Origin of the sequence: Paenisporosarcina indica (assembly GCF_001939075.1) — a bacterium.
Classification (GTDB): domain Bacteria; phylum Bacillota; class Bacilli; order Bacillales_A; family Planococcaceae; genus Paenisporosarcina; species Paenisporosarcina indica.
The window spans coordinates 749,731-807,401 of the sequence record NZ_MPTA01000002.1; the positions used below are offsets into that span (position 1 = coordinate 749,731).

Here is a 57,671-nt window from a genome sequence, read left to right on the forward strand (position 1 = left end):
TCTTGTCATTAATTGCTCTAAGTACTGCACCAGTTATAGTAGAAAAACCATTCTCAAACTTGGCTCTTTCTGGTTTACGGGTTGGAAGTGGCAATAAGTAAGTTTGCTGCCTACGTCTGAACGTGTATTTACCACCCTTTAGTGTGAATTTTTCAATTCTATCGAAATCTAATTTATATTCCATGGCTTTACACCTTCTTCATTTCAAATTTCGCCTGTGAAAACCTAGGTTTTGAGATTTCATACATGGCATTCGTTTTCTTGTGAAGCAATAAAATCTTATTGTTTTTCTCAGCAGATTTGATAATTTTTTCATGCAGCTCATTAAATTGAAGAGCATTTTGAATGTCTTGTTTATTCGGTCTGTATCCTTTTCTTATTTTCTTAAGAAGCGAAAACAGGGCAAAGTCCAGCTCAAAGAAATACCGTTCATTATTCTGTCTGAATCCTACTTTTAAATAAGGGGTAAACCGATCGATACTCGCTTTCCCTTCCATCGAACTAAAAATGGTTTCATCGACATCTTCTTCTAGCTGAACTGGAACAGCGATATTGAACTCTTTATTCGTTGAACCCGTGAATATATAGCCATCCATCGGTGAGCCGTTCCAAGAAAAGACCACATCTTTCAACATATCAAAGAGGACGCCGATTTTGTCGCCATCTCCCGTGTAATACGCATATAGATAATTAATAAAGTCTCGATAACTCTCATTGCTCTCATAGTCGGATAAAAGAGATGTTTGTCTGATGAGCAATTTGGTTATCTCGAGATAGTTTTCTTTACTAATTCCAGAAATGTTAGGAATCCAGGAATCTTGGTTTTCTTTCGCAAACTTGTTGTTGATAAACCCTTGTTTGTCCTGGCTAAGAAGAAATTCCGTAATCATTTCATCTTTTTCACTTGATCTATTTTTTAATGGATCCAGTTCACTCAAAGCTTTTAATAATTGCGAGCGATCCGGATGGGCAAATAATAGATTCGGTAAGCTATTTTGGATTAAATCAAAGCTACTCTGACTTTGGGTAACTTCATTCACCGGTACAATAATTTCATATATAAAGTTATAAAACGATCTGGTGGATATAAAGATTTTCTCTTTAACCATCGCTTCAATCAAGATCTGCACAATAGACTCTTTGACCTTCGGGTTGCGTAGAAGGCCGTAGTTTTGATGAATCACAGTTGATATTCCATTCTCCTGATCGCGTAACCAAGCATGATAGAATGGGTTAAGAGGTTGGTTATCCGTGATTTTATTAATGATATTCAAAAAGAAATCAGAGCTTGGTCCGTTCGCTTCAAGTGTGAAAGGTTTCAATTCCGCAAAGTTTAATAGCTTGAATCGGGAATCATCCTGAACTGCGTTTGCACTTTGCTGAAAGACTCCGCTACGATCGATGAAGTCACATAGAGCGTTGAACTTCCCTTTACTCTTCTGTTGATTGTAAAAGTTATGAAGTACCCCTAGATTGATGGCGATTAGAGAGCTCATTGTTGGCGTTTTATCGTCATCAAATTCATTCAAGACTCTTTCAAGCGTTTCTAATGAAGTCTTTGTAGGATCATACGATTCAGTAGAGTCGTTATGTACGTTACAGTTGGCTAACAGCTCAGGGCGTTTTTCCTTGATGTAAGCCAGTAAGTGACTTTTTCCGTCTCCCACGCTACCACACAGCATGATAAGGGTCGGTGTATTATTCGCTTGGACGTTCTCCAGAAGACTGATAATCTCCAATTCTATGGATCGCTGCACATGCATATAGCTTCTGAACTGACCAAAGCTATCGGCATTTACAACTGATTCTTTTGAAGAAGACTGCAGTACAGATAATGTCTTCAAGAAACCTTCATTTTCAACACGTGGTGCGATATAAACTCCACTATTTGAACTTTCATCATTATTTAGAGTAGACGCTGCTACTTCTGAATTAGAATCCTCACTACTGCTTGCATTTATTTCTTTCCACTCAATGATTTGCTTAGTTAAGAAAATAATAACTTGCATCGCGATTTCGGCTTCATCCGATGAAAGGTCTTTTATACGTTTTTTATTTGCTAGTTCGATAAATACATTTGCTTCCTTATATTCCATTTCTGGAGCTTGATATTTACTTCTCAGTTCTTTCCAGATGAAATCCATTAATTTTAAATCGAAATACCATAAAGCCATGGGCTTCACATTTAATGTGTGCGTGAGCTGCTTCATTCTGTCGAAAGAAAGATTTTTGAAAACCAACTCCATTTTCGCAATGGCTCCAGATGGGTTGTTCTTTATATTCCGAACGATTCCATCGTAACTATAATCATGATCATATCTATTATCTATTATTAGTTCATTCCATATATCTCTATCTTGCATTTTTACTCCCCCTAAACACTACCTACCATAATTTTACCACAGCAGATTTTTATCATAAATACTATGTATATTATATAACTATTATTAGTTTTCCGATTAACAATTTATAGAAAATCTTGTAAGCCCATGATAATGGAGCTTATTTTCTTTCTCTTCTATTAGTATCTCAATAAAACTGCATACAAAACAGAGTTTGGCAATGATTAATATGAACAATTTAATTCGTAATTTACATAAAATTCATTTATACCCAAATTTAACTTTGTTTTTACGTTATAATAACCTTATTAAAAGTATGGATATAAGATTAATTTCACTCGGAGGTAATTGCATGTCTTTATTAAGAAAATTAGTAAATAAAATAATGGATGCGGATGATTTAAAAAAGCCTATCATTTTGCAGGATCGAACAGAAGTGTCTACCCTAATTAAGGAATTAGAGTTACTTAAAAGCTCCTCACATATAGATATAAATAAAACCCTTGTAGAAGAACATCTAAAACTTGCCCACATTGGATTATCTGGAGAAAAGAATGTTATGTATGAATTGAGGCATTCGTTTATTCCAATGATCATTCTTCATGATATAGAAATAAGTATTGAAGATTATCATGCACAGTATGACTTTATTATTATCACACCACAATTTATTTTTGTTTTAGAAGTGAAGAAGTTCATGGGGAATATTGTTGTATCTGAGAGTGGAGATTTTACTCGGGTCGTTAAAAAAGGAACTCGTACTGTTTTTAGAGAAGGTGTTTATAGCCCGTTAAGACAGGCCAAAAGACAACGAGATATTTTAAATATGTTTTTAAGGGAACATAACCTAATCAATAAGATTGAGATTATCAGCGGTGTAACATTTGCGAATGAACGAAACGAAATTGATATGACTCACGCTCCTGAAGAAGTAAAATCAATGATTTGTAGAATTGATAATCTTGTTCCTTTATTAGAAAAAGAACAAAAGAAATTCTCAGATCGAAATGTTTTACCTGCTTATTTATATAAAACGGCCAATTTTCTTGTTGCCAACCAAACACGTAAACCATTTAGTTCAGAGAGATATATGTTGAAAGCTGCGACGAATATTCCCGTTGAATTACCTGTTAAAAAAACGGTTATCAATAATGATCTAGTTGAACAAAAACTGAGAGCGTTCAGAAAAAAACTTGCAAACGAAAAAGGCTATAAAGCGTTTCATATATTTAGTGATGCTACCTTACACGAACTCTTATTACATAGACCCACTAACAAAGAAGAACTAATCAAAATTAAAGGGTTCGGTAATCAAAAAGTAAATGAATTTGGCGACCAACTATTAAGTATTATTAATAACTAAGATTGGGATACCTTATTAATATGTGGAGTGGGTAAAAATAATAAAAGCAAGAAAGCTGCCGAAATTGCATCTTCGGCAGCTTTCTCTCCATATAATATGTGACCATTCTTTCGTTAACCAAACAAAGATCACTAATTGCCAGAATGTAAAGTTTCCTTTGAGACAAGTAACCGCAGAAGCAGGGATGCAGTCCGCCGCAGGATTGCCTGTAAAAACCGAGAGACGAGCGTGATTTACGCTCGTCTTTTTCATTTTAACCCGATTTCTTATTCAGGACTTGGATGATTGCCTTTCCAGATCCGCTGCGACTGAACTATATGAATGGTGCTTCCTTTATCCGAAAACTTAAATGCATTATCAAAAGTATTAAAATCACTTGATTAATTTGTTCCTATCAGCTGAAATCTGACTGCCATGGTATTTATATTTAGATAGATGCTCTTTCTTTTTGCTTATTTAACAAGCTGAAAGTGCGTTTAGACTCTGATTCTCCGAAAAAATCAACTAGTTTCCCATCCCAATTCCCAGTGCCGTAACTGTGATTCTAAGCATACAGGTTGAAAAATAATAATCTAACTGACTCGGTGATCAGTTTTTCGTCTGACAGTCTTCTTGTGGCCATCTGGATTCAAGTAATTCACGGTAATTCACTTTTTCACGAAATAACATTGGTGTTTGAAACGTGATATAAATCATCACAACTCTAAATTAATAAATATATTTTCCACTATCTAGTTAAGTGTCTATGTCTTTTTTATTAAGTGAATAAACTATAACTATAAAGCAGAAAGAGAGGTGAAAGAAATGAGTAACGTATGGAGAAGCCATCATTGTTCATGTGACAACAAATGTTCTAAACATAATAACCGAAACAACCAGTCTAGATCTAATAGTCGTTCCAGAAGCGAAAGCGATAGCAATTCTGATTCAAGATCAAGATCAAGATCTGAATCTGATATCGACTTCAGAAATAACACAGATGTTGAGACTGACTTGAGAAATGTAGATAGCAATACGAACATTGCAAAAGTTAATAATAGTGGAAACTCAAGAGTTTGGATTGATGTTGATGTGGATTCCGATTCCCGTTCAAGAGCACGGGCAAGGTCTGACCAAGATCGATTCTAATATCTAGCTAAGTGTTTATGTCTTTTTTATTCAGTGAATAAACTATAACTATAAAACCAAAAGAGAGGTGAAAGAAATGAGTAATGAATGGAGAAACAACAATCGTAAAAATGATAATAACCGAAACAACCAGTCTAGATCTAATAGTCGTTCCAGAAGCGATAGCGATTCTGATTCAAGATCAAGATCTGACATCGATTTCAGAAATGACACAGATGTTGATACTAACTTAAGAAATGTAGATCGCAATACGAACATTGCAAGAGTTAATAATAGTGGAAACTCAAGAGTTTGGATTGATGTTGACGTGGATTCTGACTCCCGTTCAAGAGCACGGGCAGAGTCTGACCAAGATCGATTCTAATATCTAGCTAAGTGTCTATGTCTTTTTTATTCAGTGAATAAACTATAACTATAACTATAATACCAAAAGAGAGGTGAAAGAAATGAGTAATGTATGGAGAAACAACAATCGTTCCAATGACAACAACCGAAACAACCGAAACAACCAATCTAGATCTAATAGTCGTTCCAGAAGCGATTCTGATTCAAGATCAAGATCTGACATCGATTTCAGAAATGACACAGATGTTGATACTGACTTAAGAAATGATGATCGCAATACGAACGTTGCACGAGTTAATAATAGTGGAAACTCAAGAGTTTGGATTGATGTTGATGTGGATTCCGACTCCCGTTCAAGAGCACGGTCAGTGTCTGATGATCGATTCTAATATCTAGCTAAGTGTCCATGTCTTTTTTATTCAGTGAATAAACTATAACTATAATACTGAAAAAGAGGTGAAAGAAATGAGTAATGAATGGAGAAATAACAGACGTTCTAATAATAATAACCGAAACAACCAATCTAGATCCAATAGTCGTTCCGATAGCGATTCTGATTCAAGATCAAGATCTGATATAGATTTCAGAAGTAACACAGATGTTGATACTGACTTAAGAAATGATGATCGCAATACGAACATTGCACGAGTTAATAATAGTGGAAACTCAAGAGTTTGGATTGATGTTGATGTTGATTCTGACTCCCGTTCAAGAGGACGGGCAGAGTCTAACTAAGAACAAGGCTTAGATTTTATTTATTATGGTGGGATAGGAGATAAACTATCCTACTATCTCATTATTCTAGGGAAGGAGAAATAGAATTGAACAATTCTAAAAATAACAATTCTCAAAAAAGCAATAACGACATTAAAAGTCAGGCTAATTCGCTTATAAATGATGTGGACTTTAATAAATCTTCAATTGGCAAAAGTGGAAATTCAGACGTCGATGTAAATGTAAATGTGATTGTTGATACGACATCAATTGCATTCGCTTACTTGTGCTCAATGCTTGCCACTAAAAAAATGACAAATGATGAATTTGATATTGCAGTAAGAAAACTCGAAGAGATGACTCAACGACACTCAAGAAATAATGACGTGTCAAATGTAAGGCTTTTCAATCGAATTAAAGAGGAAAAGAAACAAAACAATAACCGTCAACAAAATCAACATAGGAGATTATTTTAGCAATCTCCTTTACATATTATAGATGGAATATGTATCCACCCCATCACTCTGGCATATTTTGTGAATTCACTAAGTACTCCTCATAAAGAGAATTTAAGATATAAAATAAAGACGTTCGTAAAGTAACTTTAGGTTACCTAGAACGTCTTTACTGTGTTTAACTTATACCAGCCTATTCTCACCCAACCAATCTCCCTATTCTTCCCAAAATATTCTCTTTAAACAAATCAATCTTCACTGGCCTTAATAAATCCAATGTTGCGTTCATTAGTGTTATTCTCCTTATGCTGAGATACTCAGCTTGTGATTTGGTTGAAGGTCTTCAATTTCTGCAAGTAAAAGTTTTCAGCTTCTTCCCTGTTCCCGACTAAATATTCATCCACGGTGATGCGTCTTGCGGATAAAATACCCCTGGCTTTGACACCGGGCATCAGTTGAGCTTTTGCCATGACATCGAGCAACGTGAATTCTTTGGACATGGTTAAATACCGTGCGACGCTCACTTCTTTTCGTTGGCCTACATGCCCATATTTCAGAATCACTTTCCAGTAGGACCATTCCATTGTTATCCACTCCCATCCTCTAAACTAGTGATACGTTTTTACAATCCCAATTCACTGTGCAACTACAACTAAATTCAAGTCTTCTCGTAAAAGAATATTCCTAACCCCCCTCAACAAGAACCAATCAATTATTTAAACCGCACGATATGGCAAGATTCTTTGACGTAAATACCCTGCATTTCGAATTAATGCCAGTAAAAACTCATACGTTTCGTAATTTGCTTGAACATCCAGTTGTTCCATGTCTGTATGCTCAAAGTTATAACCGGCAGATAAATTGACGCTTTGAATCCCATGGGATGCCCAGATCACCGTATCGCTTGATCCGCCAGGTGTGGTTTTCCAATCACTAAATTCTTCTAGAGCCGCAACGCGTTCAACTGCCCTTGCAAATGGTACCGAACAGAATCGTGTAGACTCTCCTCTTGAAATGACAATGTCCGATGTATTGCGTCGATCAACCACGAATGCCATATCAATGTCCCATAAAAAAGATTCATGAAGGGCTCTTGCACCACAAAGACCCATTTCTTCTTCTACAGTGAAAATATATTTGATGGTTCCAGTAAAATGTTTTTTGGTTAGTGTTTTCGCTACGGCCAGTAATACATTAATGCCAGCGCGATCATCCGCTCCTAAAATCCCTTCGCTACTCGACCAAAGGTGTTGCTGTTTAACAATGATGCGGATTGGGTCGATTTCTTCCACTGTATCGAGATGGGCATTCAATAAGACAGTCGGCCCCTGCCCATACCTTTTGATCGCCATTAAATTGCCCGCTTCATCAACCGCCATACGATCCACATAAGGCGATAATTGTTCTTGGACATATTTACGGATTTGTCCTTCATTGCCGCTTGCTCCTGGAATATTCAATAGTGTTTCAAGCTGTGTAAAGTAATCATCTTTTGGCAGTACTAGCGAATCCGATTGAATCATCTTTTGTGCCTCCTCCTTTGTAATGGTCGACATTTTTTCAGCGATCGCAGGTAAGCTCTCTCTTTTCATTTGAAAGGAAATTCCTGTGTCGCGATTTAAAGATGCGGTTAGTTGCATGCACGCACAAAACTTAGCGGCATTTCTTGCTATTACGCGAGATGGAAAGCCGAGATATGCTCGGTTGTTGTTATGACTGTCACATGAGTAGTTCGTTGCAAACCCCAGTCTGTTGAATTGTGTCACCAGTCCAGCGATGTAAAGATCCGTTTTTGCTAGGGGCAGCCTGTCGTAGGGAAGTAGCATCTCCGTACAACCATTCGTCAGTCGTTCCTGCACCTGGATCCAGTCACCTTCCGTCACCGTCTCTGAGTCAATTTGAAGTTTCGTACGGTAGAGCGAGTATGTAACATTCAATTGTTTCAGGATGGCATTAAGCAACATCGCATTGTCCTCGCTCAGCTGACTGACATTAAAGTCACTGCCTTCCTCTGTGATGTCAAAACCAAACCGTGTGAATAGTGATTGCCATTGTGTATATTTCATGTGAACATCTCTCCTTTTATTTTGGTAATCACAGTATAGAATAAGGACTGTGACACTCCTGTCACAGCACCTGCTCTTACTAATCCACATAAAAAAACTGCTTCACAGCTGGCACATCACCAGTTGTAAAGCAGTCTTCGTTTATAAATATTGATCTTCTCGTGCCACAATACAAAAATCCTGAATATGAATTCGGTATCGTTGCATGCCAGCATCCGCGACAATCGGATTTTCCGTAAAGCCACACTCCTTCAAACTTTGATTGATGCGTCTGACTTGTTGCCGGTAATTATCCCATGTAAGCTCCTTGATCGTTTCAATTTCTGGGATGAAACCATTTAATTCAGCTAATGTCACGGGCAAGTTGTTCATGCTTTTCACCAGTAACCGTTTCAAAATCACGCCATCCCATGGACTGACCGTATTTTTAGCATCGTCACCCAATTGGATAAATGGTTGATCTTCTACGAAACTAATCAACAGCTGTTCTTTGTCCAGTTTATCCAGCAGTTCTATGTATTTCTTAGGGGAAATCCCTTGTGTTCCTCTCGACGTGATTAAGGTAAACTCCGTCTTTTCCAGTTGTTGCTTCAATTGATTTGATAATTCCTCAATACTGATACCTTCGTATGCCAAGTTGAATGCTTCTTGATTCAGTGCATTTGCTTCTCTTAGGGAGTCCTTGGCGATTTGGGCTGCACAGTAGCCAATAAACAATTTGGCTTTGATGACTTGATCTTCAGCTAATGGGAAATTCGAATCCTGTTTCTTCGGAACGTTCAATGCCCGTTGGAAATGTTCAATCGCCTTGAGCCAATCCCTTTTCGAATAATGCAAGTAGGCATAGCGATAATGAGCTTCCGGATTTTGATGGTCCAAGTGCAAGATGTATTCGTATGCATTGGATGCTGCCGTCGAGTCTCGATACTTACCTGTTTTTTCATAAAAGGCATACTCCATCAATTCCTCGATATAAGCATCCTTTTCTTCATTACTGACCATGTCAAATCTGATTTTCAATTTCATCAGATTTCTGCGCACTCGTGATTTTTCTTGACGGGTAACAATGTTCTTCTTGTCTTTCATCTCCATTAGCTGCAGTTCCATTTCACTCATTTTTTCCAACATCGCTTGCGAAGGAGCTTTCTGTGTGTGTCTAATTATTTTCTTCCCCTCCTACCTATTCTATTGAGTTGGAGCCCATATTAGAAATTTCATCACTATCATATGCATCGATTCGAAGTTTCAACACAAGTCTACTTGTATAATGAGATTATTTTCCAGGTCAAACAGGGCTTGTGAAATATTTATCGCTCAAAATGAAGGGTTTATCGCTCAAAATAGAGATTTATCGCTTAAAACTGTTATTGAGAAAAATCAAAAACGATTACTTTACAAAAATGAATGGTTGTCTTCCTGATCAAATACAATTGCAAGTCTTTCGTCCGCCAACTAAAGGTAAAGCTGAACGACGAAAATGAGAGAGACAAGCGTGTTCTTCACTTGTCTCTCTCATTCTTTTGTTTATGAAACATACTTTTCAAACCTCACAACCCAAACCGTTCCTGAATCACTTTGGCCGTTTCTTCCGCACTCAAATTAGTATTATTAATTTTTATGTAGTTTTCCTTCTTTACTTCACCCTCGACTGAATTAAGCCTGAATTTATCCGCTACGTCTTTCATATGAGCCTCAGACCATTCGATGTTTCTCTTCGTTGCCTTATGTTCTAGACGATGTGGGGACTTGTTTCGTTCGAGCCGCTCTTCCATATCGGCCTGCAGCTCGACAATATATACTTCGTTGCCACGTGATTCAAATATGGCACTGGTTTCCTCAACATACTTCCAGTCGACTTGCATATCAAAACGCCAAACAAATGTGAAAATCACTCCATACAAATCACTTTTCGCAAACTCCTCAAACATTTCTCTTCGGAACAATTTGACGAGACGGTTACCCGCTTCCGTGCCGTAATCAAAAAACGGATGCACCAGTTCGATGGTCAAATGGTTATGAAAGAGTTTCAAATCAGTTACCTTCTCTAGTTCATGGCCAACTGTCATTTTCCCGACAGCTTGTGGGCCAACAATGATGATGAATTTCATGCTCTAATGTCACTCCCGTCAATTTGTGGTGAACTCCCTAGTTAGTTGTTAACATCCTGCTAGCAGTATGAAAGGTTTGTCAGTCGTTCTATTTCAATCTAAATTTAATAAGTTGAACTGGGTTATGGCTATTAATATTAATCAAGAGACTTTATCTGCTGCAATACTAATTCCAAAAAAGTTTCAAAAGGATAAATTAAATTGATGGAACACGGAAATCCACAGTATTCATGAATCAATCTATTTCTCCAAAATAGTTGAAACACTGGATTTATAGAACTGAAAATTATATAATTTCCTATCTTTTTTAAAAAACACTTGGCAGACTTCTGCCAAGTGTCAAATATTTATTAACAAATAAGAGACTTTAAATCCCTAGGATAGTAAGTTAGCATTTCAATGCCATCTTCAGTTACAAGAACCGTGTCTGAATGTCTGAATCCACCTAGTCCCTTTACATAAATACCTGGTTCAACAGTAACGACCATACCCGGTTTAATTTCAGTATGATCCCCTAAATCAAAGAACGGTGCTTCATGACCAAGTATGCCAATATTGTGTCCAGTATGATGGCTAGTCAATTCAGTGATGCCCTCTTCTTTAAAGTATTTTTGAACTGTAGCCTCTACCGCAGAATATGGAATGCCCGGTTTGATTGCTGAAAATGCAACATCCTGCGCCTCATACATATGTTGGAAATATTTTTCTTGTTCTTTAGTTACTTCTTCAACAAACATTGTGCGTTCCAATTCACTTCCATAGCCGAAAACATCTGCAGCAGCGCCAGTAACCAAAGTGTCGCCTTTTCTAAGAACTAGGTTTTGAGTTACAGCATGAGGAAACGCTGATTCTGGTCCAACTTGTCCTCTAAAAATAGCATAAGCTGTTTTACCATGCGGCTTATATTCAGGTCCCAACGTTTCAATCATAGCCATAGTTGCTTCCATTGAAGCTTTACTAGTAATCTCAATTTCACTTAATCCAGCTTTTGTATATTTTTGAAGTAATCGATGCGCTAAATTCCCCCATCGACATGACTCTTTAATTAATTCAATTTCGTTGTTGGATTTGATAAAGCGCATTTCCTCAATGATTCCTTTTAATGAAACAAACTCTTTAACTGTAATCAATTGATCAATCGACTGACCACGGTATCCCATAGAAGATCCATAACCAATTGCATCATAACCTACCGTTTTATTTTCAAAGCCGAACTGAACCAATAATTCTTTTAAGTACTCCATCGGGTGCTTGATTCCTGGATACTCCGGATACGAGTGGACATAATCCACTACGCCGTATTCTTCAGCATGTTCATGTTCCAGTGCAGGTAGGAACAAATGAACCTTCTGATTTGGGTCAACAAATAACCCAATTGGACGTTCTGTTGGATGGAAGTGGAACCCTGTTAAATAGAAGATATCCGTTACTGCAAAAACCACTGCTGCTTCACAATTTTGCTCTGTTAATTTACCAAAGAATTTTTGTTGACGTTCTTGAAACTCACTTTTAGGAATAGATAACAGCATGCTTAATTTCCTCCTCGTTTTTTATATATAAATGGCAATTTGCCGTGTGACCTTTTTCAAACTCTGTTGGTTCAGGCATGACGGATTTGCAGATTTCCATTGCAAATGGACACCGTGGATGGAATGTACAACCAGAAGGCGGATTAGCGGGGCTAGGAACATCCCCTTTTAAAATGATCCTGCTCTTCTCTTCTTTTGGATGTTTTACGGGTACAGCGGATAGTAAAGCTTGCGTATACGGGTGCTTTGGATTATTAAACAAATCCTCTGTTTCTGCAATTTCAACGATTTTCCCAAGATACATCACGGCTACACGGTCTGTCATATGTTGAATGACGCTTAAATCGTGTGAAATGAACAAGTATGTTAAACCAAATTCCTTCTGTAGCTCGAGCATTAAATTGATGACTTGAGATTGTACTGATACATCCAAAGCCGATACCGGTTCATCTGCGATAATGAAGTCTGGCTGAAGAATTACCGCACGTGCAATTCCAATTCGTTGTCTTTGTCCTCCAGAAAATTCATGAGGATAGCGGTCTAAATGGTATTCAGATAATCCGACTATCTGAAGCATCGAAATGACTTTCTGTAATCTTTCTTTTTTATCGAATTTGTCATGGACCCTCAATGGTTCCATTAATATTTGACGAATAGTTTTTTTCGGATTAAGCGAAGCATATGGATCCTGGAATACCATTTGCATCTGTTTGCGCATAGAACGCATCTGATCATACGGCAAAGTTGCTAAGTTAGTACCTTTAAATATGACCTCACCTGCTGTTGGTTCAACCAATCTTAAAATCGTTCTCCCTGTTGTTGATTTTCCACAGCCAGACTCACCGACCAATGCAAAAGTTTCACCCTTCATTACTGTAAAGTTCACGTCATCTACAGCTCTTACAAGAATCTTTTCTTTAAACATCCCTTGTGGAATCTCATAATACTTTTTTAAATTCTTAACTGATAACAATACTTGGCTCTCCACTATGCTTCACCTCCTCCAATGCTGGTTCCTGTAGCCAACATTTGCTGATATGTTCGCCCTTTTTAAAAGCAGGTGGTGTTTCTGCCAGACATTTTTCAAAAGCAAATGGACATCTATTTGCAAATACACAACCTTCTTTAATTTCAGAAGGTTTTGGAACTTGACCTTGGATTGAAAATAATGTGCTTTTGCGTTCATTATTGGAAGGCAATGATTTCATGAGCCCTTGGGTATAGGGATGTAAGGGTCGATCAAATAATTCATTTACCTCGGCCTCTTCCACCACCTCACCCGCATACATGACCACTACACGATCACACATTTCGGCAACAACACTTAAGTCATGCGTAATAAGCATCAGGCTCATATCATTCTTTGTTTTAATATCTTTTAAAAGCTCCAGAATCTGGGCTTGAATTGTAACATCTAGAGCGGTTGTAGGTTCATCTGCAATCATTAGCTTCGGTTGACACAACAAGGCAAGTGAAATCATTACCCGCTGTCTCATTCCACCTGATAGTTGATGAGGATATTCATCAATTATTTGTTCAGCTCTCGGAAGACCGACCTGCTTTAATACCGTAATAATCGTTTTCCTAGTTTCGGATTTCGACATCTTTTTATGTTGTCTTAAAGGTTCGCTCAATTGTTCACCAATCGTAAAGACAGGGTTCAGAGAGGTCATCGGTTCCTGGAAAATCATTGAAATTTCATTACCTCGAAGTTTACGAAACTCTTTTTCATTTAGCCTTGAAATATCCCTATTATTAAAAAGGATTTCGCCAGAGACAATCTTACTAGATTTCACTGGCAAAAGGCCCATAACTGAAAGGGAAGTCACACTTTTCCCACAACCAGATTCACCCACAATACCCAGAGTCTCTCCTCTATTCACGTGAAAGTTTACTCCTCGTATGGGTTGAACAGTCTCTTTTCCACTTTTAAATTGGATTCGTAGGTCATTAACTTGCAGAATCTTTTCCAACACGATCATCCCTCCTTGTTACTCACCTTTCAATTCTGGATCCAATGTATCACGAAGCCAATCTCCGAAAAGGTTAACACCGAGAGCAGTAAACATTATAGCAATACCCGGGAACGTGATTAACCACCATGAACTGAAAATATAATCTTTACCTTCATTTAACATATTTCCCCATGCCGGTTCTGGAGGTTGAACCCCAAATCCCAAGAAACTAACTGATGCTTCGGCAATAATATAAGTCCCAATTTGAAGGGAAGAAAGAATAATAATGGGTGTAAATAAATTGGGTAGAATATGCTTAAACAAAATACCAATTCTTGATACACCAGTTGCTACGCTTGCAATAATAAACTCCTTCTCACGAAGGGCGAGCACTTCACTACGGATGACACGAGCAAAAATCACCCACCCACCGATAGCCAAAGAAATAATGATATTACGCAGACCTGTACCAATAATCGCATTAATTACTAAAACCAAAAGGATGAATGGAAAGCTTAGTTGAACATCCACAATGCGCATTAAGATAACATCAATCCAACCTCTGAAATATCCAGAAATAATTCCTACAATTGTTCCAAATGTCCCAGCAATCAACACAGTAGTTACACCTATGATTACTGATATTCTTGCTCCCAAAATGATTCGAGAAAAAATATCTCTTCCTAACTGATCTGTTCCTAACAGATGACCATCAGTCATTGGGGGTAATAATTTTTTACCGAAGTCCGCAAGAAGTGGATCATAAGGAACAATCCATTGACCAAAAATACTGATGAACAGCAAGAGAACGATAATGAGAAATCCAAGCATTCCTGTCCAACTTCTCATTAGATTGGAGAAAAACGCAGCTACTGCAGATTGTTTTTTGCTCTTTAATGGTTGAGTATTTGCTGCGTGAGGTACTTTTGGGAAATTCACTGTCATACTCTCACCTACTTCACTCGAATTTGCGGGTTAACATATGCATACAATAAGTCCGCAACAAAGTTAATCACTGCATAAATCAGCGCTATGATAAATACTCCAGCTAGAACGATTGGAAAGTCTCGGTTCATAAGGGATTGCATTAATAATCTTCCAATTCCAGGCCAAGCAAATACAACCTCAGTAATCACTGCTCCTCCAAGTAAAGTTCCTAAGTCTAGAGCCACTAGCGTAATAATTGGAATTAAGGAATTTTTAAGTGCATAACGCCCTACCAATCGAAAAGTCGGTACCCCTGAAGCTTTTGCCGTACGTATATAATCTTTTCTTAATACATCTAACATGGTTGATCGTGTGAAACGCGTAAACCTTGCAACACTATAAGCGGCAAGAGTAATCATAGGCAGAATTAAATGAACAACTGATCCTGCTCCACCGGAAGGAAGAATATGCAGTTGGGCCGCAAAAAAGTATATGAGTAACAGACCTAACCAAAAGCTTGGGACCGCTTGACCCAACACCGTAAACGCAACACTAATCCGGTCGAAAACTGAATTTCTTTTAAAAGCGGAAAGTACGCCTAAAGGAATGGCAATTAACAAAGATAATAATAGTGATGATATGGCTAATTGGAATGTAGCCGGCAAACGATCCAACACTATCGGCAAAGCATCTTCACGGCTACGTAGAGATTGACCAAAGTCTCCCTGAACTGCATTTACCATAAATTCCCCGTATTGAATATGGAGAGGACGATTAAATCCTAACTTTTCTCGGAATTCTTCAATTTGTTCTCGTGGTGCATCAGGGGGCAAGAACAGTGCTGTTGGATCTCCAGATAATCGGATTAAGAAAAACACAACAGTAAGCGCCAACAAAACGACAACCACAACTTGAATTAGTCTTTTAATTACATAATCAAGCATACTTAACTCCCCTCTTATAGCAGATATAAATATGTAAAGGGAGGCAATGTCCTCCCCTCATTTAGCTGTAATTATAATCTCTTAATTCCATGACATCTCAAACGCCGGGAGTTTTTCATCTACACGAGGACTAAAGTTCAAATCCTTTCAAACTGCATACAAGTCAGCCTGTTGCCATAATGGAACCCAAGCAGCTTTCTCTACCAAACTATGCTGTAGTTCTTCATAACCTTTAAATCGCTCATCTTCATTAAATAATGCATTTGTTTCATAGATTTTGGCTTCAAGATCTTTGTCGTAGAAACTACTGTATGGAGCCACTTCTGTAAAGAGATTTTCAATCGTTGATTGTGGATCGAACGCTGGTCCCCATCCTAAAATAAACATGTCTTTCATTTCTCTATTTCTGATTTTCTCCAGATGAGCTCCCCACTCGTTCACTTGTACATTGACTTTCACACCAATGCGTTGAAGTTGAGCAGCAATGGCTTGAGCGACTTGGGAGTCCATAGGATATCGGCCGTTAGGTGTATCCAAAGTTAACTCCAAAGATTCAGGATCGTACCCAGCCTCTTTTAACATACTCTTCGCTTTTTCCGGATCAAAATCATAACCTTCTGTTTCAACATATGCGGTATTGATAACTGCTAGTGGACCAGTCATTTTAGTTCCATGACCATTTAATACTGCTTCTAGCAACTCATCTACATCTACTGCATAGTTCAACGCTTGACGAACTTTCTCATCCTTCATTGGGCCGTCATGGAATGTATTTAATGCTAGATAATTTATTCGTGCTGACGCTACTTCTGCAACTTTTGAATTTCCATCGCTTTCAATTTTTCCAATGGAATCAACCGGGATATTTTTAAACAAATCTACTTCTCCACTCAAGAAAGCAGATAAACGAGAACTGAATTCCGGAATATAACGGAATTCCAAATGTTTGATCTTAGGTGTTCCATTCCAGTAATCTTCGAATGCTTCTAATTTCAAATAATTGTCGCGGGACCACTCTACAAATTTATAAGCACCCGTTCCAACCGGTTTTTTTGCCGCTTCATCCGTTCCAACTTCTTCAACGTAGCCTGGTTCCATAATTAGCAAATCTTCAGTGATTCGTTGAATTAAGCTAGGGAAAGGCTTAGCTGTCTTGATTTGGACTTCATATGGTGAAAGTACAGTCACTTCTTGTACATCTACCCAACGCGATTTGTAGAACGATTGATTTGCATCATCTAAAATATAGTCAATACTATATTTAACCGAATTAGCGTCAAAATCGGCTCCGTTATGGAATTTGACTCCTTCTTTCAATTTCAATTTCCAAGTCAATTCATCTACGTTTTCCCATTCTTCGGCAAGTACGGGGATAAATTCACCCGTCTTACCATCACGTTCAATAAGGGCATCGTAAATATTCCGAATTTGCGTATCAGTTACATAGTTAACATCTGAGTTAGCAATCAGCGTTCCAGCATCAGCTTCAAATGCAATGACAATACTATCTTTTTCTGTCGTTGCAGAATTACCTTTATCTTTTGAATCACCTGTACCTGCCGCCCCTTCCGTACAAGCAGATAAGATTAACAACAAACTTAAAACTAGTAAGAAGAATGCATTCTTTTTCATTTTCTGATTTCCCCCTTAATTAATGTTAGGATATAAAACCTTCTCAATCTTTTTCATCGAGTCAATTAAGACTTCAATCTCTTCTTCGGAAATTCCGTCAATCATGCTTTGAACATTGAGACTTGCTTTATCGGCTAATAAATTTAGTACATCTCCCCCTGCTTTTGTGAGTTCTATATGGTAAATTCGACGATCCTCTTTAGAAACTTTCTTCTCTATTAGTCCTTTTTTTTCGAAATGTTTCAATATTCTACTCATATAACTTTTATCCAAGAGAAAGAAGTTTGACAAATAAGCCGCGGTACAGAATTCATGTGTGGATATTTGAAATAATATTAAGGCTTCAGTAGCTGAGTAAGCACTTTTATCTGTATATAAATTGAAAAGTCCCATTGCACGAGTGTAAAAACGATTAAAACTTTTAATATCTTGAATTATCTTTTCGGACATTTTTTAATAGTCCTCCTATTTAGAATTATTCGTTAATTCTACGTGTGAAAGGTGGCTTTTGTCAACTATATTATTACGAATTCCGAAAGAATGTTTTTTGGTTTTTTTAATAGAATGATAAAAAAGCCTGAAATCTCTCACAGGCTCTTGGAAGTTATTTCTTGTTAACAAACAAAACTTCTTAAATCAAGATTCTTTTTTTCTCAGAGTCTCTTTTTATAGAATCTACAGGGGTTTTTTGTCTACTTAGGTAATAAAGACCGCAACTAAATTGCGTCATTTGCTATGCGATTCCCACATTTTTCATGAAAAGAATATAAAAATGGGAATGTATGTTCTATTTATGGTAAAATAAAAATAGCAATTGACGATACAGGATGTGCGCTTGGTTACTCCATGGGAATGGAGGTGTTGCCAATGTCGATTTATGAATCGATTAACTTATTGATTCAGACAAGCGCTGTGATTGTCACAGGATTCGGTGTAATGTTGTCACTTTTCTTTTTTGCAAACAAAAAGAAATAGTCGCCACCCCAGGTAAGGTTTGAACGACTATTTCCGATTCAAATTGAGCCAACCGCCTTCTTGCGGTCAACAATTGCAGGTCCGGGTGGTTGCACACCCGGTTCTTATCGTGCCAATACTTACTGACTTAATTATATCGAATTTTCACTACGAATTCAATTAAATACCTAATTTCCCAGCGGTGTTTTAGGTATATTCACACATATCCATCCTATGCATGGTCTTTTTCGGGCAACCTTCATTTAACGGGAAGACGTTGAACTCTTCCTTCGTCAATCTAGTAATTCGCTTGGTGGTACTTGGTGGTACTAAGTTTTCTTGCCATTTGTTTTTCACCAAAAAAGATGTACGAAAAAACTCTACCCCCTGATTCTTATTCTGGGGTAGAGTTTGGTTAACTGATTAGGTATGTGTTTAATGCATGTTGTAAGGTTCCGAATGTCTTGGTATCTTTATCAAATGAGAGACCTAAGTGAATCATTTTTCTTACAACATCCTTTCTTAAGCCTGTAATCACCGTGCGGCAACCCATCATAGAGGTACCGTTAATGGTCTTCAGTAAATGATCGATTACTTCAGTCTCCATATCAGCGATTCCCGATAGATCTATAATCAATGTTTGAATATGCAAACGTCCAACTTCTGTTAACACTTTTTCTTCCAGGATACTCGTTCTAAATGAATCTACAGAACCAATTAAAGGTAAGATACAGATATTTGAAGTGATTGGAATAATAGGAACCGATAAGTTCTCCACCAAATCTCTTTGAGCCGTCAACAATGAATCTTTGTATGTTGAGTAGTCAATAAAGAACGTATTTAAAAATTGATCAATTTGATTATTAACTTTTTTCTCCATTTGGAAGAACTCGCTACTAGATTTAGGATTTAATTCGTCATATTGCTCAATGAAATACCATAAGGTTCTGCGAATCGCTTGAATCCATTCCAATTTAAATGACAATGTCAACGAATGTGTTGCCCACGCGATGCCTTCTTGTTTCGCAAATGCTTTCAGCTCTTCTTGTTTATTATTCATCACATAAGAAACTAGTTGATGGGCATTATTGATTAAATCAATATCTCCTACCCTTAAAATATCATTTATTTTATCTTTCACATTTACAGCTTGATTTAGCAATTTATTCTCGAAGTCCATTTTATTTTCTTCAATGTATAATTTAAGATTCGTATCTAGTTTTCCGATTTCCACTTCGTATTCCTCCTGTATGCTATACAATTCAACTCTTAGAAAGCTCAGTACTTTAACTTAACCATATACTTACTTAAACTTCAAATTTTAAATATTCCGTTTTTTCATTTAAAATCAAACAGTCATTTGTACATACCCTCTTGCCTCTTTACTCAAACACGTTGCATTCCATTACTCTTAGACAAGCTGGAAAAATTCATATGTCAGACTTATCTTTCCTATAATAGACGATCCTTTAGAAATGATGATGAGGATTATATTGGTACAGCAACGGTTATTGTTGTTTGTTACAATATAAATGCAAGATAAATACAGAATTAGGGGATGTAAATGGGAAATTTAGGTACTATTTTAATATTATTGGCTACTGTTAGCTTTTTTATAGGTCTTATTGGCGTACTAAAAGGCAATGTGAAATTCCTGAAGTTAGGTTCTAGGAAGGCAAGTGCGTTGTTTGTCGTCGCTTCTTTCGTCGTATTTGTGATAGGTGGATTCATGCTACCAAGCGATACCTCCACCACTTCACCCGCTTCAAATCAACAGAAAGCGTCTAACGTAGAAGAAAAGAAAACTACGAAAAAAGAAGAAACCAAACCTCCCGAAACGACAAAAGAAACTGAAGAGAAAAAGCCGGCAGCCGTAGTTCCTCCTAAGGCTGAGACACCTAAAACTGACACATTAGATGGTCAGTTAGAAGTTCATTTTGTGGATGTTGGTCAAGGAGCAGCACAAGTGATCATTGCCCCAAATAAAAAGGTAATGGTGATCGACGGTGGGAATAATAACGATGAGGATGTTATGGTTGCTTATCTGAAGCAGTTAGGGATCTCGAAAGTTGATATCTTAATCGGAACGCATCCAGACGCGGATCATATCGGTGGGATTGACGCCGTGATTGATTCTTTTGATATTGGGAAAATCTATATGCCTAAGGCTCAAAAAGATACAGAAACTTTTGAATCTGTTTTATTGGCGGTTCAAGCTAAAGGATTAAAAGTAAGTACTGCCAAGGCAGGACTGGAACTAGATTTGGATCCTACGTTACAAGTGAAAATGATAGCTCCTGTCGACGATACGAACAGTGATGCAAATGAACTGAGTGCAGTAGTTCGATTGCAATACGGCGAACAATCTTTCCTTTTAACGGGAGATATTGGCATGCCGACAGAAGAAAAATTGATACAATCGGGTGAAAACCTGCAAGCTAGCGTTCTTTTGGTTGCCCATCATGGCAGTCACACCTCTTCAAGTGAGGCATTTATTAAAAATGTTCAACCAAAATATGCCGTGATACAAGTAGGAAAAAATAGCTATGGTCATCCTACAAGCGAAGTCCTGGATCGACTGTCCAATCATAAAGCGAGTATTTACCGCAATGATACAGATGGCACGATTGTTTTCACAACAGATGGAAAGACAATCGACGTCAATAAACATGCATGGGTCCATGCAGCTGTCGCGAAACCAAAAACCGAGACACAACCGAAAACCCAAACGACACCACCACCCGCTACAGGTGCCACTGCAACGACTAGCTTGAAGGCTAGTGCAACGATTGATAATTCCAGTCCCAACCAAAATGAAGAAGTAACGGTGACTGTAACGGTAAAAGACCAGAACGGAAAGCCTGTAAATGGGGCAAATGTTCACCTGAACCTCGAATTCAAGTCAAAAGACACTCCTTATGACAGTGTAACGAATGCGAATGGCGTAGCTACTATGTCCTTTAAAATTGGTCGGGCTGCTGAGGGCTTCACTGTAAATGGAGACATTACAATTTCTTATAACGGAACAACTACAACCACTGAAACAGGCTTTACACCAATTTAAAAGGAAGTGTAACCATGAAGGGAATTGTTGATCGATTTGAAGGAAATATGGTGGTCATCGAGATTGATGGACATACACAAGATATTCCAAAAGACATCGTAGATCCAACTGTGAAAGTCAGTGATGTTGTAGAATTGGTGGATGGGATATGGATTACAATGAAAGACGAATCAGCAACACGTAAAAAAGAGATCAAGTCCCTTATGGATAGTGTTTGGGAAGACTAAGGTACACTTCCTTATCCTTGAAAGAGGCAAATATGTAATATTATCTGCACCGCATTTGCGGTGTTTTTTTGTAGTCAAATATTGTTTATGCTTAATCGAATGTTCTTATAAGCAGGTTAGTGAAAAAGCAACAAATTGAATAGTTTAAAGATAGAGCATTACTTTGTAATGAGGTATGGTTTTTTATCATTTATTAGATGGAAAGAATATTAATATAACAACAATAATACAATAAAAAACAATAATGTTTTATTGAGTAACGATAAATCATGTGTTAAAGTCAACTTAACAATAAATTAGTGAGGTGCTTTTTATGAAACAAGGAACAACACTCTTTTTAAAGATAGCTCTTATTCTTATCGGAATTCCAGTTCTTGCTTTGTGCATATTTGGGTTGTCTTGGTTAGCTAATAATCCAGTAAATCCAGAATATGCCCATATCCTATATCCCATTTTAATAGGTATGTGTGTAGCAGTGATCCCGTTTTTCGTTGCATTGTATCAGGCTTATAAACTTTTAAGCTATATTGACAAAAACCAAGCTTTCTCCGAACTGTCTGTTAAAGCTCTAAAGAATATCAAATTCTGTGCAATTACAGTCAGTGGTTTGTATGTGTTAATTTTGCCATTTGTTTATCTCATAGCAGAGCTAGACGATGCACCAGGCCTCATCATAATGGGAATGGTTCCTGTTTTTGCTGCACTGGTGATCGCAGTCTTTGCTGCAGTACTTCAAAGACTTTTACAAGAAGCGATTGATATAAAATCGGAAAATGACTTAATAGTCTGAGGTGAAAACAATGGCAATTATAATCAATATTGATGTGATGTTGGCTAAAAGGAAAATGAGTGTTACAGAACTTTCTGAGAGGGTTGGCATAACGATGGCTAATCTTTCTATATTGAAAAACGGGAAGGCAAAAGCGATTCGATTATCAACTTTAGATGCGATTTGTAAGGCTTTAGAATGTCAGCCTGGAGACGTTTTAGAATACCGAAGTGATGAAGACACCCAAGATTAATTAACGTGGGAATACTTACCATTGATAGGAGAGGCACAAATTATGAGAGCACTAAAACAACTCGTACGTTTTGGTTGGGAGCAGGCCTTATCATGTTTGTTTCCTGTCGTTATTTTTGCTTCTTTGGCTTTTACACAAATCATGCCCCTTCCCTTCCTACCACGGTATGACTGGCTGCTCATCATCTGCCTTCTGATGCAGTGGTGGATGGTCCATTCAGGGCTTGAAACACGGGATGAACTAAAGGTTATCACATTGTTTCACCTTATCGGACTCGCTCTTGAACTTTTCAAGGTACATATGGGCTCCTGGTCTTATCCAGAGGAAGGTTATTTCAAAATTTTTGGAGTGCCTTTGTTTAGCGGATTCATGTACGCAAGTGTAGCGAGTTTTCTTTGCCAGGCGTGGAGGAGGTTAAATGTTGAACTCGTTAAGTGGCCACCATTTTTGGTAGTTGTACCACTTGCGGCAGCGATTTATTTGAATTTTTTCACCCACCATTATTGGATTGACGTCCGCTTTTGGTTATCTGGACTTGTAATTATCGTTTTTTGGCAATCATGGGTCACATACGAGGTTGGTGGAACTCGTTACCGTATGCCACTCGCACTTTCCTTTGTGCTCATTGGATTTTTTATATGGATAGCCGAAAATGTCGCAACTTTCTTTGGAGCTTGGGAATACCCAAACCAAACCGATGCATGGAGTCTCGTTCATCTAGGAAAGGTGAGTTCATGGCTCTTATTAGTGATTGTTAGCTTTCTTATTGTAGCCACGTTAAAGCAGGTTAAGGGAAAAACTCCATTAGAACGCTCTTTTAAAAAAGTCGGAACCTTAGATTAGGAAGAAATTCGACTTTTTTTAGGTTGAAGTTCTCTGGAAATCAAAATTTCGAATAAGTTAGATAGGAAAAAGCAACGTTTGAATTGTTGCTTTTTTCTTTATGAATAGCTTTTGAATTTACTGCCGGAATGCATTTATTAGGGGTTCTTGTGGAAATATTTACTTGAACTATAGGAGGCGTTGATCCAAAGAAGGATTAACGCTTGTTTTGTCGAACTTATTGAATTATCACGTCCGTTTTTGAATATGGATTTTTACATACCATCATAGATGATTTTAAACTGCTACCGACTTATAAAATTAGGAGGAATTTAAATGGACTTTTTCCCAGTATTACTCAGTTTATTGCCACTATTGATTTTAGCTTTAGTATTTAGATGGGTTCGACAAATAAAAAAAAATAGTGAAACTCAAGTGGAACAAAACAAACAGATAATCTCACTTCTTCAACAAATGGAGTACAAAGATTAATGCTAATGTTTTGATTGGTTGACGATTACATAGCTGGGAAAGTTAATATTTATTCTAATTTAACAAACGTAGCAGGTTAGTTTAAGAAGGTAATTAATTGGGGGTGGAGATAAATGTTATGGGGAACTATTTTACTTTGGATTGTTGGTTTATTAATTTTGTACGTAGTAATCTTTGCAGCAGTAAAGGATGGGATTGATAAGTCAGAGGTTGGTCAGTTAATAAAAACGAAGTATGGAGTTAAAGATGAAATTGTTACAGTTAGTGATGATGAAATTGAAAACGAATTAGAAGGCGAATTTAATAAGAAATAGTGGATGATAGTGTTGAAGAAAATGGGATTAAGCCCAAACACGATGAAGGTGGAGATAGGGGCATAACTGAAGAGTTTATTTAAGTCTTTCTGCAGGACTCAAACTAAAGGGGGGAATTTTTATTAAATCACTAAAAATTATAAGTCTCATTGCTTTAATATTAATTGCATTTTTGGGTGGCTATATGATTGGAAAAGTAAACTTTAACGAGGCTTCACGGGAAATTAGCATTGGATATGAGGACAAAAAAAATGTTGGACAAATCAATATTGAAAAAGTTATTACAGACACAGAAAACCAAGGTATAGTCGATAACTTTATGATGATTTATCTCAACATGGAACAAATTTCAAATCCAAATCCAAATTTAGAAAAGCCAGATGTTCATATTTCAGTACTTAGTCCGAAGCAGTCCACTGGCTTAATTGATTCCAGACTGTGGTTCACCAATGAAGGTGCTATTATCGGAATTCGGTCTGGGGTAAGTTGGGACGAAGTCGATTATTTTGAAATCAATAAAGATGACGCTAATTACATTAAAGAGCAGATTGAATATCAGAAGGAGTAAATTCTACTTCAACTCCCATGAAAATTAAAACTCTGGAAGGAACATCACTAAACTAGACGTAGCTCATTAAATTTTCAAAAAAACGCAGCGGCTAAAAGTGGATCAGATTATTTGGTGGAATAGGATGCATTTGGTTCTGTTATCGTCACGTTGTAACCCAAGTTTTTCAGGTCTTTGAACAGAATACCGTACAATGGATTGTTGTTTTTGCTTTTCAAAGTAATCTTCACCTAAGTCTACGTACATTTCTTTACAAGCTAAGAGATAATAAGAGATTCTTAAATGGCATTGGGTGCGTTTCTACAATAAGTGGAGACGCTTTTTTACTATCTGGCTGGTCAGTTGAATACGATAAGGAATAAGGTTTAAATTTTAACAGTGTAAAGAGGGTGAAAAAATGAAAAGACCTTTAGGAGTATCTTTTATTAGTTATTTTTACATTTTCGGTGCAGTTGTATTGATTATCACAGCCATATTTTTTAATCCGGATGCAGATGAATTTGGCATAGCAGATAGATTCGGCTTACCAAACTTTCCAGAACAGCCATTTAGGATTATATTGGCAGTTGTTTCCCTTATCATCATATATGGTTATATGCGTTTAAAAAGATGGGGATTTTGGTTAATGATTTTATATTCATTTGGATTTGGTCTGTTAAGCTATATTCTATTATTCTCATATAATGAACAACCGTTTACTGGGAATTTCATTTGGTCAGTAATCGTTTTAATTTATACATTTTATGTTAGAAAGTCCTTTTTCCATGTAGAATTAACGCGCTAGGTTAGTTTAAAAAAGGTATAATTCCCGCTAAGGTAAACTGAGGAGCAATGATTTAACATTCGGACTTTTATTATTATCCTAGCCTAAATCATAAGTTAGTGATGTAATAGTAAATACGATAAATGCAAAGCACAAACTAATAATTATAGTTTTTAAAAAAATATCTGGATCTTTTTCTCTTACGATTTCTTTGATTAAAGAAACAGAATTAAAGACAATTACAATAGCTAATATTGGACTCAAAAAGACACTTAGTTGGGCATAAAACATTAATAATTAGCTCCTTTCTATAAAATTATTAATTTAAAATGAGGTACTAAAAAGTGGGTCCCTTTAATTGTAGCCCAGTTCAAATTGAACCGAGCTATTTCATTAAAACTGTATTCAATTATACATATTCATTTAAGTTTGTTATAACCTACCAATTAGACTCCGAGACTACGATTTTTTCCCGAAAACTACTCCCCCATCAACGTATAGTGGGGAACCCATTACAAATGATGAATCATCTGATGCTAAGAAAAGTGCTGCTTTTGCTATATCTTCAGGTGCCCCTAATTTGTCTGTCAGCTGCCTGTTAGTAATAGACTTTAGACCTTCTTCGATATCTTCATAGGACTCTTTAAGATAGCGCTCCACAAAAGGGGTATAGATGGTTCCCGGCAATAATGCGTTTACTCTAATATTATGTTTGGCATAATCCACTTGCATTGACTTAGTCATTGATAGGACTGCACCTTTTGATGCAGCATATAAAGCCCTTCTTTCTACTCCCATTTCAGCTAAACATGAGGACATGTTAATAATTACCCCGGATTTTTTCTCAATCATATAAGGAATTACATATTTACTTAAAACAAAGACTCCCTTTACATTTATGTTCATCACTGCATCAAACAATTCATCTTCAATTTCATGGAGCTCACCAACTCCAGCTATACCCGCATTATTAAATAGGACATCAATTTTGCCAAACCGTTCTATAATGTCATCAATCATATTCTTAACCTCGTCAGCATTGCTTACATTTGCTTTTTTGAATATGGCTTTCCCCCCATTGCCTACAATTTCTTCAACGGTTTGTTCTCCATTTGGTTCATTAATATCATTAACGATGACCGTTGCTCCATTTTGAGCAAATAATAATGCCGAACTTTTTCCAATACCTGATCCTGCGCCACTAATTAATACTACTTTCTCTTCAAGCTTCATTAATCCAGCCCCCTTTTAGAAATCACGAAAATATATATAAGTTTGCATCATCAATCTTTGTTCATATAAATATTCTTTTTTGAAACCAGATGTGTGAGGTCTCCGTCTAACTTTTAGTTCGAATTTCTAGTATCTCAAGAAACCGGTATGGGCATATTTATAAGAAAAGATACCGTAGGGAATGAGTCCTAAAAGATTTCAACTATACATAAACACCTAGGAGGAACATATGAAGAAACTTTTATTGATAAGTACAGCCGTTTTTCTATTGTCAGGTTGTGGCAATGGTGACTTTGACACATTGATGGAACAAGGAACGAAAGCGTTACAGGTTGGAGATTTTACGAAAGCTCAGAATTCTTTTGAGCTTGCCTTAGAACAGAAACCGAAAGATCCAGAGGCACTTGCAGCCTACGAACAATTGACGGCACTCACTCACGTAGAAACAAACATGGATTTGGCCGATTGGGATGATGCACTAACAGAAATCAACAAGTTACTAGAGGATCAAGACCTTGCAAGCACTCTTAAAACACAGTTCGAAGTGTATAAAGAAACTGCTTTGGAAAATAAGGAAGAGAAACAAACTGTAACTGCACCTGCAAAGAGGAAAGAAGTGGAATCAACTAACACCGAAAAAGAACCTGCAGCAACGAAAATTGAAAAAGAACCTGCAGCAACGAAAGTTGAAAGTGCAGTAGCACCCGCTAAAACAAAAAGTGCTCCTGCTCCAGTTAAAACTGAAAAAGCACCAACTAGTACAAAAAATGAATACCTACTCTACCTTGATAGTATTGAAAAAGGACTCAGCGATCTAGATCCTTTATACAAGAGTGGGACTACAGTTGATTTAGTAGAAGCAGAATCTGAAGCTTATAAAAGATGGGATGCCGCATTAAATAAAGTGTATGGCGAACTAAAGAAACAGCTATCTGACAAAGACATGACCAAATTACGTGAAGAACAACGTCAGTGGATCGAATTCAGAGACAAAAAAGCAAAAGAAGATGCAGCCGAGTATGAAGGTGGTTCATTCCAAAATGTCCAATATGCGAGTACACTCCAACAACTCACAAAAGAAAGATCTTATGACTTAGTGAACACCTATATGAAGTGATACATCCATGAAACAAGCCATTCTGAGCAACTTGTCGTTGCTCGGGGTGGCTCTTGTTCCATATTAGCCCTGCTTATTCATCTTCAACTAAGACGTAAATGGTCTCAAGCGGACCATGTACACCTACTACAAGAACAAATTCGATATCAGCGGAGTTGCTGGGACCCGTGATGAAATTTACGCATGTAGGAAACGAGTCAGCCCTGTTTACCCGTCCATTAATTATTTCCATGGCTTCTTTCAACCGAGGAACAATTCTTGATTTTGGAATGATCACTACATGTACTTCGGGCAATAAACTTACTGAACGTCCTTTATTTTGTTCATTCATCAAAACGACTGTACCTGATTCAGCAAGTGCTATATCACAATATGTAATTCCGATTCGTGATTGGGCTGCAGTTATTACATTTTGATTGCCATCTTGAGGTGTCCATTGTACCGTTCGTTTTGACGTCCAGTTTTCCAGTTTTTCATTATCGGTCTGGATGGAGGATAAAATTTGGTCCTTCGCCACGTTTTCACAGATGGACTCAAGTACCTCCGTTAGATTTTCTGTGTTCGTCCTGATCGTCTCGGCATGAATCGTCCTGGCATTTCCGATAAATACATCTTCGATTGATTCTTTTTCAAGCAGATTATATATACTCGAGATCGGCTTCACCTTGTTCTCCCGTTTGGCGGGTACTCCTTCTTGAACTCGATCGGCAAATCTCGATAAAAAGTGTTCCCGGTTTTGCACATTACCTTTCTTCATGTTTTTTCTCGCTTTCATGCTTGCTCATCCAGTCTCTGAAGCGGCTCGTTTTAAGCGTTGGAAACTCTTTACTGTTGGTCCATTCCTTCATCATGCCGGGACCATTTGAAATTGTTTCCTTGTTTCGTAGGAGCATCTTGAGGCTGACAGAAGCAATTTTTGTTCCGCTTTCGTAAAGCCCACCTGATGAAGCCCCAAAACCAAACGCTTTCATGAGGAGTTTTTCGCTAATCGGGGCACGCCCTCCCTGCTCCACGATTTCTTGACGATGCTTGAGCAGTAAATCATGCAAAGGGATTTTCACTGGACACACATCCGTGCACGCACCACAAAGAGTGGAGGCATAGGGTAAATCTTTATGATCGTCGTAGCCGTCTAGTAATGGCGTCAATACCGCCCCTACTGGACCTTGATAGATCGATCCATATGAATGTCCCCCAATGTGACGATACACTGGACATACATTCAAGCAAGCACCGCAACGAATGCAATTTAAGATATCCTGAAACTCAGTTCCCAGGATTTTCGATCTTCCATTATCCACGATGACCACATGTAAATCCTCGGGTCCATCTACTTCCTCTTCCGCTTTAGGGCCATTCAATAAGGTGACATAGCTTGAAATTGGTTGGCCAACCGCAGCACGAGTCAACAAACTGACCATAATATCCAGATCTTCAAGGGAAGGAACGAGCCTTTCCATTCCCATTACGGTAATCTGTGTTTTGGGAATGGTCGTGACCATTCTGGCATTTCCTTCATTCGTCACGATGCAAATCGTTCCCGTTTCAGCAACAGCAAAATTGCATCCAGTGATGCCAATCTCGGCACCCAGGAATTTCTCGCGCAGCATTTTCCGTGCATGCTTTGCCAATTCACCCGGATCCTCGGTTTTGTCATATCCTAACTTTTCGACAAAAAGATCCCGGATCTGTTCTTTCTTTTTATGGAGTGCCGGTGCCACAATATGTGAGGGGGGATCATGGTCATCCACCTGCAAAATATATTCGCCTAAATCCGTTTCCACGACCTCGCATCCGATTTCCTCAAGTGCTGTGTTCAATCCAATTTCTTCTGTTACCATGGACTTCGACTTCACTACTTTTGTGGCGTTTTTATTCCGTACGACTTCTTTAATATAGTTTCTCGCGTCCTCGTCCGTTTCCGCAAAATACACATGACCACCTTTTGCTGATATTTGCTCACTCAGCATGCTTAAATAATGGACCAGGTTATCAATGGTATGCTTTCTGATTTCGCTACCCGCTGTTCTCCAACTTTCCCAATCACCCAACTTGTCGGTAGACGTCAAACGCCGATTTCCTAAACTATCTTGAGCACCAGATACCGCTTTACGCATGAAATCATTTTTCATTTCATCCGTCACACGGTCCTTGAACTTGCCTTCCTTAATCTTGATTGACATGGATTACACCCCCATTCCCCTGTTCAATACCTCAGCAATATGTAAGACTTCCACATCTTGTTTTTCCCGCTTCAAACGTCCACCGATATTCATTAAGCACCCGCAGTCCGCACCAATAACATAGTCAACATCGGCTTCTTGAATGGACCTTGTCTTCTCTTGTACCATTTCTGCTGAGATATCTCCCATTTTCACGGAAAAAGTCCCGCCAAATCCGCAACAATTTTGAGCATTGGCTAATGGTTTCATTTCTAATTTTTCAACATTGGATAATAGTAGTTTTGGTTCTTCCTTGACTCCTAACAGCCTTGTCATATGGCAAGACGTGTGGAATACCGCTTTCCCTTGTAAAGTAGACGGAATGGAGTCAATCCCTAGGACATTGACAATGAAATCGGTCAGTTCATATGTTTTAACACTTAACGCCTTTGAACGAGCTGCCCATTTTTCATCATCAGCGAAGATATGGCCGTATTCCCGTAGCATTAGCGCACAAGAACCTGACGGAGTGACAACATATTCTGCATCATCAAACGTTTTAATCAACTGTTTCATCGCAGTTTTCGCATCTTTTTTGTATCCACTATTATAGGCGGGTTGACCGCAACAAATTTGTCCTTTCGGGTAATCAACCTCACACCCCAATTTTTCAAGGAGTTCCACCGTTGAAATTCCTACATTTGAATAAAAAAGGTCAACAAGGCAAGTTGAGAATAGAGTGACGCGCATGATTTCTCCTCCATTTCTATTAGAAAAGCGCAAAGCGCCACTCTAGCCCGACGCCGGCGCTGGAAAGATGAAAGACGGGAATTCCGCCTTTCTGACCCCATAAAGAGGACCGCGGGCTGGCGCTTGGAGCTAGACTTATTAACACCGGAAATTATGTACTTTCTTGTCTAATAGGAAAAGTCGCAACATAAGCGGTTCTCTATCAGACAAGTAAATTAGGTAAATAAGTTGATCTGAAATAATGCCCATAACTATCTTCAAGACAAGAATAGCACGAAAATTAAGAATGCTATTACGATATACTATCACTATTATTTAATAATTCAAACAATAAATTTTTGCAATCTACTGCTATATTTCTACCGGGTTACTTACCACTCTCATTCAAGTAAACTTGGTAAATAAGTTGATAAGAATGGAATGTATGCCACGAATAGAATGACTACCAAGATCATGGCCATAAATGTTTTATGGGTTCGTTGATCTTGGCTTTGACAATGTCCCTTTTTCATTCGCCCAACCACTTTGGTTTTATAATGCTTGACCTTTTTCCACTTTTACCAGTCCTGCATCGTAATTGAGTTCTGCACCAAAGCCTGGTGCATCACCCACTTTTAACCGGCCATTTACGGGGATAGGCTCATTTTTCAGAAGAGGCTCAAATTGTGGGACAACCGATGCTGCATCAGGACTCATCACCAAGTATTCAGTGAAAGGACTATTTACTTTCGTTACCACATAGTGGTGGCTATATACACCACTGCCATGAGGCACGACCATTTTCCCGTAGCTATCAGCTAGATTCCCAATCTTGATTAATTCTGTTAAACCGCCACACCAACCAACGTCCGGTTGAATAATATCAACATCACAAAATTCAAGAAGCATCTTGAATCCGTATCTAGTTGCTTCATGTTCTCCTGTTGTCACCATCATTGAATTTCCCGCACGTTTTTTTAAATCACGGTAGCTCCAATAATCATCCGGATTAAAGCACTCTTCAATCCATTTAAATCCTAATTCTTCAGACTTACTCATTAGCTTTTGTGCATACGGTAGATCGAGGCTCATCCAACAATCCCACATTAGCCAAAAATCATCCCCGACCTTGTTTCGCATATCACTAGCAAACTCTATATTCTTTCGTAATCCTTCTTCGCCGTCAGCTGGGCCATATTTCAGTGGAATTTTCCCACCAATGAAGCCCATTTCTTTTGCCAAGTCTGGACGTGGTCCCGTTGCATAAAATTGAAGCTCATCCCTTACTTTTCCACCAATCATTGCGTAAACCGGTTCTTCTCTGAGCTTTCCTAATAAGTCCCAAAGTGCCAAGTCCACTGCGGAAATTGCGTTCAGGACGATCCCTTTTCTTCCATAGTAAAGGGATGCACGATACATTTGATCCCACATGATTTCAATGTTCTCAACCGCTTGCCCCACAATGAATCGATCTAAATGATTTTTGATCAGCCAAGCAGCTGGATAGCCCCCAGTAGAAATCCCAAATCCAATCGTGCCATCATCAGCTTCAACTTCTACCACAATGGATTTCAGTGCATTAATCCCAAAGCTTGTTCTCGTTTCTTTATACTCCGGGTAAATACTCATTGGAGTCGCAATTTGTTGTACAATCCAGTGTTCTGTTCCTTGGTCGTGATAATCTGCTCCTCCGCCTTCAACTACATATGCACGGATGTCTTTTATTTTTTTGCCGAGTATGCCCACAATACTCTCTCCTTTACACCGTCATAAATATTTTACTGTTTATCACACGGTTATTAATCAGGTCTTGGAATGCGCCATCGCCTTCCTCCAATGTACGGATTTCAGACCATACGTCATGTTTGATTTTTCCGGATTTCAGCACTTCAAGAGCTTCATAGAAATCCTGTTTTGTATAACAGAAAGATGCAAGGAACGTGATTTCTGAACGAATCTGTACGTTTACAGGAATCGGGGTTTCATCTACGCCAAGACCAATATTCATAATCGTTCCGCCGTAATTAATTATTTCAATTGCCTGCAGTCTTGTTGGAACAAAACCTGCTGCATCAATGATGACATCAACACCACGCTCGCCCACGATTTCAGCAAGCTTATTTTTCAAATCTGGATCATTGGACAATAGAGCGTGTTCAATGCCTGAATTTCTCACCGTTTCTAAACGTTTTTCATTGATATCAAAAATAATTACATTTGATGCACCCATCATTTGTGCAACCAATGCACTTAAAAGACCGATTGCTCCTGCCCCGTAAACGACAACGTTGGCAAAAGGATTTGCTGCCATGGCCCGTTTAGTTGCGCGCAAACTACAAGCAAGAGGTTCAGTTAATGACGCTGTTATAAAATCGAGAGAGTCTGGGATTGGCCAGATACAGCTTGCTGGTACAGCCACATATTCCGCAAACCCACCTGGTCGATGGATCCCAATAATTTGACGTGTTTCACATAAGTTTTCATATCCTTTTCGGCAACTACCACATTTCCCACAACTGATGAGGGGATTCACTACAACGCGGTCATTCATAGCGATATGTTTAACAGCACTACCTACTTCAGCAATCGTCCCGGCAAACTCATGTCCCATAACAAGTGGAGGTACACGCAAACTATTATGACCTAAATAACCTTCAATCTCGGAACCGCATACGCCAGCAGCTTCCACTTTTACCAAAACCTCATCACTCTTTACCGCAGGTTTTTCTATTTCTTGCATCTCCATTACTTGTGCTTTTGTCCATAATAAAGTTTTCATTTAAGCCCTCCTAAGTTTAAGAAATCGGATTTTCTAATACGCCTATTTTTTCAATTTCAATTTTGCATACGTCACCTTTTCCTAAGAAAACAGGTGGCTTACGGAATACGCCAACTCCGTGCGGCGTACCAGTCGCGATGATATCACCAGGTTCAAAAGTAAACCCTTTTGATAAATATGAAATGAGGTAAGGGATATCAAAAATCAGGTGTTTCGTATTCGAATCTTGTAAGTACTCGCCGTTCAGTTGTAGCTTGATATCCAGTTTATTCGGATCAGCAATCTCGTCTGCCGTTACAATCACTGGACCGAGCGGAGCAAATGTATCATAAGATTTCCCCCTTACCCATTGAACGTCTGCAAATTGCACATCCCGCGCACTTACATCATTCATGATCGTATAACCAAATACATACTCCATGGCTTCGCTTTCGGCGATATCTTTACCACTTTTCCCGACTACGACAACTAGCTCGGCTTCATAATCAACCTGTGAAGATTCTTGTGGCAATACCACCTGTTCATCGGGTCCTACAATGCAACTTGCCCATTTAGAGAAAATCAACGGATTTTTGGGTGGTTCCACATTTTGTTCGATACAGTGATCCATATAGTTATTGCCTACGCATACTACTTTGCCTGGGTTATCAATAGGTGCCAGTGTTTTAACTTCATCCTTTTTATACACATACTCTTGTGAGACATCTCTGGAATTCACACTTTCAACGAGTGGTTGGAACTCACTCCAATTTTTAATCAGATCCAGCATGTTGTCCGTAATTTTCAACGAGTTATTTTTGTTAAATTCTCCATTTGAATACGCCTTCAAATTTATGATTGATTCCTCTGTTTCAATTCCAATAAATTTTTCTCCATTTTTTTCATAACGTCCGATTCTCAATTAAATCATCCTTTCTATCTCCGATATATCCTGCCAAGGCTGAGAGAGATTTTGCCAATCTACCAATCTCTTTCGTCGCAGAATCTTTCTTCACTTCCCAGTCCACTTCTAACATGGTGAAACTTACAGCCGCCATAATATCGCCTTCATGATTGTAGATAGGACTTGCTACGCAGCAGAAGCCAACTGCTCCCTCCTGTATTTCGGTTGCAAATCCATTTTCTCGATACTCATCAATTTTAGGTATCAATGTATTCAAGTTTTTGATTGTATTCGGCGCTTTCTTTTCAAACTTGACGTCTTTAAATAGTGTGTTGAGTTCATCGTGATTATATTTGGTCAATTGCACTTTCCCAATTGCAGATGCATAGGAAGGAAAGCGACTCCCAGGATCTGTAGCCAATCTTATTTTTGTCGTTGCATCTTTCCTTGCCAGGTAAATTACTTCATAACCTTCCAATATCCCCAATTGGATTGGTTCTTCAATTTTTTTCACAGATTCCTCAGATTCAATAAAAAATGACTCCAAAATATTAAATTGTTTGAAGTAAGCGGCACTTACAGATCCCAGGGAAGGACCCAGTCGATATGTATCGCCTTTTCCTTTAACGACCCACCCTAACTTTTCCATTGTATTGAGCAATGAAAACATAGAACTTTTATTAATTGAAGTAGCTTCCACAAGATCGATCAGTCTTAAACTATTAGGATTTTGTGAAATCTGTCTGAGTATGAGATCTGACCGTTCTAAGGCTGGGACCCAATATTTTTCTTGCATTTTTATTCCTCCGAGCTTTTATACACTATCAATTTTTACTAGATAATGATTTTCATTTAATTGCTGATTCCGAGTGCATTTCCTTTACTACGTTTTGCTTTTCCCCACTTAGTGCCAACACTAAATTTTGTGCTGCCAGCATTGCCATGTCTGAACGCATCTTAAGTGTTGCTGTTCCAATATGTGGAGTCATCACAACATTTTTCAATTTTGTTAAACCGCTAGAAGTGAGTGGTTCCTCATGGAATACATCAAGACCAGCAGCGTAAATCCCCCCACTCGCAAGGGTATGTATGAGCGCGTCCTCGTCAACCGTTTGCCCACGGGACACATTGATGAAAATAGCTGTACTCTTCATTTGTTTGAACTCGTTTTCTCCGATGAAATTCACAGTCTCACCCGTTAATGGGATAAGAAGCACAATGACATCCGATTCTTGCAGAAGTTCATTTAGCGAACAAAAACGAGCTCCCAATGTTTGTTCACATTCAGTATCCCGGTTTCGATTGTGATAAAGGACATCCATATTAAACCCATATTTTCCGCGTCGTGCTACTTCTCGACCGATTCTACCCATGCCGATAATGCCCAACTTGGTCCCGTGAACATCGAGGCCAAAATTTTTACGATCATCACCTTGTTTCCAGCCTCCTTCTCTAATTTGCTGATCCATTTCGGGGATACGGCGAGCCGCGGACAAAATTAGACCAAATGTCAGATCAGCAACGCTGCCGTCAAGAATTCCTGGTGTATGTGTTCCAAGTACTCCCCGCTCCTTCATGGCAACAATATCAAAGTTGTTATAACCGACAGACATGTTACTTACAATCTTGAGGCGCGGAGCACTTAGTAGTAGCTCTTCGTTAATTTTTTCGCCTGATGTTAGTAATCCCTCAACGCTCTCCAATTTGTTCAAAAGCGAGTCCCGTGAAATGGGCACCTCACTCTCCCACTTTTCATATTCACAGTGTTGAGAAATATACTTTTCCACTTCTACGGGAATGATTTTTGATATAAAGATTTTTGGTCTCATTTGGTCCTCCAAACTATTTTCTTCTTTTCTCTAGAACTCATGATTTTTTTAAACTACTCTTTTGTTTGTATCCCATTTCTTAATAAACGGGATATCCATGTAATTATTTCAATTAGCATCTACGTTGCGTAACTTTGTCGTTTATAGAAGATATTTACAGTACGAGCTTCCAAAAGGAAACTCGTACTCTTTATCAATCGATATTCAAGGTAGGAATCAACTTTCCGAAAGAAGCATCCGAATCTTCCATTGCCTTCCCAAAGTCTTCACTATTTAATACAGAAATGCCTAAGCCGCTAGTTTCCATGAAGCTAATAAATTCTTCTTCCTTAGCAGCCTTCAAAAACGCATCCTCTAATTTAGTGATATAACTTTCAGGAGTACCTTTAGGAACAGTAACTCCTCTCCATGCTCCAACTTTAGCAATATCCAAACCAATGTCTGTAAGAGTTGGAACATCTGGCAATGTAGCTGCCTTTTCGGTATCTACGATTAGCAATGCTTTAAGCTTTCCTGCCTTCACATTTGCTAAAATCTCTGCAGGGCTAGCTGCCACCGCATCAACATGTCCGCCAAGAAGTGCCGTTACAGCAGGAGCAGCTCCATCAAATGGGATATGGTTAAATTCTACGCCTGCTGCTTTTTCTATTGATGCTGCAGATAAATGCCAAATGGCACCAGGAACAGTACTCCCCATTTTAATCTTTCTTGGATTTTCTTTTGCATAAGCAAAAAATTCTTCAATCGTGTCATAAGGTGCATCGAACGGAACAGCAATCGCACCTGGGTCAAAGTTGATTTGTGCCACTGGCTCGAAATCCTGATATTTGAGTTCCGATATGCCGAGATGTCTCAATGTAGTTAACTCCACCGTCACAAATGTTGCAGTTAACCCATCATTTTTTGCCATTGACCCTTCTGTCATACCCACTGATCCACCGCCACCTGGCTTGTTCACAACACTGATAGATTGCCCCAAATGTTTTTCAGCAGCATTTGCAAGTGATCGTGCAACAGCATCAGTACCCCCACCAGCTGGATGCGGCACAATCAACGTAATTGGTTTATCAGGGTATTTTTCATTTTCTTTTTGACTTGTAGCTCCATCAGCATCTCCACATGCAGCGAGTAAAACTGATAGTACAAGTAAAAATGAGATTAGTAGATTTCTTTTCAAAAAGTTCTCCTCCATTTTCTATCAACTAGTTAGTTTTTTTATTTGAATTGCTCTTTTGAAAACGCTTTCATTTCTTCACTTTAAAAGAATTATCTAGATTAATAGCCCCCCTCAGTCTATAACTCGGTTTAGTATATTAAACTGAGTTTTATTTAATAAACTCATTTTTCATTATATTATCACACTTGTTTAATAATTCAAATTATTTTTAAAATTATTTTGAAATGTGTTATTAATTGCATTTTCTATGGATTTCCTGAATGACCATAACATTCTGAATAACAAAATAAGCGAGTCTTTCCTCGATAATTACCGAAGAAAAGCTCGCTTATTATTAACGCCTTTTATATAGTAGATTAATTCTTTTTAAAAAACTTATGTCTCTTCCAACCTAATTTCCCCATCCGTCATTTTATACACTTTATCGCAGTAACTAATCAGTCGCGTATCATGGGTGACGACAATCGTGGTCGTTTTTTTGCTCTTTGTTTCTCTCTGTAGCAGTTCCATTACTTCATATGCCCGGTCCGAATCGAGTGATGCCGTTGGTTCGTCAGCGAGAATGATTGATGGGTTACTGTAAAGAGCTTTTGCAATGGCAACTCTTTGACGTTCCCCACCTGATAGATCTGCTGGGTATTTGTCGAGAAGGTCGCTGATGCCCAGTCCTTCATATAGTTGAGTTAGTTCCTCTTTTGTCATATTGTCCTTTTTTACTTGATCGAGGAGCTTCATTTGATTACGAACTGTCAGAAATGGGACAAGATTGGATGCCTGTAGAATAAAGCCGATTTCTTGCAACCTGATCTTAGATCGTTTTTTCTCGCTAAGTTCTGTTATATTTTGATTGTTGATGATGACTTCCCCACCAGTCGGGGTTTGTAGACCACCCGCAATTGTCAGGAATGTACTCTTACCTGATCCAGAGGGGCCAATGACCGCAATCAATTCTCCTTTTTCCGCTTGAAAATGTGTTTCTTTCAGTGCATCCACTTTTTTATGACCTGTGCCAAACGATTTTGTGACTTGATTTAATTCCAAAATGGCCATGACTTACCCCCCAATCGCTTTCAACGGATCGATTTTAACTATTGTCCAAACAGAGAATACAGCACCCATTATTGCCACCGCAATCAAGATCAGCCCATACATCACCATCGTAGCAATATCAAAGGATACCGGAACCGCTCCAGGAAGAAATGCTCCAGTGATGAGTGCCAGTGCAAATCCTACTGCCACCCCAATGACTGCCAAAATGAAGGTCTGTGCAATAACAGAGCGGGACAAGTATCCGTTCGAGACTCCCTGTGCCTTCATCACACCAAACAAACTAATTTTCTGTACGGTTAAGACGTACAGGAAGATAGCAACGATGACGGATGAAATGACAAACAAGAAGTAAATCATAAACGATAACGTCAAACTTTGTTCGGTATATCCCGGTAAGTTCGTTATAAACGTTTCAATTTCCACAACTTCGAGATCTTCATTGTCCGTAACGTTTGATAGATCATCGACGCGGAGCACAATGCCGTTAATCTGATCGCCTTTTGTCTCTGCCGCTTCTCCAAATTTGACGCGTTGGAAAGTGGATAAGTCGCCGTATAGAACTGGAGCTGCATTAAAACGAGCGTCCTCCGTAAATCCAACAATTGTTAACTTCTCTTCTGTAGAAGACAGGTCGAGTGTATCCCCAATTTCAAAGCCATCTTCTAGTAGTGCATCACTCGCAATAACTTCATTATTTTTTGAAAAGGCTTCCCCTTGTGACACATCAGGCATAATGAATTCATCTTTTTCAATACCAAAAATGGCAACATTGGCTTTCTTTCCACCGTTTGTGGCAATGGCATTGAACTGTCCAATGACTGCCGTATCTTCCGCTTCAATATCGTCAATGTCATCGAGCGTCATGGACGATTGAGGCAGGCTTTTATCTGATTCCTCGGTCACTACAATCGCTGTCGCTTCCCATTTGTCCACCGCTTCACGGTTCAAGTTTTCAAGCCCGCTTGCAAGACCAGATAGGAAGAACACTAAATACGAAACCAACATCAAGACGCCTGTAATTAAGATAAAGCGCAGTTTATTCTTTTTAATTTCATTCCACGCTAAAAACATGTGATTCACTTCCCACCCTGTAATTTCACGTAACAATCCACAAAAATCTTTCTATGTTAACCACTCTGTTATTATCGTACATTTTCGCTAGTCGCACGTTCCGCATGAATTCACGCTCCTGGGGCATGCTCCTGCGCAAGCTCGTCGCAAAATAGATGTGCATGCTCCTGCGCAAACTCGTCGCAGAAAAGCTGTGCAAGGCTCAAATGTACTCTCTTGTTTTTCCATTCAAGATCAACAGCGTTTAACATAGCCAAATATAAAAATAGGCTTACATCTTATTATGTTCAAACGTGTACCCAAATACAAATATGATGTCATTCAAAATGTATCTGTCCATTCCCTCATCATAAAAGTGTGTCCAGTATCGGGCAAAAAGGATGAATACGGTACAATTTTGTGTCATTATTGCTCCACAGTGAATTCCACTTCTATCATCCTCGTTCTTTCCTCGCTTTCACTTCGGCTAATGTATAGAGTTCTAGCAAATCCTGTTCTGAGAGTTTGGGTAAAAGTTCCCTAATTTCTTGCATGTACTGCTGTTTCTTTGTTTTCCCGGGAAATAAATCTTCCATGCAAAGGTCATCTTGAGAAGATGTTCCATTCAAGATGTCTTCCCATTCTTGCTCTGTTTGTGCGGCAGCTTTCACCGCTCCAACTAAATAATCCGTGATGTCTTCAAGTGTAGGCTCTTTTTCATCCTCCCAACTATTCATATTCTGGGGAGTTGACTTTAATAATAAATCTGTTGAAATATTAAATCGCTCACTTATTTTGACAACCCAGTTGGCAGAAAGCACACTGTTACCATTTTCCCAGCTTTTAATTTGACTTGCGGATGTTCCGATATCTCGACCAAGAGCCAACATAGACAAGCCGTGTTGCTGCCGTAAATATTTCAATTGTTGTCCAAACTTTTGTGTATTGAATTCCATAAACCATCACCTCTTAATTTTTTCTTATTAGTAAAAAGCGAAACCGTATCTTCTTAAATTACGTATAGCTTACTAGATAGGGGGTAAGTGGATGTTTGAAGAAATGAAGATAAGGCATTTATTGGGGTTTACCCTCTTAGTAAGTATTGTAACAATAACTTTCCTAGTTTTACTTTCAGCAAGTGAGCCTATAGTCGACATCACATTGCAGCTCATTATTTACGTAATTGTGCCAGTCTTATTTTTCAGGTACCATTTTAAGAAACAACAGATGTCCGTTAAGGATGTCGTCTTTGTAAAAGATGTAAAACGTTTGATACCTTCAATACTTGGACTGGTTGTATTGTCTATTGCGTTTTCACTGAGTGTATTTTGGTTCCAATTGTTTGCATTGATGCCGTTTGCTCCTGGTCTTGTCGACTTTTTCTTAGAGGCATTGCCAATGCCAGAAAATCCGTGGTATTTAGCCTTTACCATTATCTCAATCGCGATTATTGCCCCGATTGCAGAGGAATTTATTTTCCGTGGTGTGTTGTTAAAACGCATGATAGCAAAAACGTCCATGTGGACTGGAATCGTCATTTCAAGTGTACTGTTCGGAATTTTACATGCCGATATTATTGGAGCTTTCATATTTGGCGTCGTCGCTTCCCTTCTGTATATTAAAACCAATAATTTATTCGTTCCGATCTTATTGCATTTGTTCAATAATTCAATAGCCATGATTTGGACATTTATAGCTCCTACTTGGCCATCGTGGGCAGTCATGGAAAACAGTGATATTTATACTGAAGCACTTCCGAATACAATTGTTTTAGTCATTAGCTCTATTTTGATGGGAAGGGTTGTACTACGATTAGCTCGGGGAGTTAAAGAAAAACAGGTAATATGAGGCTAGTCAAAGGGGCCCGTTGACTTTTTAACACTTTATAGATTGTAGTGGAAGGCGGCGACTCCTGCGGGTTTAGCGGGACAGGTGAGACCCCGCAGGAAACGAGTTGTGCAAATGAATCTTGCACAACTCGTTTGCGACGAAGCTAGCGCAGCGATGCAGGAGCACATGTTTTTAAGCGACGAGGAGGCTCACCGTCCGCCTGTTTCTGCATCGCTACGCTAGCTTCGAAACATGAAAGTACGTTGGAACGGAAATCTTCATATTCATATAACGGAGAAATATTAATATGAAAAGAGCTGCCCTAAAAGTCATTTTCTATGACTTTTGGGACAGCCTCTTTGTCTTTGTAATATTCACTTTCCGCTTTCCGCACTCGTATTATTCAAGAATTTTTCTCCAATTTTGGTGATGGTGGTTCCCCCTCGACCTTGGCGAGCAAGAAGCAATCCCAATTCTTGTAGCACTTCCAGCCGAATACGTACTTGCTGTTCAGAGAGATAAAATCCATTAGACTCCAGCATTTGTTTCAGTTTTAGTCTGCCAAAAGAATTAAATTGCTTTTTTCCATCTTCGAAGAGTTCTAGAATTTTAATGCTTTCTTCCAAGAATCCATGTTCTTCAATTTTAGCGGTAATTTTGTTGATTCTCTCGTCTGTTAGTAAATCGTCGATTTTCAACGGTGTGTTCATGGAATGATTCGTCTCTACTTGGTTGCTAATTTCTAGAGCTTGTCCAACCCTATCATCCACAACCTCTATTGCCAAGGAAACTTGCGATTTCATAAAGCGATTGATCAAATGTTGTTTATCATAGTTTTCATCAATTAATATCGATAGCTCCAAAAACGTTTGATAGTCCAATAGCCTAGGTCCGATGTCTATGACGTTTGTAAGGTGTTGCGGCACTAACTGCATCTCACCGGGAGTTACAATAAAGTCGATTGCGTCTGGTATTGGAGTTACTCCATCATCCACAAAATAGGTGTGCTCGAAATAGATATTTTCAAGAGAAAATGCAGTTTCTTTTGAGTGTTCAATTGTATCATTGACTACCAATATCTTTTGACCATCTGGAAGGCTGATTAGTTCTTTTGTATTTACGATGTTAATTTCTCGTTTGGCGATAATGATGGGGCAGGATGCAGGAACAAAAGGACGTGTAATCCCGATTAAAATTCCTTTGGATAAAATCACGATGTCGCCAGGGGATATGATATTCATCTGTAAGTTTTTAATTGTTAAAGAAGAAATCTCTATTCTGTCCCCCAAGACCTCGATCAACTGTCTAGATATGATATTTAAATACGATTCTTGTATGGATAAAACATGAACTTTTCGTTTCATTGTATTAACCTCATTTAACGGCTTTTAGATTTTTGATTACGTTTCTAGTTTTGGTGCGTTTACCTTCTTTATGTGCATTTGCGCTCTTTCATTTTCTTTCCAAATCATGTGCTTTCTTTATAGAAATGGAGCAAAACTGGGGAGTAAAAACCTGCTCCTGCATCGCTACGCTGCTTCGTCGCAAAGACATTGACCGAAATGCTTTCGGCCAACGTCTTTCCTGCGGGATAGCGAGGCTCGGCGCTCGTCCGCGGAAAGCGCAGCAGTTTTGCGGAATATTATAGGGATTCTACCATTAGTCCGCTCTATTAATGTTACAATTATCATATAATTCTTTCTTCTTTTTGGAAAGTAAACTATTTGATTGGAGAGATACATATGCAAGCTTCACATAGTGACTTTATAAAAGATTTATCTGGATTATTAGCAATCCCGAGCCTTAAAGATATCACAGAAGCAACGGAAATTTCACCTTTTGGTCACGCAGTCAACGACGCATTATTATATATGCTGGACCTTGGTGAGAAAGCTGGTTTCCGCACTGTAAATCATGATGGTTATTATGGTTACATAGAATATGGACCTCCAGATGCAGAAGACTATATTGCCGTGCTTTGCCATGTGGACGTTGTTCCCGCTACCGGCACATGGACAAGCGATCCGTTCACTCCTACAGTAGTAGACGGCAAAATTGTAGCCCGCGGAGCAATTGACGATAAAGGTCCAACCATGGCTGCATTCTATGCTCTGAAACAATTGAAAGAAAATGAACCAGCTCCTACGCATCGCGTTCGTCTAATCATTGGCACAGATGAAGAGAGCGGAATGAAATGTATGCAGAAATATGTTGAAACCGAGCCCCCTGCACTTTTTGGATTTGCACCTGATGCAAGATTCCCAATCATTCACGCTGAAAAAGGACAAATTAACATTACATTGAAACTGGATGATGTTCATGATTCTTCTTCAGACTTTACGTTGCTCTCATTTGTCTCCGGAGAACGAGGAAATATGGTTCCCGATCACTGTAAATGTACATTCAAAGGCAGTAATATGGACAAATGGATGGCTGTCATTGAAAAAGAGGCAAGAGAAAAATCGTTTCCTTTTTCGTTGGTCAATACAGATGAGATTTTGACGTTGACCGTCAGCGGGAAATCTGCTCACGGAGCAGATCCCGCACAAGGGGAGAATGCTGCCTATTTAGCGGCAAGTCTACTCGATAAGCTCCCGCTTACAGGCAGTCAATTGGCTTACGTTCGTTTTATCACATCTGTCCTTCAAAACAATCATTACGGTGAGCAACTAGCTATCGAGCATTCCGATGAAATTACAGGTCCTTTAACTGTCAATGCAGGGATCTTTAACTTCAAGGCCCTTGAAGGCGGACAAATATCGTTGAATATCCGTTGTCCTGTTACCACTCCATACGAAGCAACCAAGAACAATATTGAGAAGGTTGCTTTAGCTCATGGCTTTACCATTGACGCCATCAGAGAACGCAATCCTCATTATGTAAGTGGAGACCATCCGGGTGTACAAGCCCTGGTTCAATCCTATGAGGAAGAAACCGGACTGGAAGGAACACTACTTTCTACTGGAGGTGCTACATATGCCCGCTATTTGGACAGTGGTGTTGCATTTGGCGCAGTCTTTCCTAACAAAGTGATGACAGCTCACCAAATTGATGAGTTTGCCGAACTGGAAGACTTATATAAAGCCATCGATATTTATCAAAGTGCCCTATCAAAACTGGTGCATTTAGAAAAATAACCGTCATTAACAGGACTTAAGAAAAGACAACCCACCGAATGATGATTTGGTGGGTGTTTTTATGTCGTCTATTCAATTAAATGGCATGCGACAAAATGGTTTGGTTTTGCTTCTTTCCAGATTGGCGTTTCTTTACATTTCTCCATGGCATAAGGACATCGTGTTCTGAAACGGCAGCCTGTCGGCGGATTCATCGGGTTAGGAAGGTCTCCAGTCAATATGATGCGCTCTCTTCCACGCTCAATCTTTGGATTAGGCGTAGGGACAGCTGATAATAATGCTTGCGTGTATGGATGCAACGGCTCTTTGCTAAGCTCATCCGTCGGTGCAAGTTCAACCAAGTTCCCTAAATACATGACACCGATTCGATCACTAATGTATTTAACCATCGATATATCATGAGCGATAAATAAATACGTCAGATCTTGCTCATGTTGTAAATCTTTTAACAAATTCACTACTTGCGCTTGGATGGAAACATCGAGTGCAGAAATAGGCTCGTCTGCAATGATGACATCCGGATTAACAGCCAGTGCTCGAGCAATCCCAATTCTTTGGCGTTGTCCACCTGAAAATTCATGTGGATAGCGATTCATGAATCCTTTATTCAAACCCACGATCTCCAGTAAGTTCTGGACAATATCTCTTCTGTCTTTGACACTTGCTGCTAGCTTATGAATGTCGATTCCTTCAGCTACAGAGTCGATTACTTTTTTTCGAGGATCTAGTGAAGCGTATGGATCCTGGAAAATCATTTGCATTTTCTGTCTGATTCGATTTTCATCTTGTTTCTTCAAATCACCATGAATCGGCTTTCCATTGAAATAAACTTCTCCACCCGTTGGTTCATATAACCGCATGATGGTCCGTCCGGTTGTCGACTTTCCACATCCCGACTCGCCCACTAATCCAAGGGTTTCACCTTTTCTAATATCAAAAGAGACGCCGTCAACCGCTTTTAAATAACTGTTGCCTGACATGTGGAAATGTTTTTTTAACTTATGAACTTGAATAATGGAGTCTGTTTTCGCAAAATCTTTTCTGTCTCTTCTTTTCGTTCTTTCCAGCTCTCTCTCTGTTGATTGAATCACAGTCGAGAGGTCTGGTGCTTTCTCATGCAATAACCAAGTTGCCGCGGTATGTGTTTTTGATACTGCAAACATCGGTGGCTGCACTTCATAATCAATCGCCATCGCAAATTCATTTCTTGCCGCAAACGCATCTCCTACAGGTGGGCTTAATAAATCGGGAGGAGTTCCTGGAATCGAATACAATTGTTCATTCGCTTCTAAATTCGGAATTGATTTTAATAGCCCCCAAGTATAGGGATGTTCGGATTGTTCGAAAACCTCTTCCACCGTTCCTTCTTCCACAATCTTGCCTGCGTACATTACAGCCACTTTATCCGCCATATTTGCCACTACGCCTAAATCATGTGTAATCAGGATAATGGAGGTGCCCGTCTTTCGTTGAATTTCCTTTAACAGATCCAGAATTTGAGCTTGTATCGTAACATCCAGTGCCGTCGTCGGCTCATCAGCGATCAGCAGTCTCGGATTACACGCAATGGCAATGGCAATTACAACGCGTTGACGCATGCCTCCGGAAAATTGATGTGGGTATTGATTGACTCTTGTTGCGGGTTCAGGAATCCCAACTAGATCCAATATTTCAATTGCTCGTTGTAGAGCTGCTTTTTTAGATATTTTCTCGTGTCTCATGACACTTTCAGCGACTTGTTTCCCAATCGTCATCGTCGGGTTGAGTGCCGTCATCGGATCTTGGAAAACCATGGCGATGTCAGATCCTCTAATTGACTCCATTTTCTTATCCGATATTTCCAGGATATTTTGACCGTCAAATAAGATCTTCCCACTATCATATGAGGCACTATGATCAGGCAATAACTGCATGATTGCCTTGGAAGTCACTGATTTCCCAGACCCTGATTCACCAACAATCGCTAATGTTTCACCTTTATTAACGGTGAAGTTCACACCTCGAACGGCTTTTACAACGCCTGCCTGAGTATGAAAAGAAACATAAAGATCTTTCACTTCTAATAATGGTTCCATATCGATTCACCCTCTAGATTATGTTATTTTCTCATTTTAGGGTCTAATGCATCTCGCAACCCATCGGCTAGCAAGTTAAAGCAGATCATTAAACCAACGATGACCAGTGTTGGGTACAGTAATAAATAGAAGTTATTTCTCATTCCCTCGAAGCCGTCATTAATTAATACACCTAGAGAAGCCAATGGTTCTTGTAGTCCAAGGCCGATAAAACTCAAGAATGCTTCTGTAAAAATAGCGGATGGGATTGTGAACATCATATTCACAATAATGAGTCCCAGTGTGTTTGGTATGAAATGTTCTTTTATCAGCCTGCCATTCGAAGCACCTAATGCACGTGAAGCTAATATGAATTCCTGTGACTTCAGTTTGAATACTTGCGAGCGAACGAGCCTCGCCATATTTACCCACCCTGTGATGACCATGGCGACAGTAATCGTGAAAATACCTGGCTTCATCAGCATAATCAATAAGATAATTAAAATAAGGTTTGGTATTCCGACCAATACCTCGATGATTCGCTGCATGATATTATCCACTTTTCCTCCGACTAATGCAGAAATGGAACCATAGATTACCCCAATTGCCAAGTCCAGTACGCTCGCTAAAAGCGCTATGTATAATGAAATTCGTGTACCTTCCCATATTCTCGTCCATTGGTCCCGTCCGAATTTATCCGTCCCAAACCAATGCTCACCATTTGGCTCTTGAAATGCCTTGTCATAATCGGTTTGCTCATATGTATATTCGTTCATATAAGGTCCGAGCAGTGCCAGGAGAACCAGTAGAGAAATGATAACCAAGCTGACAACTGCCCCTTTATTTTTTGTTAGGCGCAACCAACTTTCTTTGAGAATGCCTACATGGGGTCTCGCAATTGTATCTTGTGACTCTTTTTTTGCACCAACAACTTTAAACGAATCTTCTCGAAATACTCCCTCTGTCTCTTTGACTTCGTATTTTTCTAGATTAGTATTAGTCATCTAATTCACCCCTTTGAGCCGGTTAAGCGTATTCTCGGATCAACGATTCCATACAGCAAATCAACCACTAGAATGGTTAAAATGTAAAATGCACTGTAAAAAAGAGTTAAGCCCATAATTGTTGTATAGTCATTTACTTTGATTGAATCAACGAATAAACTTCCGATTCCTGGAACACCAAATATATTTTCGATAACTAGTGACCCTGTCAGTAAACTAACCGTAATGGGCCCAAGGATCGTAATGATTGGAATCATGGAATTACGGAGTGTATGGCGGATGATGACATTCATTTGTGAAAGTCCTTTAGATTTCGCAGTTAAGATGTAATCTTGCTGCAATACCTCAAGCATTTCATTCCTCATGAAACGAGCAATCAATGCGATGACCATCATTGAAAGTGCGATGGTGGGCAGAATCGAGCTATCGTAACTTTCCCAGAAGGCTACCGGTAAAATGCCCCATTTCAATCCAACATAGTATTGCAGGAGAGCAGCGAAAACGAAGTTCGGTATTGCTACCCCGATAACTGCGATGAACATGGTGAAAAAATCCCACATCGTGTTATGTCTGAATGCAGCAATCATCCCTAAAATCAAACCAATTGATACACCCAAAAGCGCGGCCTGAGCGCCTAATAAAGCAGACGGTCCGATTCGGCTCGAGATTAATGATTCAACTTGCTGACCTTTGTAGTAATAAGAAATTCCTAAGTCGCCCTTCACGAGATTTCCCATGTACTTCGCATACTGAACGGCAACCGGTTGATCAAGTCCGTATCGTGCGTAAAACTCCATTCGATCTTCATCAGATAATCCCGCAAGCTTCTCTTCATCAAATGGCGACCCCGGTAACAACTTCATCAGAAAAAATGTCACTGTCGCAATTACAAATAACGTCACTAAAATATTGACTATCCGTACAGCAAGAAATTTTTTCAATACAGTTCACCTCTTTTATTAAAATGATTCTTAAAGGAAGAAATGAAGAAAGAGAGAGAAATTCTCTCTCTTCCTTTCATTCTTTAATCAGTAGCAATTTTTCACTTTTTCTTAATATATTTCAATTCCAATGGTGCTCCATACGGATGTATCGTAAAATTCGTTACTTCAGCGTTTTGTAAGAAGGCTTTCCCTTCATCGTAAAGCGGTGCAATAACGGCGTCATCTACAACCAGTGCTTTTTCTGCTTCAAGAAGGTAATCCATACGTTTTACCTCATCTGTTTCTGATTTACTTTTCGCAACTAAATCATTGTATACCGTACTGCTATAGTGTCCGCGTAGTGGGCTTGCTGGTGTTCCGACCCATAAATCCATATACGTACTTGCATCGTTATAGTCGGCACCCCATTTGTTGATTCCCATTTGGTACGCATCGTCTCTCATCGCTTGAAGTCTTCCACTGTAAGGTTTAGTCGAAATGTTCACATCGACGCCTAAGTTTTTCTTGAATTCACTTTGAAGGAATGTTGCTGTGTCTTTTGCAATGGTGTCATCAGCCGTCAAAATTTCGATGGCAGGCAGTGTTCCACCAATTTCTTTAAGTCCTGCAGCAAGATATTCTTTTGCTTTTTCAACATTAGGTGTAACTAAATCCGGATTCAGTTCACGGAATAATTTGCCGTCAACCCCTGCCATTCCACTTGCAACGACACCTGAAGCAGGCGTAGAACCGTTATTCAAGATTTGAGCTGTCAAAATTTCCGGATCATATCCAAGTTGGAATGCTTTTCTGATATTTACGTTGTCAAATGGTGCTTTCGTTAAGTTAAATTGCACGAACCATGAATTGAATTTAGATTCTGTGCCAAATTCTTTGTCATCTTGATATGATTGAATGTCAGATGATGACAAGTAGACACGATCTAAATCGCCCGCTTCATATAAATTCAATGCTGTACTGTTTTCTTTGATGACTTTCAAGCTTACTTCATCGATACCTACATTTTCTTTGTCCCAATACTTGTCGTTCTTCACTAATTTCACGCCAGCTGCTTGATCGTACTCAGTCATCGTGAAAGGTCCATTGAACAAGATGTTTTCAGTTGTAAGTGCAAAGTCATCCCCAGCTTCTGTTACAAACTTTTCGTTAAGTGGGAAATACGTAACGAATGCCGTTAATCCAAGGAAATAAGGTGTTGGTTCATTCAACGTAACAACTAATGTTGTGTCGTCTTCTGCAACGATGCCAACCTCGCTATCCGTCGCTACGCCTTCCACGAATTCAGCAGCGCCTTTTACATAATCCGCGATGATGAATGCATATGAACCTGCTGTATCTGGGTGAATTGCACGTAACCAAGAATAGCGGAAATCAGCTGCTGTTACTGGATCCCCATTACTCCATTTCACGCCTTCACGCAATTTAAATGTATACGTCAATTTATCTTCAGAGATTTCTACACTCTCCGCCATTGCCGGTACAGCTTCATGATTCTCATCCAAACGGTATAAACCTTCCATAATGTTGTTCAAGATTCCAAATGAAATACCGTCTGTTGTTTTTACTTGGTTTAAATCGGGAATATCATTTTCAAGACTTAACTTCAGTGTCTTTTTCTCATCTTTTGATCCATCTTTACTGTCCGAATTTCCATTAGACGAATCGGAGAAGTTACAGCCTGACAATACAAGAACAAGTGCCAACATCGATAGTGCTAATAATTTCATAGATTTTCTCACGTAATTTCCCCCTACTTGTGTTAAATAATTTGTAAAAAGTTTTATAGTAAATGCATTATGCATGTCCTAACGTAAAGTCTGGTAATAATTCACCAATTTTCTCTTTTCTTGCATTTTTCAATGTTGGGTGATGATACTCATTTAATTGTTCCTTTTGATGTTCACCCAAGAGACCCAACTGGCTTAAAACTTCAACAGCTACCGGGGAAGTGGCACGTCCGTTCCCATCCTCGATTTTGATCGCAATCCCGATTCCCGTTTCTTTATCCCCGATGCAATAAACGCCTTCCGCTCCGGCCTTCCCAAACATTCGACCATCTAAAACGCGCATAAAGTCTGAACAGAAACGCTCAGTACCTCCAACCATCTCAGGTGCCTCCATCATCGCTGTCGTAATTTTATTAATGGCTTCTTGACGTTTTGCTGGCAACTGGACTGGGTCAGCCAGCTTCGCGAAACCTAATGCTAAGTTATGTAGAGGTATACCATGCACCGGTACGCCGCAACCATCGATCCCGATCGCTATGTCTTCTTTTGGAACTTCCGTTAAGTCACTAATGGCTTCCATGATTCGTTGTTGAACAGGATGGTCAATTTTATAATAATCATCTGTCGACTCATTCATATGTTTAGCTGTTGCAAGCATCCCGCTGTGTTTCCCAGAACAGTTATTATAGATTGCCGTAACTACTCCATTCGCTTTGATCAATGCTTCGTAAGTGTCCTGCCACCTCGGGTTATGCGTTCCACACTGTAGGTCCGAATAGCTTAACTCTGCTCTTTCCAATATGGATTGAACACGGTTGGTATGTTGGTCTTCTCCATTATGAGAGGCACATGTCAAAGACAGATCTGCGTGATCAAAATTGTAGTGCTCTGCTGCCCCAGTTTCCACAATCGGAATGGCTTGGAGTGGTTTCATTGAAGACCTTGCGTAAACTACTTCTAGTGGATTTCCCAATGAATAAAGTAACTCCCCTTTGGAATTGACCACTGCAACATGACCCCTATGTAAACTTTCAACTAATTCCCCTCTTGAAACTTTCACTAATATTTCCGCTGTCATATTGACACCCTCTTAATTTTTTAATTTATTTGATATTTCAATAATATTAAAACACATTCGAACCTATTGCAACCTATTTTTATAATACTTAAATACAAATAACCTATTAGAACCTATAATATTGTGACATTCCTATCGAAATCGAAAAAAGGGACCTCCATGTGGAAGTCCCTTTCTATCTGAAAATAATTCAATAAATTCCTTTAGTATGAAAAGACGCATACTACCGAATTTATTGCTGCTTTATCTAAGACGTAGACCACGTGCAAACAAATAGGCAATCGATCCAAACAAAATCACGAGGAACAACGGCATTTGCCAAGCTCCCAGTACCATTTCATGTCCACGTGCAATACGAACCGTCTCCACAGTCATGTAAGCAATAAAAATCATGATTTCATTTCTCATTACGTTAACCAGTAACTGTGAATTTTTATAAAGACGTTCCTTATTTTCTTCCGTCAATCCAATGTAATTGTGCGTGTGTGGGTATTTCTCGATAAAATACAGACCAATCCACATGGCAAGCCCTATCACGGGCAGAATGGAAAGTGTCCATTTCCCTCCCCAGCCATCCGGTTCACCTGCAAAGTTGTAATGGATCGGAACCTCACTCGGAATGGAAGACCATATCGTAATTAAATAGACGATGCTTACACCGAATAAAAGTAAGGCAATGCAATCAAAGGCTTTTTCAAAAAAACTCTTTTTCATAGGTAGCAATGGTTGCTTATATATTGCCATTTTATGAACACCCTTTCACTTGTCTAATCAGATTAAAGCACCCGGAAATTTCGTGTCTCAAAGTACTTGTTTTCTTGAAATTCAAGTATATAATTCGTTACAGATAGAATTATATTTTGATTGATTATGGAGAGAACATGAGACCTTATAATGAAAAAATCAGTATTTATCACGGAATGGCCTCGACCATTGCATTGAACTTTTCCGCAAACTTCTTTCCGATTTTTGCGATTACCATTTTAGGAGCAACGAATTATCAAGTTGGTTTAATTAGTTCATTGCCTCCACTGATGGCATTATTAATGACGATTCCTGCCGCAATTTTATTAAACCGAGCACACACTCAAAAGAAACTAGTCGCGATGTCGGTGTTGATTGCCCGCTTAATGTTTTTATTCATTGTAACACTGGTTTATTTGCCTTCCCAGTCCTATCAAGCATGGGCATTTCTCGCAATTATTGCCTTTATGAGTGTACCGAATACGGTCGCTAATATCGGATGGCAGACGTTCATTAGTGGCATCATCAGTGATTCGAGAAGGGGCGACTTTTTTAGTGATCGGAACCGATTGCTTACGATGGTTGGTCTCGTTTCGACGCTTTTAATTGGGATTTTAATGAGGAACTCATCAGATAATGTCATGGCCTATCAAGCGTTATTCGTTGCCGCACTTGGTTTTGGCTTAATAGAAGTGTTTTTATTGATGAAACATAAAGAAGAACCGTTGAAATCAGAAGGACCGATGGTGAAAAAGAAAATAATGGACTGGTCAATTTTCCAACATTCCGCATATGTATGGTTTTTGATCGCTGCACTATTTTTCAATTTTGCTTGGCAAATGGCTTGGGGAATTTTTAATATTTATCACGTGCGTGTTGTCGGCGCGACCATTTTTTGGATCAGTATGTTCTCCGTTGGCAATATGCTTACACAAATCTTGACGTTTCCACTGTGGAAAAAATGGGCTGAACGGAAATCTAACGTGCTAGTTTTTGTCTGGGCAGCAATCGGCATGGCGACAACCCCATTTTTAACTGTCTTATCAACGAATTTATATTATATTACGCTTGTGCAATCGATTTCAGGCTTCTTCTTGTCCGGGGTGGTATTACTTTTATTTAATCTATTGCTTGAGCAGTCGCCTGAAGAGTCTCGGACTTACTGTATTACAACGTATAATGTTCTGCTCGCTTTTGTTGCTTTTATTGCACCACAACTCGGCATTTGGATGTTAAATGCCTGGGGTGTAGAAATGGCTATGTATTTTAACTCAGGACTTCGTCTGCTTAGTGCTGCAGTGTTTTATGTAGTGTATGTTCGGTATGCACGAATAGCTAAGAACGCAATTTAACCTGAACGGAGCCCACATTCGATACTGGATTGGGCTCTTTTTTCTAATCCAGAACTTTTTCCTCAATAACCAACGCTGAAGTTGTGCAAAATGCAGTAACCATAACTAAATAAATCGGATACATAATTAGTTGGGCTATTATTATGAGTCCACTTACAGGTGCGGGCATTTCCCCTTGATTCGTTATTGGGAACAGATAGGAAAAGAGTGCGATGAATAGAATCAAATATGGAAACCAAAGAATGACCGCCCAAAAGCTTGATTTTTTACCCTCTAGCCATTTACTAATTAAGAAAACAAATACTATGGTAGACAGAACAAACCCAATAAGATGTAGTCCTGCTATGACACCATTTACTGTATCTGCTTCCCAACCCGTTAAACGCCAAATTCGGTAGAAATTGAGTTGAAGTTCAATCGAAATTCCTATCACGATTGCAAATAATAAACTGACCACGTTTAGCTTCAAAAAGTACTTCACTTATACAAACCCTCCATCAAAGTCAGAGTCGATGAAAATTTTCAGATTATATAGATTACATAACTCGTTTTCGAATAAAAAGGTTCCATCTACTACAAATTCCTCATAGCGAGATTGGATTTTGTTAGATTCAATTTGATTCCCATCTTTCCAAACTAATTGCAGGATTTAATTCTTTTTCCATCAGTTTTACCCCCTAGTTTTTTCTACTTACTAAACAGATTGATATTGCACTTTCTTATCTCGATTTCCAGTGCTTTTCCCATTCCATTCATTGCTTCTTTTAGATGATTATTTATTTTTTTAAGATGGACCAATGACGATGAATACTATTTTTTTCTAAATAAGCTAGTAATACGTGGTTTTAATATGAATATATGCCTTCAGAAATTGTTATTTACAAGTTGAAACGAAAAGAGTAGTATTGTCTGCAGTTTCATATTTCTAAATCGCTTAATCCATTTGGAACGGGGGACCCATTTTATTGTGGCATCTCTGGCCGCTTGGGGTGAATCCTACGTATTGTAGGTAGGGCTACTCTTTTAGCCCGAACCCGACAGCTAACTCCGTAAGCGTTATGAGAGAGGAATTTGAACTAGTGAGAGTGTCATAATGTCCACTAGGCTATTTTCTCTATGCCTTGTGGGCTTTTTTGTCGTTATTTAACGTATCATGCATTGCATTATGGGTTGTCTTTTTGCGGATGGAAAAGATCGCTCGATACAGAAAGAAGTGGGGAAAATGTTATCCGGAGTGAAAAGATTTTTAATCGGTCGTCCTTTAAAGTCATCTGAATTGGGTGAACAAAAGCTTAATAAAACAAAAGCTTTAGCGATCCTTTCTTCAGATGCGTTATCTTCTGTTGCATATGGTCCAGAACAGATTTTGCTCGTATTAGTCACCGTAGGTACAATTGCGTTTTGGTATTCCATCCCGATTGCAGTAGGTGTCCTTGTACTGTTGTTGGCCCTTATATTATCTTATAGACAAATTATCTTTGCCTACCCACGTGGTGGTGGCGCCTATATTGTGGCAAAAGAGAACCTTGGAGAGAATGCGGGATTGATTGCAGGTGGTTCTTTATTGGTGGATTATATTCTGACGGTTGCGGTAAGTGTCTCGGCCGGTACCGATGCCATTACGTCTGCAATTCCAAGCCTACACGACCATAATGTTGCCATTGCCAGTGTATTGGTGATCTTCGTTACGGTTTTGAATTTACGAGGCATTACAGAGTCTGCTTCCATACTCGCTTATCCTGTCTATTTATTTGTACTCGCGTTGTTTATCTTAATTGGTGTGGGGCTTTTCAATACTGTTACTGGCAATGTTTCAGCTGATCTGCACGCACCACTTGGTACTCCAGTGGCTGGACTTACCTTATTCTTGTTGCTTAGAGCTTTCGCTTCAGGAAGTTCTGCACTAACCGGAGTTGAAGCCATTTCAAATTCAATTCCAAACTTTAAAAATCCAGCTGCTAAAAATGCTGCAAAAACATTAGTGATTATGGGTTCATTGCTTGCAGTTCTATTCGTGGGCATTGTTTTCTTGGCCTTTTACTATGGCATTACACCCAAAGTTGAGGAAACAGTTATTTCTCAACTGGCTTCCGAGATCTTCGGAAGAAACTTTATGTATTACTTCATACAAGGAACGACAGCCATGATTCTTGTTCTTGCGGCAAATACAGGGTATTCAGCCTTCCCACTTTTGGCTTTTAGTCTTTCGAATGATAAATACATTCCAAGCATGTTCAAAATGAGAGGCGATCGCCTGGGATACTCCAATGGAATCATCACGTTAGGAATCACTTCCATCCTGCTCATTGTTATCTTTCAAGGGCAAACAGAAGAACTAATCCCGTTGTATGCTGTCGGGGTATTCATCCCCTTTACGTTATCCCAGACGGGAATGCTCGTAAAATGGATGAGAGAAAAACCAAAAGGTTGGACGGTCAAACTAATTACTAACTTTGTTGGGGCATTTATCAGTTTCGCGGTCATGATGATTTTTTTCATTACCAAATTTGGTCAGGTTTGGGCTGTTCTCATCTTCCTGCCTCTACTCGTTTTTGTTTTTCATAAAATAAAAAAACACTATCTTGCAGTTGGAGAACAGTTGAGTATTTCCACTAGTGAACCTGCGTTGCCCATTGAAGGGAACGTGATCATTGTACCTGTTGCAGGAATCACACATGTAGTAGAGAACTCCTTGAACTATGCCAAATCGCTTCATCCAAACCATATCATTGCCGTATATGTGGCTTTTGAGAGAGAAGATGAACTCATTTTTCAAGAAAAGTGGAAGAAATGGCAGCCCGATGTACGGCTGGTGACCTTATACTCACAATATAGAAGCATCACTCAACCATTAGCAAAATTTATTAGTACAGTGGAGTATAAGGCAAATGCATCGAACTATCGAGTAACCGTCTTGATTCCACAATTCATTCCCAAAAAAGGATGGCATAATATTCTCCATAACCAATCAAGTTTACTGATCCGGTCCATCTTGCTTTATCGAAGAGATGTAGTGGTAACTACAGTTCCTTATCGTTTTAAAAAGTAAATAATTTGAATCAAATTTATTAGAGTTAGTTTTTATTTTTAACTTCACTATCGAGGAGTCGGCGTTTTTGCCCCTAGAACTACTACCTTTGTTCTTCATGCTTATGAAACCGAAAAAGGCGAATTATCGCTATCTATATGATCAGGTATTTACAGGATGAGAATAGAAAGCCCATCGACTATTTTCGATGGGCTTTTCGTATTTGTGAGAAAAAATCATTGATTTACTAGGGAAAGAAGCAATCGCATAAATATTTGGGGAATTTCATTCAAAAAATCATTGCCAACAGGCAATACTTTTTTGTACATTTACTACGATTTTATGGTCACGATTCCGGAATTTTCAAGACTCCTTTGTATGGGATGGAATTCTGGTATTGTTCAAGTGGCGTTCTTGCTCAGCCAGGATATCATTATCCTCCGCATTATCACGTGTCACTTTTTGTGTCAGGATTGCCCCGACAGCCACCAATATCATTACTGCGATGTAATATCCTTTTTCATTCAGTTGCAAACTGTCCGCATTGTATAGACCAATACAAAACAAGAAAACACCTGCAAATAACGTGAAATAAGCCAATACTGTAAAGGCAACCGTATTGCGTCTTCTGTACTTAGTTGGAAACATGGAGATCCCTTCTTTCTAATCACTTTTCACCTATTATATATGATTAGAAAAGAAATTCTAGATTAATAATGACAATATTCCCTCTTTTTCGACTTTAACATACCTCTCCTAATAAAAATGCTCACCATGAAAGGGTGAGCGTTTTACATGAAGTTAAATTTGAGTCATCGCTTCTTGCAATATTTCATAGGAGCGTTTTCTCGCTTCCTGGTCAAACACATAAGAAACGGCCATCAATTCATCCACCTGGAATGTCCCAAGGAATGATGTCAATTGCTCAATAATCGCATGTCTGTCACCTTTAAATGTAAAAGCTGACATGCCTCTAACTGCATTTTCTTCGTAATAATTCCATAGACCTTCCATCGATTCAACAGGAGGT

At 38.9% G+C, this 57,671-nt stretch carries 60 protein-coding genes and 1 riboswitch (2 of these 61 only partly in view); of the genes, 20 read left to right on the plus strand and 40 right to left on the minus strand.

Annotated features, from left to right (window positions below; all coding sequences use genetic code 11):
* Both dptG and dptF read right to left on the minus strand, forming a co-directional pair.
* Nucleotides 1-184, minus strand: the 5' portion of a protein-coding gene (dptG, locus tag GY23_RS09110) for a DNA phosphorothioation-dependent restriction protein DptG (RefSeq protein ID WP_075618875.1). 1,202 nt of this gene lie to the left of the window's left edge; the window shows 184 of its 1,386 coding nt (coding positions 1-184); the start codon lies at nucleotides 182-184; its stop codon lies beyond the left edge, outside the window.
* A 4-nt stretch (nucleotides 185-188) separates the two neighbouring features.
* The gene (gene dptF / locus GY23_RS09115; protein WP_084544081.1) at nucleotides 189-2,363 is read right to left on the minus strand and encodes a DNA phosphorothioation-dependent restriction protein DptF; all 2,175 of its coding nucleotides are present in this window, start codon (nucleotides 2,361-2,363) and stop codon (nucleotides 189-191) included.
* A gap of 331 nt (nucleotides 2,364-2,694) precedes the next feature.
* Between dptF and GY23_RS09120 the strand changes: the two genes are divergently transcribed.
* From GY23_RS09120 to GY23_RS09130, 6 genes are all read left to right on the plus strand, one after another.
* Nucleotides 2,695-3,705, plus strand: a complete 1,011-nt coding sequence (locus GY23_RS09120; RefSeq protein ID WP_075618876.1) for an HRDC domain-containing protein — start codon at nucleotides 2,695-2,697, stop codon at nucleotides 3,703-3,705.
* An 838-nt stretch (nucleotides 3,706-4,543) separates the two neighbouring features.
* A complete protein-coding gene (locus GY23_RS18250) occupies nucleotides 4,544-4,702 on the plus strand; it encodes a hypothetical protein (RefSeq protein ID WP_161487589.1) in 159 nt (52 codons plus the stop codon).
* A 214-nt stretch (nucleotides 4,703-4,916) separates the two neighbouring features.
* A complete protein-coding gene (locus GY23_RS18255) occupies nucleotides 4,917-5,066 on the plus strand; it encodes a hypothetical protein (RefSeq protein ID WP_161487590.1) in 150 nt (49 codons plus the stop codon).
* A gap of 220 nt (nucleotides 5,067-5,286) precedes the next feature.
* Nucleotides 5,287-5,439, plus strand: coding sequence for a hypothetical protein (locus GY23_RS18260; protein WP_161487591.1), 153 nt, complete (start codon nucleotides 5,287-5,289; stop codon nucleotides 5,437-5,439).
* 204 nt (nucleotides 5,440-5,643) lie between these two features.
* The gene (locus tag GY23_RS18010) at nucleotides 5,644-5,913 is read left to right on the plus strand and encodes a hypothetical protein (RefSeq protein ID WP_139311091.1); all 270 of its coding nucleotides are present in this window, start codon (nucleotides 5,644-5,646) and stop codon (nucleotides 5,911-5,913) included.
* 86 nt (nucleotides 5,914-5,999) lie between these two features.
* Nucleotides 6,000-6,368, plus strand: a complete 369-nt coding sequence (locus GY23_RS09130; protein ID WP_084544083.1) for a hypothetical protein — start codon at nucleotides 6,000-6,002, stop codon at nucleotides 6,366-6,368.
* A gap of 296 nt (nucleotides 6,369-6,664) precedes the next feature.
* On the opposite strand, the gene GY23_RS09135 is transcribed toward GY23_RS09130, so the two are convergent.
* The 13 genes from GY23_RS09135 to GY23_RS09190 form a co-directional block, all read right to left on the minus strand.
* On the minus strand, nucleotides 6,665-6,931 hold the full coding sequence (locus GY23_RS09135; protein WP_075618877.1) for a hypothetical protein: 267 nt from the start codon (nucleotides 6,929-6,931) through the stop codon (nucleotides 6,665-6,667).
* Nucleotides 6,932-7,063: 132 nt separating this feature from the next.
* On the minus strand, nucleotides 7,064-8,413 hold the full coding sequence (locus tag GY23_RS09140) for a M20/M25/M40 family metallo-hydrolase (protein ID WP_075618878.1): 1,350 nt from the start codon (nucleotides 8,411-8,413) through the stop codon (nucleotides 7,064-7,066).
* Nucleotides 8,414-8,554: 141 nt separating this feature from the next.
* The gene (locus GY23_RS09145) at nucleotides 8,555-9,541 is read right to left on the minus strand and encodes a tetratricopeptide repeat protein (protein ID WP_075618879.1); all 987 of its coding nucleotides are present in this window, start codon (nucleotides 9,539-9,541) and stop codon (nucleotides 8,555-8,557) included.
* A 419-nt stretch (nucleotides 9,542-9,960) separates the two neighbouring features.
* Nucleotides 9,961-10,521: a DEAD/DEAH box helicase family protein gene (locus GY23_RS09150; RefSeq protein WP_075618880.1), complete on the minus strand. Its 561-nt coding sequence runs from the start codon at nucleotides 10,519-10,521 to the stop codon at nucleotides 9,961-9,963.
* Between the two features lie 350 nt (nucleotides 10,522-10,871).
* Entirely contained in the window at nucleotides 10,872-12,050 is a 1,179-nt protein-coding gene (locus GY23_RS09155) for a M24 family metallopeptidase (RefSeq protein WP_075618881.1), read from the minus strand.
* On the minus strand, nucleotides 12,031-12,975 hold the full coding sequence (locus tag GY23_RS09160; protein WP_245827630.1) for an ABC transporter ATP-binding protein: 945 nt from the start codon (nucleotides 12,973-12,975) through the stop codon (nucleotides 12,031-12,033). The genes GY23_RS09155 and GY23_RS09160 overlap by 20 nt, the downstream gene beginning before the upstream one ends.
* Before the next feature lie 34 nt (nucleotides 12,976-13,009).
* A complete protein-coding gene (locus GY23_RS09165; protein ID WP_075618883.1) occupies nucleotides 13,010-14,032 on the minus strand; it encodes an ABC transporter ATP-binding protein in 1,023 nt (340 codons plus the stop codon).
* A gap of 9 nt (nucleotides 14,033-14,041) precedes the next feature.
* On the minus strand, nucleotides 14,042-14,950 hold the full coding sequence (locus GY23_RS09170; RefSeq protein ID WP_075618884.1) for an ABC transporter permease: 909 nt from the start codon (nucleotides 14,948-14,950) through the stop codon (nucleotides 14,042-14,044).
* An 8-nt stretch (nucleotides 14,951-14,958) separates the two neighbouring features.
* A complete protein-coding gene (locus GY23_RS09175; RefSeq protein WP_075618885.1) occupies nucleotides 14,959-15,876 on the minus strand; it encodes an ABC transporter permease in 918 nt (305 codons plus the stop codon).
* 147 nt (nucleotides 15,877-16,023) lie between these two features.
* Nucleotides 16,024-17,508, minus strand: a complete 1,485-nt coding sequence (locus GY23_RS09180) for an ABC transporter substrate-binding protein (protein WP_075618886.1) — start codon at nucleotides 17,506-17,508, stop codon at nucleotides 16,024-16,026.
* 15 nt (nucleotides 17,509-17,523) lie between these two features.
* The gene (locus GY23_RS09185; RefSeq protein WP_075618887.1) at nucleotides 17,524-17,958 is read right to left on the minus strand and encodes a MarR family winged helix-turn-helix transcriptional regulator; all 435 of its coding nucleotides are present in this window, start codon (nucleotides 17,956-17,958) and stop codon (nucleotides 17,524-17,526) included.
* Nucleotides 17,959-18,669: 711 nt separating this feature from the next.
* Nucleotides 18,670-18,819: a hypothetical protein gene (locus GY23_RS18565; RefSeq protein ID WP_211270657.1), complete on the minus strand. Its 150-nt coding sequence runs from the start codon at nucleotides 18,817-18,819 to the stop codon at nucleotides 18,670-18,672.
* Nucleotides 18,820-18,877: 58 nt separating this feature from the next.
* The gene (locus GY23_RS09190; protein ID WP_075618974.1) at nucleotides 18,878-19,642 is read right to left on the minus strand and encodes an STAS domain-containing protein; all 765 of its coding nucleotides are present in this window, start codon (nucleotides 19,640-19,642) and stop codon (nucleotides 18,878-18,880) included.
* Nucleotides 19,643-20,026: 384 nt separating this feature from the next.
* Here GY23_RS09190 and GY23_RS09195 point away from each other — a divergent pair, with 384 nt between their 5' ends.
* The 9 genes from GY23_RS09195 (at nucleotide 20,027) to GY23_RS09230 (ending at nucleotide 25,755) form a co-directional block, all read left to right on the plus strand.
* Complete coding sequence (locus tag GY23_RS09195; protein ID WP_075618888.1) at nucleotides 20,027-21,526, plus strand: MBL fold metallo-hydrolase; 1,500 nt, start codon at nucleotides 20,027-20,029, stop codon at nucleotides 21,524-21,526.
* Nucleotides 21,527-21,540: 14 nt separating this feature from the next.
* Complete coding sequence (locus tag GY23_RS09200; protein WP_075618889.1) at nucleotides 21,541-21,753, plus strand: DUF3006 domain-containing protein; 213 nt, start codon at nucleotides 21,541-21,543, stop codon at nucleotides 21,751-21,753.
* Between the two features lie 313 nt (nucleotides 21,754-22,066).
* Complete coding sequence (locus tag GY23_RS09205) at nucleotides 22,067-22,543, plus strand: DUF2975 domain-containing protein (protein ID WP_075618890.1); 477 nt, start codon at nucleotides 22,067-22,069, stop codon at nucleotides 22,541-22,543.
* Between the two features lie 10 nt (nucleotides 22,544-22,553).
* Nucleotides 22,554-22,775 carry a helix-turn-helix domain-containing protein gene (locus GY23_RS09210; RefSeq protein ID WP_075618891.1) on the plus strand — a complete coding sequence of 74 codons (222 nt, stop codon included), beginning with the start codon at nucleotides 22,554-22,556 and terminating at the stop codon, nucleotides 22,773-22,775.
* A 42-nt stretch (nucleotides 22,776-22,817) separates the two neighbouring features.
* Nucleotides 22,818-23,618, plus strand: a complete 801-nt coding sequence (locus GY23_RS09215; protein WP_075618892.1) for a DUF817 domain-containing protein — start codon at nucleotides 22,818-22,820, stop codon at nucleotides 23,616-23,618.
* 315 nt (nucleotides 23,619-23,933) lie between these two features.
* Nucleotides 23,934-24,089 (plus strand): hypothetical protein, encoded by a 156-nt coding sequence (locus GY23_RS18460; RefSeq protein WP_169834558.1) that lies wholly within the window; start codon nucleotides 23,934-23,936, stop codon nucleotides 24,087-24,089.
* A gap of 113 nt (nucleotides 24,090-24,202) precedes the next feature.
* Nucleotides 24,203-24,403: a hypothetical protein gene (locus tag GY23_RS09220; RefSeq protein ID WP_075618893.1), complete on the plus strand. Its 201-nt coding sequence runs from the start codon at nucleotides 24,203-24,205 to the stop codon at nucleotides 24,401-24,403.
* Nucleotides 24,404-24,587: 184 nt separating this feature from the next.
* On the plus strand, nucleotides 24,588-24,971 hold the full coding sequence (locus GY23_RS09225) for a hypothetical protein (RefSeq protein ID WP_075618894.1): 384 nt from the start codon (nucleotides 24,588-24,590) through the stop codon (nucleotides 24,969-24,971).
* A 397-nt stretch (nucleotides 24,972-25,368) separates the two neighbouring features.
* On the plus strand, nucleotides 25,369-25,755 hold the full coding sequence (locus GY23_RS09230; RefSeq protein WP_075618895.1) for a hypothetical protein: 387 nt from the start codon (nucleotides 25,369-25,371) through the stop codon (nucleotides 25,753-25,755).
* A 78-nt stretch (nucleotides 25,756-25,833) separates the two neighbouring features.
* Here the strand turns inward: GY23_RS09230 and GY23_RS09235 are convergent, their stop codons facing one another.
* On the minus strand, nucleotides 25,834-26,025 hold the full coding sequence (locus GY23_RS09235) for a hypothetical protein (protein ID WP_075618896.1): 192 nt from the start codon (nucleotides 26,023-26,025) through the stop codon (nucleotides 25,834-25,836).
* 168 nt (nucleotides 26,026-26,193) lie between these two features.
* The gene (locus GY23_RS09240; RefSeq protein ID WP_075618897.1) at nucleotides 26,194-26,967 is read right to left on the minus strand and encodes an SDR family NAD(P)-dependent oxidoreductase; all 774 of its coding nucleotides are present in this window, start codon (nucleotides 26,965-26,967) and stop codon (nucleotides 26,194-26,196) included.
* A 229-nt stretch (nucleotides 26,968-27,196) separates the two neighbouring features.
* On the opposite strand from GY23_RS09240, the gene GY23_RS09245 reads away from it, so the two are divergent.
* Nucleotides 27,197-28,084: a lysozyme inhibitor LprI family protein gene (locus GY23_RS09245; protein WP_075618898.1), complete on the plus strand. Its 888-nt coding sequence runs from the start codon at nucleotides 27,197-27,199 to the stop codon at nucleotides 28,082-28,084.
* A 73-nt stretch (nucleotides 28,085-28,157) separates the two neighbouring features.
* Here the strand turns inward: GY23_RS09245 and GY23_RS09250 are convergent, their stop codons facing one another.
* From GY23_RS09250 to GY23_RS09305, 13 genes are all read right to left on the minus strand, one after another.
* Nucleotides 28,158-28,859: a LutC/YkgG family protein gene (locus GY23_RS09250; protein ID WP_075618899.1), complete on the minus strand. Its 702-nt coding sequence runs from the start codon at nucleotides 28,857-28,859 to the stop codon at nucleotides 28,158-28,160.
* Nucleotides 28,828-30,267 (minus strand): LutB/LldF family L-lactate oxidation iron-sulfur protein, encoded by a 1,440-nt coding sequence (locus GY23_RS09255; protein WP_075618900.1) that lies wholly within the window; start codon nucleotides 30,265-30,267, stop codon nucleotides 28,828-28,830. Before GY23_RS09255 ends, GY23_RS09250 begins: the two co-directional genes overlap by 32 nt.
* A gap of 3 nt (nucleotides 30,268-30,270) precedes the next feature.
* Nucleotides 30,271-30,996, minus strand: a complete 726-nt coding sequence (locus GY23_RS09260) for a (Fe-S)-binding protein (protein ID WP_075618901.1) — start codon at nucleotides 30,994-30,996, stop codon at nucleotides 30,271-30,273.
* Nucleotides 30,997-31,376: 380 nt separating this feature from the next.
* Nucleotides 31,377-31,508: a hypothetical protein gene (locus tag GY23_RS18925; RefSeq protein ID WP_281251494.1), complete on the minus strand. Its 132-nt coding sequence runs from the start codon at nucleotides 31,506-31,508 to the stop codon at nucleotides 31,377-31,379.
* A 19-nt stretch (nucleotides 31,509-31,527) separates the two neighbouring features.
* Complete coding sequence (gene rhmD / locus GY23_RS09265; RefSeq protein ID WP_075618902.1) at nucleotides 31,528-32,721, minus strand: L-rhamnonate dehydratase; 1,194 nt, start codon at nucleotides 32,719-32,721, stop codon at nucleotides 31,528-31,530.
* A gap of 13 nt (nucleotides 32,722-32,734) precedes the next feature.
* Nucleotides 32,735-33,754, minus strand: coding sequence for a zinc-dependent alcohol dehydrogenase (locus GY23_RS09270; RefSeq protein ID WP_075618903.1), 1,020 nt, complete (start codon nucleotides 33,752-33,754; stop codon nucleotides 32,735-32,737).
* Between the two features lie 16 nt (nucleotides 33,755-33,770).
* Nucleotides 33,771-34,655: a fumarylacetoacetate hydrolase family protein gene (locus GY23_RS09275; RefSeq protein ID WP_075618904.1), complete on the minus strand. Its 885-nt coding sequence runs from the start codon at nucleotides 34,653-34,655 to the stop codon at nucleotides 33,771-33,773.
* Nucleotides 34,636-35,433 carry an IclR family transcriptional regulator gene (locus tag GY23_RS09280; RefSeq protein ID WP_075618905.1) on the minus strand — a complete coding sequence of 266 codons (798 nt, stop codon included), beginning with the start codon at nucleotides 35,431-35,433 and terminating at the stop codon, nucleotides 34,636-34,638. Before GY23_RS09280 ends, GY23_RS09275 begins: the two co-directional genes overlap by 20 nt.
* Before the next feature lie 52 nt (nucleotides 35,434-35,485).
* A complete protein-coding gene (locus GY23_RS09285) occupies nucleotides 35,486-36,466 on the minus strand; it encodes a 2-hydroxyacid dehydrogenase (RefSeq protein ID WP_075618906.1) in 981 nt (326 codons plus the stop codon).
* A gap of 193 nt (nucleotides 36,467-36,659) precedes the next feature.
* Nucleotides 36,660-37,643 carry a tripartite tricarboxylate transporter substrate binding protein gene (locus GY23_RS09290; RefSeq protein WP_245827619.1) on the minus strand — a complete coding sequence of 328 codons (984 nt, stop codon included), beginning with the start codon at nucleotides 37,641-37,643 and terminating at the stop codon, nucleotides 36,660-36,662.
* A gap of 375 nt (nucleotides 37,644-38,018) precedes the next feature.
* Nucleotides 38,019-38,693 (minus strand): ABC transporter ATP-binding protein, encoded by a 675-nt coding sequence (locus tag GY23_RS09295; RefSeq protein ID WP_075618908.1) that lies wholly within the window; start codon nucleotides 38,691-38,693, stop codon nucleotides 38,019-38,021.
* 3 nt (nucleotides 38,694-38,696) lie between these two features.
* The gene (locus GY23_RS09300) at nucleotides 38,697-39,764 is read right to left on the minus strand and encodes an ABC transporter permease (RefSeq protein ID WP_075618909.1); all 1,068 of its coding nucleotides are present in this window, start codon (nucleotides 39,762-39,764) and stop codon (nucleotides 38,697-38,699) included.
* Nucleotides 39,765-40,198: 434 nt separating this feature from the next.
* Nucleotides 40,199-40,699: a helix-turn-helix domain-containing protein gene (locus tag GY23_RS09305; protein ID WP_075618910.1), complete on the minus strand. Its 501-nt coding sequence runs from the start codon at nucleotides 40,697-40,699 to the stop codon at nucleotides 40,199-40,201.
* A 91-nt stretch (nucleotides 40,700-40,790) separates the two neighbouring features.
* Here GY23_RS09305 and GY23_RS09310 point away from each other — a divergent pair, with 91 nt between their 5' ends.
* On the plus strand, nucleotides 40,791-41,591 hold the full coding sequence (locus GY23_RS09310) for a CPBP family intramembrane glutamic endopeptidase (protein WP_075618911.1): 801 nt from the start codon (nucleotides 40,791-40,793) through the stop codon (nucleotides 41,589-41,591).
* A 356-nt stretch (nucleotides 41,592-41,947) separates the two neighbouring features.
* Here GY23_RS09310 and GY23_RS09315 read toward each other — a convergent pair whose 3' ends face one another.
* Nucleotides 41,948-42,937, minus strand: coding sequence for a winged-helix domain-containing protein (locus GY23_RS09315; RefSeq protein ID WP_075618912.1), 990 nt, complete (start codon nucleotides 42,935-42,937; stop codon nucleotides 41,948-41,950).
* A 378-nt stretch (nucleotides 42,938-43,315) separates the two neighbouring features.
* Here GY23_RS09315 and pepV point away from each other — a divergent pair, with 378 nt between their 5' ends.
* A complete protein-coding gene (gene pepV / locus GY23_RS09320; protein WP_075618913.1) occupies nucleotides 43,316-44,710 on the plus strand; it encodes a dipeptidase PepV in 1,395 nt (464 codons plus the stop codon).
* A 68-nt stretch (nucleotides 44,711-44,778) separates the two neighbouring features.
* Here pepV and GY23_RS18930 read toward each other — a convergent pair whose 3' ends face one another.
* From GY23_RS18930 to GY23_RS09350, 6 genes are all read right to left on the minus strand, one after another.
* A complete protein-coding gene (locus GY23_RS18930; RefSeq protein WP_075618914.1) occupies nucleotides 44,779-46,785 on the minus strand; it encodes an ABC transporter ATP-binding protein in 2,007 nt (668 codons plus the stop codon).
* Between the two features lie 23 nt (nucleotides 46,786-46,808).
* Nucleotides 46,809-47,768 carry an ABC transporter permease gene (locus GY23_RS09330; protein WP_075618915.1) on the minus strand — a complete coding sequence of 320 codons (960 nt, stop codon included), beginning with the start codon at nucleotides 47,766-47,768 and terminating at the stop codon, nucleotides 46,809-46,811.
* Nucleotides 47,769-47,773: 5 nt separating this feature from the next.
* Complete coding sequence (locus tag GY23_RS09335; protein WP_075618916.1) at nucleotides 47,774-48,709, minus strand: ABC transporter permease; 936 nt, start codon at nucleotides 48,707-48,709, stop codon at nucleotides 47,774-47,776.
* A 101-nt stretch (nucleotides 48,710-48,810) separates the two neighbouring features.
* A complete protein-coding gene (locus GY23_RS09340; RefSeq protein WP_075618917.1) occupies nucleotides 48,811-50,451 on the minus strand; it encodes a peptide ABC transporter substrate-binding protein in 1,641 nt (546 codons plus the stop codon).
* 55 nt (nucleotides 50,452-50,506) lie between these two features.
* Nucleotides 50,507-51,517, minus strand: a complete 1,011-nt coding sequence (locus GY23_RS09345; RefSeq protein ID WP_075618918.1) for an asparaginase — start codon at nucleotides 51,515-51,517, stop codon at nucleotides 50,507-50,509.
* A gap of 243 nt (nucleotides 51,518-51,760) precedes the next feature.
* On the minus strand, nucleotides 51,761-52,231 hold the full coding sequence (locus GY23_RS09350; RefSeq protein WP_161487592.1) for a DUF1648 domain-containing protein: 471 nt from the start codon (nucleotides 52,229-52,231) through the stop codon (nucleotides 51,761-51,763).
* Nucleotides 52,232-52,398: 167 nt separating this feature from the next.
* Between GY23_RS09350 and GY23_RS09355 the strand changes: the two genes are divergently transcribed.
* Complete coding sequence (locus tag GY23_RS09355) at nucleotides 52,399-53,613, plus strand: MFS transporter (RefSeq protein WP_075618919.1); 1,215 nt, start codon at nucleotides 52,399-52,401, stop codon at nucleotides 53,611-53,613.
* A gap of 43 nt (nucleotides 53,614-53,656) precedes the next feature.
* On the opposite strand, the gene GY23_RS09360 is transcribed toward GY23_RS09355, so the two are convergent.
* Entirely contained in the window at nucleotides 53,657-54,094 is a 438-nt protein-coding gene (locus tag GY23_RS09360; RefSeq protein ID WP_075618920.1) for a hypothetical protein, read from the minus strand.
* 440 nt (nucleotides 54,095-54,534) lie between these two features.
* A riboswitch (cyclic di-AMP (ydaO/yuaA leader) is annotated at nucleotides 54,535-54,685 on the plus strand.
* 150 nt (nucleotides 54,686-54,835) lie between these two features.
* Between GY23_RS09360 and GY23_RS09365 the strand changes: the two genes are divergently transcribed.
* Nucleotides 54,836-56,662: an APC family permease gene (locus GY23_RS09365; protein ID WP_075618921.1), complete on the plus strand. Its 1,827-nt coding sequence runs from the start codon at nucleotides 54,836-54,838 to the stop codon at nucleotides 56,660-56,662.
* Between the two features lie 342 nt (nucleotides 56,663-57,004).
* Here GY23_RS09365 and GY23_RS09370 read toward each other — a convergent pair whose 3' ends face one another.
* Nucleotides 57,005-57,289 carry a YiaA/YiaB family inner membrane protein gene (locus GY23_RS09370; RefSeq protein ID WP_075618922.1) on the minus strand — a complete coding sequence of 95 codons (285 nt, stop codon included), beginning with the start codon at nucleotides 57,287-57,289 and terminating at the stop codon, nucleotides 57,005-57,007.
* 153 nt (nucleotides 57,290-57,442) lie between these two features.
* Nucleotides 57,443-57,671: the end of an LLM class flavin-dependent oxidoreductase gene (locus GY23_RS09375; protein WP_075618923.1), read on the minus strand. 776 nt of this gene lie beyond the right edge of the window; only the last 229 of its 1,005 coding nucleotides appear in the window; its start codon lies beyond the right edge, outside the window; the stop codon is at nucleotides 57,443-57,445.

Excerpts from the sequence above, each read along its gene's own strand:
- GY23_RS09185 (WP_075618887.1), bottom strand. The coding sequence starts at position 17,958 with ATGTCCGAAAAGATAATTCAAGATATTAAAAGTTTTAATCGTTTTTAC.
- GY23_RS18255 (WP_161487590.1), top strand. The coding sequence starts at position 4,917 with ATGAATGGAGAAACAACAATCGTAAAAATGATAATAACCGAAACAACC.
- GY23_RS09280 (WP_075618905.1), bottom strand. The coding sequence starts at position 35,433 with ATGCAAGAAAAATATTGGGTCCCAGCCTTAGAACGGTCAGATCTCATA.
- GY23_RS09350 (WP_161487592.1), bottom strand. The coding sequence starts at position 52,231 with ATGAAAAAGAGTTTTTTTGAAAAAGCCTTTGATTGCATTGCCTTACTT.
- GY23_RS09140 (WP_075618878.1), bottom strand. The coding sequence starts at position 8,413 with ATGAAATATACACAATGGCAATCACTATTCACACGGTTTGGTTTTGAC.
- GY23_RS09370 (WP_075618922.1), bottom strand. The coding sequence starts at position 57,289 with ATGTTTCCAACTAAGTACAGAAGACGCAATACGGTTGCCTTTACAGTA.
- GY23_RS09210 (WP_075618891.1), top strand. The coding sequence starts at position 22,554 with ATGGCAATTATAATCAATATTGATGTGATGTTGGCTAAAAGGAAAATG.
- GY23_RS09195 (WP_075618888.1), top strand. The coding sequence starts at position 20,027 with ATGGGAAATTTAGGTACTATTTTAATATTATTGGCTACTGTTAGCTTT.
- GY23_RS09225 (WP_075618894.1), top strand. The coding sequence starts at position 24,588 with ATGATTGGAAAAGTAAACTTTAACGAGGCTTCACGGGAAATTAGCATT.
- GY23_RS09175 (WP_075618885.1), bottom strand. The coding sequence starts at position 15,876 with ATGCTTGATTATGTAATTAAAAGACTAATTCAAGTTGTGGTTGTCGTT.
- GY23_RS09205 (WP_075618890.1), top strand. The coding sequence starts at position 22,067 with ATGAAACAAGGAACAACACTCTTTTTAAAGATAGCTCTTATTCTTATC.
- GY23_RS09145 (WP_075618879.1), bottom strand. The coding sequence starts at position 9,541 with ATGTTGGAAAAAATGAGTGAAATGGAACTGCAGCTAATGGAGATGAAA.
- GY23_RS18930 (WP_075618914.1), bottom strand. The coding sequence starts at position 46,785 with ATGGAACCATTATTAGAAGTGAAAGATCTTTATGTTTCTTTTCATACT.
- GY23_RS09180 (WP_075618886.1), bottom strand. The coding sequence starts at position 17,508 with ATGAAAAAGAATGCATTCTTCTTACTAGTTTTAAGTTTGTTGTTAATC.
- GY23_RS09285 (WP_075618906.1), bottom strand. The coding sequence starts at position 36,466 with ATGAGACCAAAAATCTTTATATCAAAAATCATTCCCGTAGAAGTGGAA.
- GY23_RS09315 (WP_075618912.1), bottom strand. The coding sequence starts at position 42,937 with ATGAAACGAAAAGTTCATGTTTTATCCATACAAGAATCGTATTTAAAT.
- GY23_RS18925 (WP_281251494.1), bottom strand. The coding sequence starts at position 31,508 with ATGAAAAAGGGACATTGTCAAAGCCAAGATCAACGAACCCATAAAACA.
- GY23_RS09235 (WP_075618896.1), bottom strand. The coding sequence starts at position 26,025 with ATGTTTTATGCCCAACTAAGTGTCTTTTTGAGTCCAATATTAGCTATT.
- dptF (WP_084544081.1), bottom strand. The coding sequence starts at position 2,363 with ATGCAAGATAGAGATATATGGAATGAACTAATAATAGATAATAGATAT.
- GY23_RS09135 (WP_075618877.1), bottom strand. The coding sequence starts at position 6,931 with ATGGAATGGTCCTACTGGAAAGTGATTCTGAAATATGGGCATGTAGGC.
- GY23_RS09270 (WP_075618903.1), bottom strand. The coding sequence starts at position 33,754 with ATGAAAACTTTATTATGGACAAAAGCACAAGTAATGGAGATGCAAGAA.
- GY23_RS18010 (WP_139311091.1), top strand. The coding sequence starts at position 5,644 with ATGAGTAATGAATGGAGAAATAACAGACGTTCTAATAATAATAACCGA.
- GY23_RS09240 (WP_075618897.1), bottom strand. The coding sequence starts at position 26,967 with ATGAAGCTTGAAGAGAAAGTAGTATTAATTAGTGGCGCAGGATCAGGT.
- GY23_RS09355 (WP_075618919.1), top strand. The coding sequence starts at position 52,399 with ATGAGACCTTATAATGAAAAAATCAGTATTTATCACGGAATGGCCTCG.
- GY23_RS09245 (WP_075618898.1), top strand. The coding sequence starts at position 27,197 with ATGAAGAAACTTTTATTGATAAGTACAGCCGTTTTTCTATTGTCAGGT.
- GY23_RS09305 (WP_075618910.1), bottom strand. The coding sequence starts at position 40,699 with ATGGAATTCAATACACAAAAGTTTGGACAACAATTGAAATATTTACGG.
- GY23_RS09260 (WP_075618901.1), bottom strand. The coding sequence starts at position 30,996 with ATGCGCGTCACTCTATTCTCAACTTGCCTTGTTGACCTTTTTTATTCA.
- GY23_RS09165 (WP_075618883.1), bottom strand. The coding sequence starts at position 14,032 with ATGATCGTGTTGGAAAAGATTCTGCAAGTTAATGACCTACGAATCCAA.
- GY23_RS09170 (WP_075618884.1), bottom strand. The coding sequence starts at position 14,950 with ATGACAGTGAATTTCCCAAAAGTACCTCACGCAGCAAATACTCAACCA.
- pepV (WP_075618913.1), top strand. The coding sequence starts at position 43,316 with ATGCAAGCTTCACATAGTGACTTTATAAAAGATTTATCTGGATTATTA.
- GY23_RS18460 (WP_169834558.1), top strand. The coding sequence starts at position 23,934 with ATGGACTTTTTCCCAGTATTACTCAGTTTATTGCCACTATTGATTTTA.
- GY23_RS09365 (WP_075618921.1), top strand. The coding sequence starts at position 54,836 with ATGTTATCCGGAGTGAAAAGATTTTTAATCGGTCGTCCTTTAAAGTCA.
- GY23_RS18260 (WP_161487591.1), top strand. The coding sequence starts at position 5,287 with ATGTATGGAGAAACAACAATCGTTCCAATGACAACAACCGAAACAACC.
- GY23_RS09160 (WP_245827630.1), bottom strand. The coding sequence starts at position 12,975 with ATGTTTAAAGAAAAGATTCTTGTAAGAGCTGTAGATGACGTGAACTTT.
- GY23_RS09155 (WP_075618881.1), bottom strand. The coding sequence starts at position 12,050 with ATGCTGTTATCTATTCCTAAAAGTGAGTTTCAAGAACGTCAACAAAAA.
- GY23_RS09120 (WP_075618876.1), top strand. The coding sequence starts at position 2,695 with ATGTCTTTATTAAGAAAATTAGTAAATAAAATAATGGATGCGGATGAT.
- GY23_RS09345 (WP_075618918.1), bottom strand. The coding sequence starts at position 51,517 with ATGACAGCGGAAATATTAGTGAAAGTTTCAAGAGGGGAATTAGTTGAA.
- GY23_RS09295 (WP_075618908.1), bottom strand. The coding sequence starts at position 38,693 with ATGGCCATTTTGGAATTAAATCAAGTCACAAAATCGTTTGGCACAGGT.
- GY23_RS09250 (WP_075618899.1), bottom strand. The coding sequence starts at position 28,859 with ATGAAAGCGAGAAAAAACATGAAGAAAGGTAATGTGCAAAACCGGGAA.
- GY23_RS09190 (WP_075618974.1), bottom strand. The coding sequence starts at position 19,642 with ATGGACTTCGAGAATAAATTGCTAAATCAAGCTGTAAATGTGAAAGAT.
- GY23_RS09200 (WP_075618889.1), top strand. The coding sequence starts at position 21,541 with ATGAAGGGAATTGTTGATCGATTTGAAGGAAATATGGTGGTCATCGAG.
- GY23_RS09215 (WP_075618892.1), top strand. The coding sequence starts at position 22,818 with ATGAGAGCACTAAAACAACTCGTACGTTTTGGTTGGGAGCAGGCCTTA.
- GY23_RS09255 (WP_075618900.1), bottom strand. The coding sequence starts at position 30,267 with ATGTCAATCAAGATTAAGGAAGGCAAGTTCAAGGACCGTGTGACGGAT.
- GY23_RS09310 (WP_075618911.1), top strand. The coding sequence starts at position 40,791 with ATGTTTGAAGAAATGAAGATAAGGCATTTATTGGGGTTTACCCTCTTA.
- GY23_RS09220 (WP_075618893.1), top strand. The coding sequence starts at position 24,203 with ATGTTATGGGGAACTATTTTACTTTGGATTGTTGGTTTATTAATTTTG.
- GY23_RS09230 (WP_075618895.1), top strand. The coding sequence starts at position 25,369 with ATGAAAAGACCTTTAGGAGTATCTTTTATTAGTTATTTTTACATTTTC.
- GY23_RS09150 (WP_075618880.1), bottom strand. The coding sequence starts at position 10,521 with ATGAAATTCATCATCATTGTTGGCCCACAAGCTGTCGGGAAAATGACA.
- GY23_RS09300 (WP_075618909.1), bottom strand. The coding sequence starts at position 39,764 with ATGTTTTTAGCGTGGAATGAAATTAAAAAGAATAAACTGCGCTTTATC.
- GY23_RS09330 (WP_075618915.1), bottom strand. The coding sequence starts at position 47,768 with ATGACTAATACTAATCTAGAAAAATACGAAGTCAAAGAGACAGAGGGA.